The organism is Blautia difficilis, from assembly GCF_014297245.1.
Taxonomy (GTDB): domain Bacteria; phylum Bacillota; class Clostridia; order Lachnospirales; family Lachnospiraceae; genus Blautia_A; species Blautia_A difficilis.
This window is the reverse complement of sequence record NZ_JACOQG010000009.1, coordinates 57,672-115,342: the sequence shown is the minus strand read 5'-3', so window position 1 is coordinate 115,342 and position 57,671 is coordinate 57,672. Positions and strand designations below refer to the sequence as shown.

Annotated in this window: 49 protein-coding genes (2 of these 49 cut by a window edge); 7 read left to right on the top strand and 42 right to left on the bottom strand. The window is 42.6% G+C overall.

Annotated elements, in window-relative coordinates; genetic code table 11:
- The 8 genes from H8Z82_RS07800 to H8Z82_RS07765 form a co-directional block, all read right to left on the bottom strand.
- On the bottom strand, positions 1–1,202 hold the 5' portion of the coding sequence (locus tag H8Z82_RS07800) for an FtsX-like permease family protein (RefSeq protein WP_186994813.1). 2,581 nt of this gene lie to the left of the window's left edge; only the first 1,202 of its 3,783 coding nucleotides appear in the window; the start codon lies at positions 1,200–1,202; the stop codon falls past the left edge of the window.
- Between the two features lie 3 nt (positions 1,203–1,205).
- A complete protein-coding gene (locus tag H8Z82_RS07795; protein ID WP_019162533.1) occupies positions 1,206–1,922 on the bottom strand; it encodes an ABC transporter ATP-binding protein in 717 nt (238 codons plus the stop codon).
- 248 nt (positions 1,923–2,170) lie between these two features.
- The gene (locus H8Z82_RS07790; RefSeq protein WP_186994800.1) at positions 2,171–3,139 is read right to left on the bottom strand and encodes a Gfo/Idh/MocA family protein; all 969 of its coding nucleotides are present in this window, start codon (positions 3,137–3,139) and stop codon (positions 2,171–2,173) included.
- Between the two features lie 110 nt (positions 3,140–3,249).
- Entirely contained in the window at positions 3,250–3,447 is a 198-nt protein-coding gene (locus H8Z82_RS07785) for a small, acid-soluble spore protein, alpha/beta type (protein ID WP_186994798.1), read from the bottom strand.
- A 91-nt stretch (positions 3,448–3,538) separates the two neighbouring features.
- A complete protein-coding gene (locus H8Z82_RS07780) occupies positions 3,539–3,724 on the bottom strand; it encodes a PspC domain-containing protein (protein ID WP_019162538.1) in 186 nt (61 codons plus the stop codon).
- 79 nt (positions 3,725–3,803) lie between these two features.
- Positions 3,804–4,742: a DUF4097 family beta strand repeat-containing protein gene (locus tag H8Z82_RS07775; protein ID WP_186994797.1), complete on the bottom strand. Its 939-nt coding sequence runs from the start codon at positions 4,740–4,742 to the stop codon at positions 3,804–3,806.
- Positions 4,739–5,446, bottom strand: coding sequence for a DUF1700 domain-containing protein (locus H8Z82_RS07770; RefSeq protein WP_186994795.1), 708 nt, complete (start codon positions 5,444–5,446; stop codon positions 4,739–4,741). The genes H8Z82_RS07775 and H8Z82_RS07770 overlap by 4 nt, the downstream gene beginning before the upstream one ends.
- Positions 5,443–5,796: a PadR family transcriptional regulator gene (locus H8Z82_RS07765; protein ID WP_019162541.1), complete on the bottom strand. Its 354-nt coding sequence runs from the start codon at positions 5,794–5,796 to the stop codon at positions 5,443–5,445. Before H8Z82_RS07765 ends, H8Z82_RS07770 begins: the two co-directional genes overlap by 4 nt.
- Positions 5,797–6,328: 532 nt before the next feature.
- On the opposite strand from H8Z82_RS07765, the gene H8Z82_RS07760 reads away from it, so the two are divergent.
- Positions 6,329–7,732, top strand: coding sequence for an RsmF rRNA methyltransferase first C-terminal domain-containing protein (locus H8Z82_RS07760; RefSeq protein ID WP_186994793.1), 1,404 nt, complete (start codon positions 6,329–6,331; stop codon positions 7,730–7,732).
- Between the two features lie 79 nt (positions 7,733–7,811).
- On the opposite strand, the gene addA is transcribed toward H8Z82_RS07760, so the two are convergent.
- Positions 7,812–11,519 (bottom strand): helicase-exonuclease AddAB subunit AddA, encoded by a 3,708-nt coding sequence (gene addA, locus H8Z82_RS07755; RefSeq protein ID WP_186994791.1) that lies wholly within the window; start codon positions 11,517–11,519, stop codon positions 7,812–7,814.
- Positions 11,519–14,866, bottom strand: a complete 3,348-nt coding sequence (gene addB / locus H8Z82_RS07750; protein WP_186994790.1) for a helicase-exonuclease AddAB subunit AddB — start codon at positions 14,864–14,866, stop codon at positions 11,519–11,521. The genes addA and addB overlap by 1 nt, the downstream gene beginning before the upstream one ends.
- 104 nt (positions 14,867–14,970) lie before the next feature.
- Between addB and H8Z82_RS07745 the strand changes: the two genes are divergently transcribed.
- Positions 14,971–15,408 (top strand): FMN-binding protein, encoded by a 438-nt coding sequence (locus H8Z82_RS07745; RefSeq protein ID WP_186994788.1) that lies wholly within the window; start codon positions 14,971–14,973, stop codon positions 15,406–15,408.
- 37 nt (positions 15,409–15,445) lie between these two features.
- On the opposite strand, the gene H8Z82_RS07740 is transcribed toward H8Z82_RS07745, so the two are convergent.
- The 9 genes from H8Z82_RS07740 to H8Z82_RS07700 form a co-directional block, all read right to left on the bottom strand.
- Positions 15,446–17,380: an NAD(+) synthase gene (locus H8Z82_RS07740; RefSeq protein ID WP_186994786.1), complete on the bottom strand. Its 1,935-nt coding sequence runs from the start codon at positions 17,378–17,380 to the stop codon at positions 15,446–15,448.
- Between the two features lie 56 nt (positions 17,381–17,436).
- Complete coding sequence (gene hslO, locus H8Z82_RS07735; RefSeq protein WP_019162547.1) at positions 17,437–18,315, bottom strand: Hsp33 family molecular chaperone HslO; 879 nt, start codon at positions 18,313–18,315, stop codon at positions 17,437–17,439.
- A 68-nt stretch (positions 18,316–18,383) separates the two neighbouring features.
- The gene (locus H8Z82_RS07730; RefSeq protein WP_186994784.1) at positions 18,384–19,193 is read right to left on the bottom strand and encodes a class I SAM-dependent DNA methyltransferase; all 810 of its coding nucleotides are present in this window, start codon (positions 19,191–19,193) and stop codon (positions 18,384–18,386) included.
- Between the two features lie 195 nt (positions 19,194–19,388).
- On the bottom strand, positions 19,389–20,480 hold the full coding sequence (locus tag H8Z82_RS07725; RefSeq protein ID WP_186994783.1) for a hypothetical protein: 1,092 nt from the start codon (positions 20,478–20,480) through the stop codon (positions 19,389–19,391).
- A 202-nt stretch (positions 20,481–20,682) separates the two neighbouring features.
- Positions 20,683–22,740, bottom strand: coding sequence for a HelD family protein (locus tag H8Z82_RS07720; RefSeq protein ID WP_186994781.1), 2,058 nt, complete (start codon positions 22,738–22,740; stop codon positions 20,683–20,685).
- A 318-nt stretch (positions 22,741–23,058) separates the two neighbouring features.
- Positions 23,059–24,897: an ABC transporter ATP-binding protein gene (locus tag H8Z82_RS07715; protein WP_186994780.1), complete on the bottom strand. Its 1,839-nt coding sequence runs from the start codon at positions 24,895–24,897 to the stop codon at positions 23,059–23,061.
- Positions 24,894–27,056, bottom strand: coding sequence for an ABC transporter ATP-binding protein (locus tag H8Z82_RS07710; protein ID WP_186994778.1), 2,163 nt, complete (start codon positions 27,054–27,056; stop codon positions 24,894–24,896). The genes H8Z82_RS07715 and H8Z82_RS07710 overlap by 4 nt, the downstream gene beginning before the upstream one ends.
- A 136-nt stretch (positions 27,057–27,192) precedes the next feature.
- Positions 27,193–27,666 (bottom strand): MarR family winged helix-turn-helix transcriptional regulator, encoded by a 474-nt coding sequence (locus H8Z82_RS07705; protein ID WP_119243867.1) that lies wholly within the window; start codon positions 27,664–27,666, stop codon positions 27,193–27,195.
- A 203-nt stretch (positions 27,667–27,869) separates the two neighbouring features.
- On the bottom strand, positions 27,870–28,754 hold the full coding sequence (locus tag H8Z82_RS07700; protein ID WP_186994812.1) for a LysR family transcriptional regulator: 885 nt from the start codon (positions 28,752–28,754) through the stop codon (positions 27,870–27,872).
- A 172-nt stretch (positions 28,755–28,926) separates the two neighbouring features.
- Between H8Z82_RS07700 and H8Z82_RS07695 the strand changes: the two genes are divergently transcribed.
- Positions 28,927–30,261 carry a sodium-dependent transporter gene (locus H8Z82_RS07695; RefSeq protein ID WP_186994776.1) on the top strand — a complete coding sequence of 445 codons (1,335 nt, stop codon included), beginning with the start codon at positions 28,927–28,929 and terminating at the stop codon, positions 30,259–30,261.
- A 75-nt stretch (positions 30,262–30,336) separates the two neighbouring features.
- On the opposite strand, the gene H8Z82_RS07690 is transcribed toward H8Z82_RS07695, so the two are convergent.
- From H8Z82_RS07690 to clpB, 4 genes are all read right to left on the bottom strand, one after another.
- The gene (locus tag H8Z82_RS07690; protein WP_019162556.1) at positions 30,337–31,338 is read right to left on the bottom strand and encodes a cytidylate kinase-like family protein; all 1,002 of its coding nucleotides are present in this window, start codon (positions 31,336–31,338) and stop codon (positions 30,337–30,339) included.
- A gap of 15 nt (positions 31,339–31,353) precedes the next feature.
- Positions 31,354–32,793, bottom strand: coding sequence for a sodium:proton antiporter (locus H8Z82_RS07685; protein ID WP_186994774.1), 1,440 nt, complete (start codon positions 32,791–32,793; stop codon positions 31,354–31,356).
- Between the two features lie 498 nt (positions 32,794–33,291).
- On the bottom strand, positions 33,292–33,465 hold the full coding sequence (locus H8Z82_RS07680; protein WP_008706656.1) for a DUF4250 domain-containing protein: 174 nt from the start codon (positions 33,463–33,465) through the stop codon (positions 33,292–33,294).
- On the bottom strand, positions 33,466–36,057 hold the full coding sequence (gene clpB, locus H8Z82_RS07675; RefSeq protein ID WP_008706657.1) for an ATP-dependent chaperone ClpB: 2,592 nt from the start codon (positions 36,055–36,057) through the stop codon (positions 33,466–33,468). It abuts the gene before it with no gap.
- Positions 36,058–36,256: 199 nt separating this feature from the next.
- Here clpB and H8Z82_RS07670 point away from each other — a divergent pair, with 199 nt between their 5' ends.
- Positions 36,257–36,817, top strand: coding sequence for a helix-turn-helix domain-containing protein (locus tag H8Z82_RS07670; protein WP_186994772.1), 561 nt, complete (start codon positions 36,257–36,259; stop codon positions 36,815–36,817).
- Between the two features lie 157 nt (positions 36,818–36,974).
- On the opposite strand, the gene H8Z82_RS07665 is transcribed toward H8Z82_RS07670, so the two are convergent.
- The 15 genes from H8Z82_RS07665 to H8Z82_RS07595 all read right to left on the bottom strand — a co-directional run bounded on the left by H8Z82_RS07665 (position 36,975) and on the right by H8Z82_RS07595 (position 53,290).
- Positions 36,975–37,826 (bottom strand): SIR2 family NAD-dependent protein deacylase, encoded by an 852-nt coding sequence (locus H8Z82_RS07665; protein ID WP_186994770.1) that lies wholly within the window; start codon positions 37,824–37,826, stop codon positions 36,975–36,977.
- Between the two features lie 4 nt (positions 37,827–37,830).
- Complete coding sequence (locus tag H8Z82_RS07660) at positions 37,831–38,040, bottom strand: hypothetical protein (RefSeq protein ID WP_243176421.1); 210 nt, start codon at positions 38,038–38,040, stop codon at positions 37,831–37,833.
- A gap of 105 nt (positions 38,041–38,145) precedes the next feature.
- Complete coding sequence (locus H8Z82_RS07655) at positions 38,146–39,045, bottom strand: SIR2 family NAD-dependent protein deacylase (protein WP_243176420.1); 900 nt, start codon at positions 39,043–39,045, stop codon at positions 38,146–38,148.
- 171 nt (positions 39,046–39,216) lie between these two features.
- Complete coding sequence (locus tag H8Z82_RS07650) at positions 39,217–40,128, bottom strand: radical SAM mobile pair protein B (RefSeq protein WP_019162581.1); 912 nt, start codon at positions 40,126–40,128, stop codon at positions 39,217–39,219.
- Positions 40,116–40,271: a hypothetical protein gene (locus tag H8Z82_RS07645; RefSeq protein ID WP_243166609.1), complete on the bottom strand. Its 156-nt coding sequence runs from the start codon at positions 40,269–40,271 to the stop codon at positions 40,116–40,118. Before H8Z82_RS07645 ends, H8Z82_RS07650 begins: the two co-directional genes overlap by 13 nt.
- 87 nt (positions 40,272–40,358) lie before the next feature.
- Complete coding sequence (locus tag H8Z82_RS07640; RefSeq protein ID WP_118408337.1) at positions 40,359–40,949, bottom strand: hypothetical protein; 591 nt, start codon at positions 40,947–40,949, stop codon at positions 40,359–40,361.
- Positions 40,946–43,384: a glycoside hydrolase family 3 C-terminal domain-containing protein gene (locus tag H8Z82_RS07635; protein ID WP_186994769.1), complete on the bottom strand. Its 2,439-nt coding sequence runs from the start codon at positions 43,382–43,384 to the stop codon at positions 40,946–40,948. Before H8Z82_RS07635 ends, H8Z82_RS07640 begins: the two co-directional genes overlap by 4 nt.
- Positions 43,385–43,410: 26 nt before the next feature.
- Positions 43,411–46,272, bottom strand: a complete 2,862-nt coding sequence (locus tag H8Z82_RS07630; protein WP_186994767.1) for a glycoside hydrolase family 3 C-terminal domain-containing protein — start codon at positions 46,270–46,272, stop codon at positions 43,411–43,413.
- 183 nt (positions 46,273–46,455) lie between these two features.
- A complete protein-coding gene (locus H8Z82_RS07625) occupies positions 46,456–47,673 on the bottom strand; it encodes an ATP-binding protein (RefSeq protein WP_243176419.1) in 1,218 nt (405 codons plus the stop codon).
- A gap of 113 nt (positions 47,674–47,786) precedes the next feature.
- Entirely contained in the window at positions 47,787–48,491 is a 705-nt protein-coding gene (locus tag H8Z82_RS07620) for a LytR/AlgR family response regulator transcription factor (RefSeq protein WP_019162588.1), read from the bottom strand.
- Between the two features lie 203 nt (positions 48,492–48,694).
- A complete protein-coding gene (locus H8Z82_RS07615) occupies positions 48,695–49,444 on the bottom strand; it encodes an ATP-binding protein (protein WP_019162589.1) in 750 nt (249 codons plus the stop codon).
- Positions 49,445–49,466: 22 nt separating this feature from the next.
- Positions 49,467–49,661 (bottom strand): hypothetical protein, encoded by a 195-nt coding sequence (locus H8Z82_RS07610; protein WP_118247149.1) that lies wholly within the window; start codon positions 49,659–49,661, stop codon positions 49,467–49,469.
- Positions 49,662–49,677: 16 nt separating this feature from the next.
- Complete coding sequence (locus tag H8Z82_RS07605; protein ID WP_186994763.1) at positions 49,678–51,495, bottom strand: cobaltochelatase CobT-related protein; 1,818 nt, start codon at positions 51,493–51,495, stop codon at positions 49,678–49,680.
- Positions 51,496–51,501: 6 nt separating this feature from the next.
- Positions 51,502–52,434, bottom strand: a complete 933-nt coding sequence (locus H8Z82_RS07600; protein WP_019162591.1) for an AAA family ATPase — start codon at positions 52,432–52,434, stop codon at positions 51,502–51,504.
- A gap of 85 nt (positions 52,435–52,519) precedes the next feature.
- Entirely contained in the window at positions 52,520–53,290 is a 771-nt protein-coding gene (locus H8Z82_RS07595; protein ID WP_019162592.1) for an ATP-binding protein, read from the bottom strand.
- A 168-nt stretch (positions 53,291–53,458) separates the two neighbouring features.
- On the opposite strand from H8Z82_RS07595, the gene H8Z82_RS07590 reads away from it, so the two are divergent.
- Positions 53,459–54,106: a TetR/AcrR family transcriptional regulator gene (locus H8Z82_RS07590; RefSeq protein WP_117593155.1), complete on the top strand. Its 648-nt coding sequence runs from the start codon at positions 53,459–53,461 to the stop codon at positions 54,104–54,106.
- Here H8Z82_RS07590 and H8Z82_RS07585 read toward each other — a convergent pair.
- Both H8Z82_RS07585 and H8Z82_RS07580 read right to left on the bottom strand, forming a co-directional pair.
- Entirely contained in the window at positions 54,028–54,654 is a 627-nt protein-coding gene (locus tag H8Z82_RS07585; protein WP_186994762.1) for a DUF3786 domain-containing protein, read from the bottom strand. The two genes, H8Z82_RS07590 and H8Z82_RS07585, sit on opposite strands and share 79 nt — an antisense overlap.
- Positions 54,655–54,694: 40 nt before the next feature.
- Complete coding sequence (locus tag H8Z82_RS07580; RefSeq protein WP_330607878.1) at positions 54,695–55,018, bottom strand: hypothetical protein; 324 nt, start codon at positions 55,016–55,018, stop codon at positions 54,695–54,697.
- A 237-nt stretch (positions 55,019–55,255) separates the two neighbouring features.
- Here H8Z82_RS07580 and H8Z82_RS07575 point away from each other — a divergent pair, with 237 nt between their 5' ends.
- Positions 55,256–55,705, top strand: coding sequence for an Rrf2 family transcriptional regulator (locus H8Z82_RS07575; protein WP_186994810.1), 450 nt, complete (start codon positions 55,256–55,258; stop codon positions 55,703–55,705).
- A 15-nt stretch (positions 55,706–55,720) separates the two neighbouring features.
- Positions 55,721–55,849, top strand: a complete 129-nt coding sequence (locus H8Z82_RS17550; protein ID WP_279289717.1) for a hypothetical protein — start codon at positions 55,721–55,723, stop codon at positions 55,847–55,849.
- A 347-nt stretch (positions 55,850–56,196) separates the two neighbouring features.
- Here the strand turns inward: H8Z82_RS17550 and H8Z82_RS07570 are convergent, their stop codons facing one another.
- The gene (locus tag H8Z82_RS07570) at positions 56,197–57,282 is read right to left on the bottom strand and encodes a hypothetical protein (RefSeq protein ID WP_186994760.1); all 1,086 of its coding nucleotides are present in this window, start codon (positions 57,280–57,282) and stop codon (positions 56,197–56,199) included.
- Positions 57,279–57,671, bottom strand: the 3' portion of a protein-coding gene (locus H8Z82_RS07565; protein WP_186994758.1) for an HlyD family efflux transporter periplasmic adaptor subunit. 1,131 nt of this gene lie beyond the right edge of the window; only the last 393 of its 1,524 coding nucleotides appear in the window; its start codon lies beyond the right edge, outside the window; it ends in the stop codon at positions 57,279–57,281. Before H8Z82_RS07565 ends, H8Z82_RS07570 begins: the two co-directional genes overlap by 4 nt.

Genomic DNA, 57,671 nt, shown 5'->3' with positions numbered 1-57,671 from the left:
CTCCGGGTAAGCTGCTCCTTTGCATCCGCAATCTGCTTCTCACCGGCGCTTAACTGATTCTTGCCATCCTGTAGCTGTGCTTTTCCATCATCAAGCTTTGCCTGGTTCTCTGAAACCTCCGCCCATCCTGCATTCAGCTGTTCCTTTGCAGATGCGATCTGTGCTCTGCCACTGGCAATCTGCTCTTTCCCACTGGCAATCTGGGATCTGCCATCCTCTAACTCCTTCTTTGCATCTGCAAGCCGGGCTTTTCCGTCCTCCAGCTCCTTTTTTGCATCTGCAAGCTTTTTCTTGCCATCCTTATATTCCTTCTTGCCATCTTTTAACTTCTTTTCGCCGTCCTCCAGTTCTTGTCTGGCATCTGCAAGCTTCTCATCAGCCTCCTTCTTGCCGTCTTCAAGTTCCTGTCTGGCATCTGCAAGCTTCTCATTGGCTTCCTCTACGATCTCATCATATCTGATCTGACACCGTTCTGCCTCAATCCCCTCCACTTGCTCCTGCACTCTCTCTATCAGGGAATCATAAGCATCTGTATAGCTGATCAGATCCTGCGTTCCATGAGCCTGCACATAAATCTGCGTATACACTTCCTGGTCAAAATCCTCAGGGAGCACATAGGCAAATCCATTAACCTCACCGGAACCCAGAGTGGAGTTTCCCCTGTTATAGGATATGTAAAGCGGACTCTCGCCTAAACCTACAACTGTGTAATCCGTCTTTTTCAGCAGTTCGCTGTCTCCGCCCTCTTTCAGGGTAATCTGATCCCCCACCTTATATCCATTGCTCTCGGCAAAAATACAGTCAAGGAAAATCTCCCCGCTTTTTTCCGGAGCTTTTCCCTCTGTCACAGAGATCCGGTTCATAGTTTGATTCACAGCTTCCACATGGAGTACCTTCTGCTTCTCGCCTTCTCCACACATTACATCTGTACCATAGGCGCCCTCTGCATTCTCTACTCCGTCCACCTGCTTAATGGCGGCTACATCATCCTCCGTCAGTCCCAGAGTTCCCACTATTTTGATATCCATAAGATTGGTTTCATCATAATAGGCATCACCTGAGAAACGCATATCCGGTGACGAGGCCTGTATCCCGGAGAAAAATGCAACTCCCAGAGCAACGATCATAAATATGGAAATAAATCTGGCTTTGCTTTTGCGTATCTCCATCCAGAAATCTTTATGCATTGCTTTCATACTCATCACCTACCATTCTATCTCCTCTATGGGTGTAGGATGGTCATTCATTGTCATCCTGGAAACCTTTCCGTTCTTGATCTTGATCACCCGGTCTGCCATAGGTGTCAGCGCCGAGTTATGGGTAATGACGATCACTGTCATTCCACGCTCCCTGCACATATCCTGTAAAAGCTTCAGGATTGCCTTACCAGTCTGGTAGTCCAGTGCACCTGTAGGCTCATCACACAACAACAGCTTGGGGTTCTTTGCCAGTGCCCTGGCAATGGAAACTCTCTGCTGCTCACCACCGGAAAGCTGTGCCGGGAAATTGGTCAGTCTGTCCTTCAGTCCCACTTCCTCCAGAACCTCCCTGGCATCCAGCGGATTCTTACATATCTGCAGTGCCAGTTCTACATTCTCCAGTGCTGTAAGGTTGGGCACCAGATTATAGAACTGGAATACAAATCCAATATCATTTCTCCGATAGCCGGTAAGCTGCCTGCTGTTATATCTGGCAATATTCCTGCCATCCACCAGAACCTCTCCACTGGTAGCCTTATCCATACCCCCAAGAATGTTCAGCACTGTCGTCTTGCCCGCACCGCTGGGACCAACGATCACCACGAACTCTCCCTTGGCGATCTCAAAGCTGATCTCATCCACTGCAACGATCTTTACTTCTTTGGTTCCATATATCTTGGAAACCTTATCCAGTTTTACATATGCATCTGTCATCTCACTCATCCGCATTTCCCCTGTAATTTTATTTTTACTACATCAGTAATTTTATTACAATTATTAACGCTTCTTTTGCCCCCGATTTATTTCCGTATTTATTTACAGGCAGGTCAAATTCTGACCTGCCCGGTAGTCTTAATGGTTATATTCATTGTAACACATTATATTTATAATTCAAAATAAAATATTCATAAACAAATGCAATAAACAAATGCAAAATCGTTACCGTCCGCTCCGTTCACGGTAACACAAAATCACTCAATCCACGGAATCTCATAATTCCAGGATTTACGGATATCGTCCATGATTTTCATAATCCTTATTGTCTCTGCATGAGGCATTTCCGGACACTCCAGTTTGCCCTCTTGGATTGCTTTCATGCAGGATTCTACCTCATATTCATATCCTGAGATCTGTTTCGGTACAACATAAGAAGCCACTTCTTTATGGTCGGTATCAAACACTGTAATCTTTTCCGGATTATTGATATTCTGCACCTGCATATATCCTCTGGTTCCAAAAATACTTCCCATTCTGTCTGAGATTTCTCTTGCTCCACACTGAAGGGTTGCCATGCGGTCTCCCTCAAACACCATGGCAATACTGTCCAGAATATCCACTCCATTCTGAAAGATTGCAGTAGCCTTTACATCCTTTACCTTATCGCCAAGCACCATGGAGGCAAAATTGATTGGATATACGCCTACATCCAGAAGAGCACCTCCTGCCAGCTCCGGTTTACGGATACGTTCTACATGACTTATTGTATAACTGAGATTCGCCGTAACTGCGGTAACTTCGCCGATCACACCACTTTCAATAATATCGTTGATCATCTTTCTGGACGGCATATATCTTGTCCAGATTGCTTCTGTGATCAGAAGCTTTTTCTCTTTTGCAAGGTCAAATAATTTCTGTGCCTGCTCTGCATTTACAGTAAATGCCTTTTCGCAAAGTACATGCTTTCCCGCTTCCAGACACATCTTTGCATGCAGATAATGGTGTGAATGAGGAGTGGCGATATAAACAAGTTCAACCTCATCATCTGCCAGCATTTCCTCATAGGATCCATATGCTTTTTTTACTTCATATTTCTGCGCAAATACCTGGGCACGTTCCAGATCACGGGCAGCAACCGCATACGCCTCCACATCTTCCATTCCTGCCACTGTTTTTGCCATAGTAGAAGCAATGCCTCCGGCCCCCAAAATACCTAACTTCATCTTATTGTCCTCCCATATTTATAGCAATCCTCGTAAATAATGCATTTAAGACAGTTCACTATTTGCTCTAATTTTACAGCATCATTGCCCGGAGAACAAGTTTATATCACTTATTTTTCCAATTTCTCTTTTTTTCGTTTTGTCATCAATCCTCCGATCCGTCCGGTCTCTTTTGCAGACAGACTTTTCCATCCATCACTCAATACTCTGTCCAGCAGTCCCATTTCCTCTGCAATTTCATATTTCATCCTGGTGTCCGGTAACAATTCTCCATCAAGATAAGCTTTTATTTCCTTCTCTTTATTCAAAACAGCCCACACTCCTTTTCTTTGGAGTATGGGCTGTTTTCTTAATTTTTATACTGTCTTTTCTTATTACAGATTGGATTTTGAAATTCTGTTATCTTTTGGGAATAATAATAGCTGCAATGATATATGCCCAGATTCCCGCACCGCCAAAGCAGGTCAGTATCACCCATGCCAGACGCACCAACGTAGGGTCAATATCAAAATATTCTGCGATTCCTCCACATACGCCGCAAAGCATACTGTTTTCTGATGATTTGTATAAACGTTTGTCACTCATGCTTCATTTCCTCCTTAAACCCAGATTATTAAATACTACTTTTATTTTTACCCGTCAGAGTGTATCCTCCTCAGAATATCTACAAATCCCTGTGCTCTTTCCCAGAGAAATCTACTGATACATTTCCCATACCGCACTCCAGATTCAGTTTCCTGTCTGCACCTGTATTGGAAATGCTTTTCTCCCGTCCAAGTCCACTGTAAGAATCAGAACCTACATCCAGATTTCCCACGCCGCATTCCAGATCATAATTATAATCCTCCTGAGTACCGGTCATTGTAAGATCCAGTTCCCCAAGGCCGCATTCTCCAGATATTTTCTTTGCACTCAGATCTGCAAATGTCATACTTCCGGTTCCGATTTCCAGATCTGCTTCTTCTGCAGTTACCGGATTCTTGCTGTCAAATTCCCCGGCTCCCATTTCCACACTCAGCTTCTCTGTCTCAATATCTCGGTTCAGATAAACAGTACCTGCACCCATTTCAATCTCCAACTCCTGAAGCTTAACTTCTTTCGGATAGGAGATACACACCTTTCTGGTTTTAGACAACTTTTTCGAGCTTCTGACCTTAAGAGTATCTGAACTTTCTTTTACTGTCACATTCTTTCCATTATCATCATAAACTCTGACACAGAAACTGTCACCCTCTTCCAGAATCAGCTCATCGTACTTCAGCTCTATATCCAGCTTTGTGGGCGGATACTTCAACTGATATACAGTGCCATCTGTCGAGCTTTCATTTCCCACTACTGCAGGCGCCATGTCCTTCTGCCCCATTTCCGTACTATATTCCATCCCATCATGTTCAACATGATCCTCATAATCATCATCGATATCATCATGGTCATCATCATAGTCATCATCCCACTCTGTCATCCTGAGAATCCGCTTCAGACTGTTCACCCCTGTCAGTTCCGACATACTGGCTCCCATAACACCACCGGCAGCTGTCAGTCCGATTCCTGCTGCAGCGAAAATTCCTGCTGCGATCAACATTCCTTTTGTAAACTTCTTCATTTAACCGCCTCCTTTCTCTTTCTGTAAAGCAACCTGTTAAAAAAGTCAGTAATCTTCCGAAACCATTTCGGCACAATGCATACTGCGATGCTGATCAGTCCCAAAACCATAAGGATTGCCAACGCGATCATCAGACAGCCAATTCCTATGGTCATGACTCCGGTTCCGGTCATCACCACGCAAAGCCCTATTCCTACCACAATAGCAGCAAATCCACCGATCAATAAAGCAACCGCACCTATGCCCAGTCCAACGATCAGCCAGAAGGGAAGTAACAAAATACCAACTGTCAAAGACAGGATTCCGCCAACAGCTCCCTTAACAAAAGGAGAAATAAAAACCAGCAGGATCACTGCCAAAATCAGCGCTGCCTGGTTTCCCTTCCTGAAAAAGCGCTTCTCTTTCCCGGATCCTTCCCCATATTTTTCAGGCATCTGCTCCGTTTCTTTTGCCCGTGCATCCTCATAACCATGCTCTGTATATTCTCCATACTCATAACCCTTTTCAGGATCCTTCAGATCTGCCTTAATGATTGCCGCAACCTTCTCAGGACTTCCAAGGTCCCTGATCACCGAAGCCTCATTCTCAATTCCCGCATCATCAAAATAATTATTATAAAACTCAAGGGCATCCTGCCTCTCTGTCTCAGAAATATCCGCAAGCAGCTCCTCCAGCTCCCGCATAAACTGCGCCCTGTCCATCATCCAATTCCTCCCTCGTCAACACCGTCTGCCCTCACATTCTGTCCATCAAGAACGCCTGTGATCTTCGACGAATAAATTTCCCATTCAGCCCTGTACAGGCTCAACTGAGCAGCCCCCTTCTCCGTCAGCTTATAATATCTCCGGTTTCTCCCGGCAAAGGCCATATCATAAACCTCCAGACAATCATCCTTCTGCAATCGCCTCAGTACCGGATACAAGGTAGATTCTGAAATTTCCAGAACTCCCCGTACATCCTGAGTAATCTTATAACCATAGGTCCCTTCCTTTTCCTTGGAAACCACAGCCAGAACAATCGCATCCAGAAGCGCCGCACCCGTATTAAAAACCATATGCACACTCCCTTGTCTCATTAACACCCTGCACATACATCTGCCACATTGAAGTCCAGTTATTCCGTTCTTAGTAACGAAATCTATCCAGTCCAGTACATATTATACAGCAGTGCAATATTGTTTTGTTGCTGATATTATATGTCGTATAATATAATTTTGTCAATACTATTTAGCAAAAATATCTTTTCTATTATAATAAACAAGACCAATCACAATATACCCAGCACCATCGGATGTTTTTGTATCGGCAGGATTCACAGCCGTGGGAAAGATATCTATGCTGGTTCCTCTGTGCAGGGGTCTTAGCAATTCTTAGTCTGCAAAAATCTGCGTTATGAGAAAAAAAGCCGCACTGTCTGAGCGAAGCGAGTTTGCGCTTTTATTCTCATGCCTTTAGCAGATTTTTGCAAACTTAGAATTACTTAGGCCCCGGAACCGAACCAGCATAGATATCTTTCCCACGGCGTCCCCCTTCCCATCATATTCATCCCCACTATAAATATTTTTTTCAGAAAGGGCTTCACACATTATGACAATAACAACTCCCCTCCATCCCGCCTTCCTGGCACGCATGCAGGAAATGCTTTCTGCTCAGGAATACACCGCCTTTTTAGAGAGCTTTAACGCCCCCCGCACCTATGGCCTGCGGGTAAACACCTCAAAAATCTCCTGTGAAGAATTCCAAAAACTCTGCCCGTTTCCAGTAAAACCAATCCCCTGGATCCCCAACGGATATTTCTATGATGAGGATACCCGCCCTTCCAGATGCGCATATTACCAGGCCGGTCTCTATTACCTCCAGGAGCCAAGTGCCATGACCCCAGCCTCCCGTATTCCCATCGAACCTGGTGACAAAGTCCTGGATCTCTGCGCGGCCCCTGGCGGAAAGGCAACTGCAGCAGGAGCTGCCCTTCAGGGACAGGGACTTCTGGTAGCCAACGATATCAGCACCTCCCGTGCCAGAGCACTTCTGCGTAATCTGGAACTTTTCGGAATCCCCAATATTTTCGTGGCAAACGAGACACCGGCAAAGCTAACCAAGACATTCCCGGAATTTTTTGACAAGATCATCCTAGATGCCCCATGCTCCGGCGAAGGAATGTTCCGCAAGGAGGAAGCCCTTGCAAAGGACTGGACTCCTGAAAAATCCCGGGAGCTTTCTGAAATCCAGAAAGAGCTTGTGCTTCAGGCGGCAGATATGCTTCGCCCAGGTGGACTCTTACTTTATTCCACCTGTACCTTCGCCCCTGTGGAAGACGAACAGACCGTGGCTTATCTTCTGGAAAACCGCCCGGATATGGAACTGGCAGAAATGGAAAACTATGAGGGATTTTCCCAGGGTGTGCCGGAATGGGGAAATGGCAATCCGGAGCTGACAAAGTGCATCCGCATTTTCCCCCATAAAATGAATGGGGAAGGCCACTTCCTGGCTCTCTTCCGTAAAAAAGGACAATCCATACAGGAAAGCAGCCGTCCACACACAAAGCCTGATAAAAATGCATTCCCGTTAATCGAAGAATTCCTGAATGAAATTGGTCTGAAAACTCTGGGCGGCCAGCCCTTTGACTGGGAGCGGGTAGAAGTTCGCAAGGACAAAGTCTATTATCTGCCACCTGTACTTTCCGATTTCCGCGGAATCACCTTCCTCCGAAACGGATTATATCTGGGTGACCTTAAGAAAAATCGTTTTGAACCCTCTCAGCCTCTGGCACTGGCCATCCGCAAAGGGGAGGCGGAAGCTGTGATTTCTCTTCCTGTCTCTGACGAAAGACTCACCCGCTATCTGAAGGGTGAGACCTTAAACATTGAGCCTGAAGAAGCAACCCACAAAAAAGGTTGGCATCTTCTCTGTGCAGATGGATATCCGGTAGGCTTCGGAAAGCTGGTCAACCAGATCCTAAAAAATAAATATCCGGCAGGATGGCGCGTATAATACGCGCTACTCCCTGCCGGATATCTTTTTATACAAACACCTTCTGCAATCCAAAAGCAGATATTTTTATAAATTTTTATTATCCCTGCAATACAATCTCTTTCTGCAGGGTAAAGGAATAAATAATCTTTTCTTTTACTTTTTTCCCGGTCATCCTCTCCAGCGCCTGGGCATAATCCTCCAGCTGCACATGATACAGATCGATCAGCTTCTGTTCCTGCCCCCTTCTTACTCTGTCTGTTTTGTAATCTACCAGAACAATCTCACCGTCCTCTACGAAATATGCATCCATAATTCCCTGCACCAGTACTGTTTCCTCCTGCCACAAATCATCCAGCATAGCTGCGCTTCTCTGAATCACAAAGGGCTGCTCTCTGTAAAGTCTCTTCTGCACAGCAGCATTTTTCATCCTCTGTCCCAGTCCGGAATCTACAAATCTCCGAATATCTAAAATACGGATACAATCTCTTTCCTGCTCTGACAGTTTCTGGCTTTCCACCAGTCTCTCCAGCTGTTTCTTCAGCTGTCCGTCTGTTTCTACCTGCAAATAGTCCAGACACTCCATTACCCGATGATAAGCAGTACCCCGGGCAGCTCCCCTGTATTCTTCACCGGAAGCTTTCATAAATCCGGGCACAGGCATCTCGGCCTCTGTTTCTGTATCCTCCGGCACCATCTGCAGAACCTCCTTGTCCTGCCAGCTTCTCTTCTTTAACTCGGATACACTGACCTTCACAGGAATTTCTTCCAAGTATCGGAAGGGATATACATAGGAAAAACGTTCTTCGATCTCCTCTCTCACCTTTGCATCATAAATCTGTTCCGGATCCCAGTTTTTTAGTACTTCTTCCTGCATCTGGTTTCCTGTCTGAAGAAGGATCTCCTCCTCTGTCATCTGGTGCAGGGTGATCTTTCTTATGTTAAAGTCCGCAGGGTCATCATAAAAACCTTCTACCCTGTGCATGGGCACACCGTATTCTCCAAACAGCTCTGTCATGGACCTGTGTCTGGCCAGAGCCGGCAGTACAAAATCCCAGTAATTTCTGGCCTTTAACCGTACTCCCAGCGGAAGCACCTGCCCCTCTTCCTCCAGAAATCCGGCCAGGGACGGAATACGTTTATCCAGTTTTCCCACAGCTCCTGTAAGGATCAGTTTCTCTTTTGCCCTGGTCATAGCCACATACAGTACTCTCAGCTCCTCTCCCAGACTTTCCTTGAGAAGCTCTCTTCGTACCATCTGTTTATTCAGGGAGGACGCAATGATTCTTTTTTCCGGAAGTATTGCATCTGTCCCCAGTCCCAGCTCCGGATGGATCAGCAATCTGGCATTCAGATCCTGGAAATTAAACTGTTTTCCCATTCCTGCCGCAAACACCACAGGAAATTCCAATCCTTTGCTTTTATGAATAGTCATAATTTCTACCGCTGTACTTCCTGCACCTACCAGATTGACTTCTCCGTAATCCACTTCATAAGCCTGAAGCTGTTCAATATAGCGAACAAAATTAAATAACCCTCTGTAGCTAGTCTTTTCATAGGCCATAGCTTTTTCCACCAACATGGAGAGATTTGCATATCTCTGCTCTCCTCCCGGAAGTGCCCTGGCATACTTTCCATAACCGGTTTCTTTCAATATGAAAAGGATCAGCTGGTGCACCGGAGTATAGGTTGCCATATTTCTCACCTTCTCCAGCAGTTCCAGAAATCTCTGCAGCTTTTCCATCAAAGGCTTCTCTGCAGCATCGTATCCTTCTTCCCTGCTTTTCACATATTGTTCTACACTGTCCCACAAAAGTCCCTGTGGATACAGAACCCTGATCTGAGCCAGTTCCTGGGAAGTGCATCCCACCATAGGTGACCGGAGCACTCCGGTAAGTGGGATATCCTGAAGGGGATTGTCACACACCTTCAGATAATTCAGCACAGTAATGATTTCCAGAGCAGAGAAATATCCGGTTCTGGAAGTGCAGTACACAGGAATCCCCTGGGAAGCCAGTACCTCTCTAAAGGTTTCCGACCATCCATATGCACTTCTCAGCAGAATTACAATATCCCCATATTCCACCGGCCTGTATTTCCCGGTTTTTTTGTCCACAATTTCTTCTCTGCCAACCATTCCCTGAATCCTCTGGGCAATAGCCAGAGCCTCCAGCTCCTGTGCATTCTGGTCTCCCGCCTCTTCCTCCAGCTCTGCCCCGTCCTTCTCCACCAGAAGTACCTCGGTTTTTGCAAATTCCCGGGATCCCCCTGCCGGAAAATCAGCTCCCGGATAGAGAGCTGCGTCCTCGTCATAGGAGATTCCTCCCAGATTCTCTCCCATGATCTGCCGGAAAATAAAATTTACACTCTCCAACACCTGCGCCCTGCTTCGAAAGTTTTTGTGAAGATCAATCCTCTGCTCCTCTCCGTCCTCTACAGAATAGCTTTTATATTTCTCCATAAACAGCTCCGGTCTGGCCAGACGGAATCTGTAAATACTCTGTTTCACATCTCCTACCATAAAGATGTTTTTCCTCTGATTTACCCATCCGGATACTGCTGTAGTCAGAAGCTCCTGAACCAGATTACTGTCCTGATATTCGTCCACCAACACTTCCTCATATTTCTCCGAAAGCTCTATGGCAGCCTGGGACAGCTGTATCTGTCCGTCCTCCTTTTTCATCAGGATCTTCAGTGCAAAATGCTCCATATCTGTGAAATCCAGAATATTTTTTTCACGTTTAGCTTTACTGAACCGCTCTGCAAACTGCCTTGTAAGTTCCACCAACATCTCCAGAGGCTCTCTGCTGCATTTGAGCATATCCAGGATTTCTTCCTCTGTCCCCTGGAAATATTTCTGTCCCAGCTCCCTGAGGATTTCCTTTTCCTCCTCACGCAGCTCCTTTATCCTTTGTTTCTTCTGCTCATCTGCCTCCGGCATCTTCTTTCCGCTTAATCTGGCAAAAGAAGGTTTCTCCAGGAGCTGTGCCAGAACATTATAATCTCTTTCTTCTGCAGTCTTCTTCAGCTTACGGATAAAAAGGAGATCACTGTCCAGAGCTTCCCCGTACAGATTGGGACCGTCAGGAGCATCACAAAGCTTCCTTGCCTCTCTGGCCAGGTGCTCTGCAGTTTCCAGCTCATCAAATGCAGCCTTCCACAAAAGCTTTATACATTTTGTTTCTCTCAGCTCTTCTGTAGTTTCGATTTTATAATCATCCAGACATGCATCCAGCCACTCTTCCGGGAAAGGATTACTCATAGCCATCTCATACAGCTTCTGGATCATCCCTCCCAAAGCTTCATCATCCTTACCGGAAGCAAAACATTCTACAAATTTCTCATACTTCTCCTGCTTTTCGCTGTAATAATCCTCCAGAAGCTTCCCTGTCACATCTTCACGCAAAAGCTTCAGTTCCCCCTCATCTGCAGTCCGATAACCGGGATCCAGCCCTATGAGGTGAAAATAATTACGGATAATATATGCACAGAATCCGTCAATAGTTGTAATCTGAGCAGTATGAAGCAGGGTGGACTGTCTCTGTAAATGCTCATTGTCCGGATCCTCATAAAGGGCTAACTCAATAGCACTTGAAATTCTTTCCTTCATCTCACCTGCCGCTGCTCTGGTAAAGGTCATGATCAGAAGACGGTCAATATCCACCGGCTCCTCAGGATCTGTGATCTTGCTGAGAATCCTTTCCACCAGTACTGCAGTTTTACCGGAACCTGCCGCTGCGCTGACCAGAATATTTCTGTCCCTGAGGGAAATTACTTTCTGCTGTTCTTCGGTCCATTTTACTCCCATCAGTTCTCTCCCTCCTCTTCTGCAAATATCTGCCAGAGTTCATCATCTGTAAAATTCTTCAGTCTCCTGAATTCATATCCGGCGATCTTACGGTCAAACCCACATACGGAAATATAAGGACAGTAAGTACATGCATTTCTGTTTCCCAGCTCATAAGGAGAGATCTGGGCATCTCCTCTTAGAATATCCGTCCTGATTTCATGAATTTTCTTTTTCACATAGTTTCCCAGCATCTGAAACTGCTTTCTGTCTGCCACAGAAGAATTACTGTAGAAGCCTCCGTCCTTTTTAAATGCTACAGGAATGGAAGACAGAGTCTGATCCATTTTCCGGATCATTTCCGGGTCCTTCTGTACCAGACCGTTCATTTTTAATTCCTTCATAATTCCCTGGCTGACTTTCTCCACATCAGCATCTATTTTCTCCTTGATCATGGGATCCTTAATATTATAGTAAAATACACCTGCCGGGAGGATTTCCCTGTCCGGAAATTTCTTCTGTTCCACCTGCAGAGCTCCATCCAGGTAGATCATCAGCTGCAGCTGCAGACCATGATACAGACACACCAGGTCAAAGGATGTATTCCCTGTCTTGTAATCAATGACCTTCACATATACCTTATCCTGATCCTCCATAATATCTACACGGTCAATCCTGCCGCCTCCAAAGATTACCTCAAAGCCTTCCGGCTGAAAATCCCCGTTCTGGAGCTGCTTCTGCAGAGCCCATACAGTTCTCTGCAGGATTCGTCTGGTACGTTCTATCATATATTCATTTCTGGCATTACTTTTCAACACTGTATTTCCATAATCTGCTACGATCTCATTCAGACACTGATCTGCAATCTGCTCACGCTGTTCATCTGTAAGCTCCGCCCAGTTTAGTCCCATTTTGTGTACACACACTGCAAAATTTTCCAGTGCCTGATGCATCACATTTCCCATATCCATTGCCCTGAATTCATATTCTGTTCTCTCCGCCAGCCTTAGGCCATACTGGAGAAAATGAGCAAATGCACAGGCCGAAAACCGTTCCAGCCTGGTGGCACTATAAGGAGAAATTTCTCCATAAAGAGCTTTGGCCACACTCTGGCTGATCCTGTCCACAGGCTTTCGCATAAAAGCAGCCTGTACCAGATTCTGTACTATATCTTTGTATTCCGGTTGACGAAGATACCAGCTGTAAAGTTCCTGGAATATGCGGTCATCACTGCATCCTGTTTCCTGCATTTTAGCTGTTTCCTGTACCAGCTTATCCAGGAAAAGCTCCAGTCCTGCCTCCGGAATCTCCGGAATCCAGGCTTCCCGTGTATCCTGGATTCTCTCTGTCTCCAAATCCGGAAAAAGTCCCCGGATGCTTCCAATAAGATAAGCCGGGCTGATACCCTCTCCCGCTCCATTGGTCTCACTGTAGGAAAGCACCAGCTGCCTGGAGGGCTTGGTCAGATTCAGATACAGATAGAATCTCTGCATATTCATCAGCTCCTTTGGTCCGGGTGCCAGCTCCATCCCCTGTTCTCCCAGGAAATCCCGGTCCATCTCTGACAGGATTCCTCCCGACTGTGTATTCTTGGGAATATTCCCCTCATTCATTCCAACAAAAAACAGTACTTTAATATCCTTCAGTCTGGATCTCTCCATATCTCCTACCATTACCTGATCCATACTTGGCGGGATCAGGCCTACCTCGGCCTGGGTAAGCCCTGTCTCCAGAAGCTGTCTGAACTCCTGTCTGCTCACCGTCTCTTCTCCCAGTATTTCCACCATTTTATCCAGCAGGTCTATCACAATACCATAAATCTGGCTGTATTCTTTTTCCAGAGCCTTCTCCCCCAGCTTTTTAAACTGCTCTTCCTGGAGCTTCAGCTTCTGCCATACCTGGCTTTTCACAATAAAAGCATAGAGGATCCTACAATATTCCTCCACCCTCTTTTTTCCCGGACCAAAGCCCTCTGCCAGCTCTCCGATCTCTTCCAGAAAGATTTCCCTGATTTCATTCATCTGCAGGATCTGTCCGGGATCCATTCCTCTGTATACCCGGGTCCATTTATGGGACCATTTTTCATATCCTCGGATTCCTAAAGCCAGCACATAATTTTCCAGCTGATCTGTCTGCTCTCTGGTAACTGCTGACATACCACAGCGCAGATAGCGGAACACACTTTCATAGGGAAAGCCCTGGACCACCATTTCCATGGCAGCCCGAAGGTATTCCACAAAAGGATTCATCAGTACAGAATGCTTCTCATCAATAAAAAAGGGAATTTCTCCAGCCTCAAAGGCCTGTGAAGCCACTCTTCCATACTCTTCCAGATTCCCTGTGATCACAGCCATTTCCCCATATCTGATTCCTTTTGTCCTCACCAGATATGCCATTCTTCTGGCAACCTCATTCATCTCTGCCAACGGCGATGGTGCAGAGAACAGCTGCAGTTCCTTCTGTTCTCCCTTCCAGACCTTCTTATGATACCGGAAAATATGGTTTTCCAGAAAACGAAGGGCTCCGGCTCCGGCAAATCTGGATTTCTCAGAGGGCTTCAGATATATAGGATCTTCCAGGTCCTTTGTAAGCCCGGCCAGAGTATGGATCATCTTTTTACTCATATAGAAAAGCTGATAGGGCTTCCCCACAGAATAAATATCCTCTTTCTCATCCATTGTCACTGTTACGGAAACTTTTCTGGTCAGCAGAAGCAGCTCCCGTATTACATTGATCTGGATCGGAGTAAAGCCGGTAAATCCGTCAAAAAGAATTTCCGCGCCCTTTATTTTCTCCGAAAACGGAAGTACTTTTAAAAGGACATCCATAACCTCTTCCCCTGTCATATAATGTCCCTTCAGAAATTCAGAAAATGCCCGATACAGCACCGTTACATCCTGAAGCTTCATGGAAAGCAATGTCTGAGCTCCCGCTTTCTCCTTCATTTCCTCCAGATTCTCTTCCTTGATATCATACTGCATAAATTCTGACAGGAGAGATTTCATTTCGTCCAGATATCCCGGCTTGTTCATCTGGCTTCCCAGATAGACAAGCTCTCTCCTGTGCTGCTGGACCATTTTCTGCAGAACCATGCTCTTGCCTGTATCTTCCAGGATTTTTTTATTATCGCCCCCCGTCTCTTCAAAAATCCGATAGGCAAGACGCTGGAAACTGAGAATATCAATATTCAGGATTCCCTTTCCCGGGTGCATCTCCACCAATGTTTTCTGGGTCTGCATGGTGAACTGCTCCGGGACAATAATATAGTAATTTCTCTCCGGATGTTCCATGGACTCCCGGATCACTCTCTCATATGCAAAATAAGACTTTCCGGCACCGGAACTGCCGATAATAAACTGTAATGACATTCTTCTCTCCTTACTGTCAGTTGCTCAACATTCATGATCCCAGTATATCATAATTTAAGCACTTCTGTAATAGAATATACAAAACCATCCAGGAGGCGTGTACCATGAGTGCAAAAACCAAAATCATAGTCCTACATATGAAGGAAGTTATATATACCGGCATTTTTCTCCTTCTTGCAGTCATACTGGGAATTGTACTTTTCTTTATGTTCGGTCCTGTACAGAGGCAGCACTCTGCCGGTACTTCTCTCGACCGGTATAAACCGGGAATTTATACTTCCTCCATTGAATTAAACAGCAACACCTTTGACTTGGAAGTATCCGTAGATGCAAAAAAAATCCGCAATATCCGTCTGGTAAACCTAAGTGAAAGCACTTCCGCCATGTTTCCTCTCATGGAGCCGGCTCTGGAATCTCTTTCCAGTCAGATTTATTCCTCACAATCACTGGAAAACCTGAAGTACCCCCAGGATCAGAAATATACCTCCCTGGTACTTCTGAATGCCATTGAAGATGCTTTAAAAAAAGCGGAGAACAACTGACCTGTTCTCCGCTTTTGCTCTTCTCATTCCTATCGAATTAAACCTCAATCTTGAATTCTTCTTTCATCCTGTCAAGCTGCTCCATCCACATGGCTGCGCTGGAATCACTGGACATTCTCAGATCTCCTCTTGGAGAAACCGCTACACTTCCCACTTTTGGGCCATCCGGCAGACAGGAACGCTTAAACTGCTGGGCAAAGAAACGCCAGCAGAAGGTGCGAAGCCATTTATAAATGGTCTCTTTGCTGTAAACACCCTCAAAGGTCCTGCAGGCCAGTCTGTATATTTTCTCCGGTTCAAATCCGGCACGCAGCATATAATATAGATAAAAATCATGAAGCTCATAAGGACCTACCAGATCCTCTGTCTTCTGGGCAATTTCTCCATCCTTTGGAGGCAGAAGTTCCGGACTTACAGGAGTATCCAGAATATCCATCAGAACCTCTGTCAGCTTCTGATCTCCACAGGTATCTGCATAATAATGCACCAGATGGCGTACCAAGGTCTTTGGCACAGAAGCATTCACTCCATACATGGACATATGATCCCCATTGTAGGTAGCCCATCCCAGAGCCAGCTCTGACAGATCGCCGGTTCCTACCAGAAGTGAGCCATCCTGATTGGCGCTGTCCATAAGAATCTGTGTACGTTCCCTGGCCTGACTGTTTTCATAAGTAACATCATGGACAGAGGGATCATGAGAAATATCTCTGAAATGTACATTTACAGCCTCTTTAATATTGATCTCACTTAAGGTTGCACCAAGGCATTCACTTAATTTGCAGGCATTTTGATAAGTTCTGTCAGTTGTACCAAAACATGGCATGGTAATACAATGGATATCTTTTCTGTCTGCGCCTGACAGATCAAAGGCTCTGGCAATTACCAGAAGGGCCAGTGTGGAATCCAGACCTCCGGAAAGTCCCACGGTTGCTTTATGGCAATGAATATGATCCAGGCGTTTCTTCAATCCCATAGCCTGAATATTCAGGATTTCATCACATCGCAGATCCCTCTCTGACTTTTGGGAAGGCACAAAAGGATATCTAGAATACTGTCTGGTAAGCTTTGTCTCCTCCATCTTGAGATGAAAAGGAATTCTCAGATGATCACTGTCCTCGCAGGACTGCCAGGTGGTCAGTCTTTTTCTCTCATCATTCAGTCTCTGAACATCAATCTCACTGTATACAATTCCGTTTTTAAACCGCTCTCCCTCTGCCAGGATCGAGCCATTCTCTGCGATCATATTCTGGCCGCCGAATACCAGATCCTGAGTGGATTCCCCTTCACCGGCATTGGCATATACATAGCCGCACACCAGTCTAGCTGACTGTCCTGACACCAGGCTCCTGCGATAGCTGTCCTTGCCAACCATCTCATTACTTGCAGATAAATTCACGATCAGATTTGCGCCGGCCTGGGCATGGATCACGCTTGGCGGCATATTAACCCAGAGATCTTCACAGATTTCTGCTGCCACAATAAGCTCCTGCAATTCTTCACACACAAACAGAAGATTTGTTCCAAATGGAATTTTTTTTCCGTTAATACTCATAAACTCCAGGCATCCCAGTCCTGATACGAAATGTCTCTGCTCATAAAACTCTCCATAATTCGGCAGATATGACTTGGGTACCAATCCCAGAATTTCCCCTCTGTTAAGCACAGCTGCTGCATTATAAAGCTTTCCTTTATTTCTCACCGGCACTCCCAGAAAGATCAGTGCATCCACATCTGCAGTCGCAGCTGCAATTCTCATCAAAGTTTCCCATGCACTGTCCAGAAGGCGTCGCTGCAAAAACAGATCCTGGCAGGTATACCCTGTGATGCAAAGCTCCGGGAAGACCATAACCTTCGTATGCTCCTTTTCCATTTCACGGATCAGACGGATAATTTCCTCTCCGTTTGCCCTGCAGTCTGCCACTGTGATATACGGTGTTGCTGCTGCTGTTTTAATATAACCGTGTCTCATTTTCTACCTCTTTTCTGACTCTTTCCCTTCCGGTATCTCTTATTTCTGTAAAACAATTATTTACATTTACGCAGGATTTCCTTCAGCTCTTCCACTGAAAATTCATAGTTTTTATTACAGAAATGACAGTTCATTTCAATGGGCTTTCCTTCCTGTATCATCTCATTTAACTCCTTACGGCCAATACTGATCAGTGCCCTCTCTACTCTCTCCCTGCTGCAGTTACAGTAAAACTCTGTGGGAATCTTATCATTGATCTCCATATCAAAACCATCCAGAACCTTTTCCAGCAGACTTTCCGGAGTATGTCCCTCTTCCAGCAGATCTGTAACAGAATTAATTTTCTTTATATTCTCTTCCAGCCTGGAGATTGTGCTTTCCTCTGCAAAAGGCATCAGCTGAACGATAAATCCACCTGCCTGGCGAACTGTATTATCCTTATTCATCAGCACACCCAGACCTACTGCTGACGGAACCTGCTCACTTGTTGCAAAATAATAGGTCAGGTCCTCCGCAATCTCACTGGTCTGAAGTACAACCTGTCCCACATATGGTTCCTTCAGTCCCATATCCTTGATAACATTCATAAATCCAACGCCTACAGCTCCTGCCACATCCAATTTTCCCTTACTGTTTGCCGGAATACATACATCCGGATTTCCTACATATCCCTTCACTCTTCCGCGAGAATCTGCAGTTACTGTAATTCCCTCCAACGGTCCGCCGGCTTTGATCTGGAGAGTCAGGATATCCTTATCCCCTTTCATCATCACTCCCATCATAGCTCCCGCTGTAAGCAGACGTCCCAGTGCTGCTGTAGCAACCGGACTTGTATTGTGATCCTGTCTTGCTGTCTCCACTGTTTCTGTAGTTACTGCTGCAAATGCACGGATCTGATCATTTGCTGCAATTGCTCTTATAATATAATCATTCATTTATCTGTTGCTCCCATTCCATTACTATATTTTATGTTTGTTACTTTCTATTTTATTTCCTGCAGAATTTATTCTTCTATATGACGGGCACGTTCCGGAATATTTCCATGATAGTCATTCTCTGCACTCTTTCCATGTTCTTTGGCAATAAAAGTCAGACGCTCACAATTCTCATCACCTGGAGTATGGGTATATGCATCATAAACTGCCACAAGCTCCATCCCTGCTTTCGTGATCATGGCTTTTACCGCTTCTATGGAATATGCTTTCTGCACATGCTCCTCTTCGCACTTCTCATACAATCCATCTTCCCGCGGAAGGAAAAGTGCCAACTCATACACATTCAAGGCATTCTCACTGTCATAGCTGTTCTCCCAGATAAAGCTTCCATCTTCTCTGTCCTCTGCAATGGTCCTGTCCCCAATCACATCACGATATTTATGGATCGTATTCATATCAAAAATAAAAAGTCCGCCCGGATCCAGATAATTATTCACCAGTGCAAATACATACTCCAGATCCTCTGGCTCTGTGACATAGTTCATACTGTCACACACACTGACCACAGCCCGGACTGTACCGTACAATTCGAAATCCTGCATATCCTGAAGTAAATACAAAATATCATGTCCTGACTCTGCCCGCTTTTCCATTGCTTCTGCAAGCATCTCCTCAGAATTATCAATTCCGATCATGTCATAGCCGGCATCTGCAAGCATCTCCGTCACAGTACCGGTTCCACATCCCAGTTCCAGCACCAGGCCATCCTTTATTCCGTCCTGAACCAGTGCTTCTATAATATAGTCCGTCCATTCACCATAATTTACATTGTCCATGAAAATGTCGTAAACACCGGCAAATCTTCCATATGCTTCCATTTATTATCCCTCATAATCCCCGGTGTACTAGCAGGCAGATTTAACCATCCACTTATGGGCACACCAGCTTCCAATTTCTCTGCTATTGTAACATAATATCTGTCAGTATGTAAATAAGAGGTTCCTTTTAACATTAACGCAACAGGACGACTGCCTTTTACAGCAGCCGCCCTGTTTTTCCTGTCATTCTGTCACTTAATTCTTTGGCATGTATCTTACATATGCCGGCTCTCCGCCATAATAGTAATCTCCGCCATTCTCATCATATACATCCTCATCTGTGCTGAATGTATAAGTATTGCCGTCATCATCACACCAGCTGCCATCACCATTGGGATAAATAACCAGTGGATAACCGTCAGAATTTCTGTAAATAGTTCTGGTCTGATTGGTATCATAATCCGGATCATCTGTTCCTACCGGAGTACCATCTGCATAATATCCGTTTGAAGATCCGTCATCACCATAGCTGCTATCATAGGAGCTTCCGTCATAGGAACTTCCGTCAGAAGAAGATGCATCTGAGGTAGTTCCATCTGTAGATGTTCCCTCTGCTGTTGTTCCATCTGATGTTGTACCGCCAGCTGCTGTTCCTGTGCTCTCTGTACCTGCAGCACTGCTTCCGGTCTCAGGTGTTGCTGCTTTCAATCCTGATTCTCCGGCAATCTTAAAGGAATCTACAGAAGCCTTGATCTTTGCCAGGGAATCCTCTTTCTTGACAGATCCTGCTACACTGTAAAACTCTGTAGTATTATCTGTAAAATATTTATTTACCACATATGCATACTCGCTCTTGTCATTCAGATAATGAACGGTATAGCTGTATACATTTACTCCGCTTACTTCCTCTGACTTGTAATCCTGGATCTCAAAGTCTGTACCCTCAACCAGATTGTCAGCCTTTACCAGGGCAGATGCAGTATCCTGAGAACTTGGAATGATGGCTACAGACATAGCCTCATCTCCGGAACCATGCAGAACCAGAAGCTTACCCTGATCAGGTGATTCAAAGCTTACCATATCATCAGAATCTGATTTATTTGCCCAGGTAGCATCCGGAAGCTTAATGGATACAGCCTTGTTCTTGGATGTATAAGTCGTATCCTGCTTGTCAGCCGGTACCGGTGTAGCAGTCGCTTTTGGTGCCTTGGTCGGTTCCGGTGTAGGAGTTACCTGTACTACGCTGGTATCCTCGTCATTATCCCCGCCGCCAAAACTGCAGGCTGTCAAAGAGCCGGATAATACAACTGTTATCGCTAAAAGCATCAGTACTTTTTTATTTCTCATAATATCCTCCTTGGAATAGATTCATCATTCTTTTCTGCTGTTATATTGTATAGTTTACAATTTCATTACATCAATGTCAATGTTATTTCCCTGTCAAATTGCCTGCGGCAATGGAATTTTGAGAAACTTACAATTATTCTTAATATATCAGTTACAGAAAGCCCCTCTGTAAAATCCGGATTCCCGGCAGACACTGATCTGCTCAGTCTCCAAGCTCATACACATGAAGCTCATGAAGTGCCCTGGTTGCGGCAATATACCTTGCCTGCTGTACCAATGGCGTCTGATCCCTCTGTGGAAAAACAGAAAATACCTGATCAAATTCCAGGCCTTTGGCCAGATAGAAGGTGGTAACCGTCAGACCTTTGCGGAAGGTACTGCTATTTCTGTCCAGATAAGACAGCTTATTTTCCACATCAAAATCCTTTCCTGCCAGAACCTCCTTTAAGATCATCCACATTTGCTCTGCTTCTTTCTCTGTCCGGAGGATAACAACTGCTGTTTCATATTGGTCTTCCCCGATTTTCAACATAGCTGCTATATATTCTGCTGTCTTTTCCACATTTAAAAATGTTTTTTCCTCAACAGGCATTCCATGTCTCTGAAAAAGCTCCATATCTGTAATTCCTGCCATGCTGTTGGCATAGGAGGCAATCTCCACAGTATTCCGATAGCTTTTATTCATTACAATCCTGCGGATATCCCTTCCAAATATCTTGGGAAGAAAGCTCAGTACATCCTGCTGTTTATCGTCCATAGTCTGTGCCCTGTCCCCCAGGATGGTCATGCGGCAGGAAAAAATCCTCTGAAGGATCTCATACTGAAGTCTGGAATAATCCTGCATCTCATCTACCACCAGATGCTTGATATTGCTTCTTCCCTGCTGGCTGAACAAACGATATTTCAGATACAGCACAGGATAAACATCCTCGTATTTCAGTTTTCTTTTCTCATAGGAAGCTTTTGGAAGCCCTTTATATCCATTCTCCTTCAGGAACTGGCTGTAGATCACATAGAGATCCCTGGTGGCATATAATTTCATGAATTTCTCACGGACCAGCTCTCTCTCATCATCTGCCAGATCACGGTCTCGCAGGGTCTCCACTTCATCGATAAAGTAATCTGCTACTGCTTCCATTCTGGAAAGCAGCGGAAAATCCTGGAATTTAAAATAAAACAGTTCAATGATCTCTGACTCTGTCTTTACAAATCCATTGTATTCCACATCCCTGAAATTCATCAGCCGGTCTTCCAGTTCCACCAGATAACGTTCCAGAAGATTAATAAATTCCATGGACTGCTTTTCCTCTGCCAAAGAAGCCTTCTGCGGAAAACGGATTCTGCGTTCAATTTCATCATAGCGGTCTTCGCAGTCAGAAACTGTATCCCTAAGCTGCTTATAGGCAAAAAGATCAAAACTCATTTCCTTAATATTCTCTTCTCCAAGCTCAGGAAGGATATGGGATATATAATCGGAAAACACTCCATTTGGCGACAGGATCAGAATATTGGAAGACTTCAGATTCTGTCTGTCATGATAGAGAAGATAGGCAATCCTGTGAAGTGCAACAGAAGTTTTCCCGCTTCCTGCCGCACCCTGGATTACCATGATCCTGTCTTTGGTATTTCGAATGATGGCATTCTGCTCTTTCTGAATGGTACGGATGATGTTCTTAAGCTGTACTTCTCCATTACTTCCCAGTTCTGCTTTCAGGATCTCATCATCAATTTTTACATCACTTTCAAATTCATAGATCATTTTTCCGTTGCGGATCTTGTACTGCCATTTGGAAGCAACCTCACCGTGGATTTCACCCATGGGAGCCTCATAGGAAGCTGGCCCTTTATCATAATCATAGAAAAGGCCGCTCACCGGAGCGCGCCAGTCGTATACAAGAGGAATATGGCCTGCTCTCTCCGAAAAGTTTCCAATTCCAATATAAAAAATCTCCGGTTCCTCTTCTCCCTCATATATAAAATCCACTCTTCCAAAGAATGGAGAATCTGCCATTCTGCGAAATCTCTGCTTCAGGATCAGCTGCTCTTCATTTGCGGAAATCTGGCGGAACAATGCCTGCTGATTATCATAATTCTCATAACCATACTGGTCCATCTCTGTATAATTTTCCCAGTAATACTCATGCATTCCCTCAATCTCTTTCTGGCCTTCCACCAGAGAAAGGCTGATCTCTGTGATACGTTCTTTTAATTTTTCCAGCACATAGCCCAGATATTCTCTGCCGTTTTTCTTATCTGTCATATTGTTGATATCCTCTGATATTTGCAACTGTTCAGTAACTTTACAGTTACAATACTCCTTATTATTGTTATCATTTTCTCTTGTTATTATGATAATAAAAAATACCAATTTTCGTAGATTGGTTTTTAATTATAACATATTACCAGCTAACAGAAAAGGCAAAAATCCGGCAAATTTACAGGTGAAGTTACAGACAAAAATCCCTCAGCCGGTATCTGTGTGATCCTATATCTTTCTGGCGAAGGAAATATCTACATTAACCTGGAGCCGAATATATTCTCTTTCACAAATACCCCTGAGGGATTGTAACTTTATATTTCAGGCAGTTGCCTTATTCTCAAACTGGCTGTTATACAGGTCTGCATAGAAGCCTTTCTTAGCCAGAAGTTCTTCATGATTTCCCTGCTCGATAATGTCACCGTCTTTCATAACCAGGATCAGGTCTGCATCCTTGATGGTAGAAAGTCTGTGCGCAATCACAAAGCTTGTTCTGCCCTTCATCAGATTGTCCATGGCTTTCTGGATACGCACTTCGGTTCTGGTATCTACAGAAGAGGTTGCCTCATCCAGAATCAGAATCTTATTATTTGCAAGGATTGCCCTGGCAATAGTGAGAAGCTGTTTCTGTCCCTGGGAAATATTGCTGGTTTCTTCATCCAGAACCATATCATAGCCGCCCGGCTGCTGCATAATAAAGTTGTGCACATGGGCTGCCTTTGCTGCTGCGATCACCTCTTCATCTGTAGCATCCAGACGTCCGTAACGGATATTTTCCATAATGGTTCCCGAGAACAGCCAGGTATCCTGAAGCACCATTCCAAACATCTCTCTCAGACTGCTTCTGTTAAAGTCTTTGATGTCATGACCGTCTACCTTAATACTTCCGCCATTGAGATCATAGAATCTCATAAGCAATTTCACCATCGTTGTCTTTCCTGCACCTGTGGGACCTACAATGGCAATCTTCTGACCATCCTTCACATCTGCAGAGAAGTCATTGATAATGATCTTATCCGGATTGTAGCCGAATTTTACATGTTCAAACTGAACATCTCCTGTAAGTGTATCAATATCTACAGGGTTCTTCTCATTCTGGCTCTCTTCCGGCTCCTCCAGGAATTCAAATACGCGCTCGGAAGCTGCAGCAGAGGACTGTAACAGGTTAGTGACCTGTGCAATCTGCTGGATTGGCTGTGTAAAGTTACGGATGTACTGGAAGAAGGACTGGATATCACCGACCTCAATACTTTTTTTGATTACAAACACACCGCCCAGAAGAGCTACCATTACGTATCCAAGGTTACCTACAAACTGCATGATCGGCATCATCATTCCTGAGAAGAACTGAGATTTCCATGCAGATTCATAAAGCTTCTGATTGTCTTTTTCAAATTCCTCTACTACATCATTCTCTTTGTTGAAAACTCTGACCACATTATGACCACCGAAGTTTTCTTCGATCTGACCGTTTACTTTACCCAGATAGCTCTGCTGATCCTGGAAGTATTTCTGGGAATGCTTCATGACAGTCTGGATGATGAACATGGAAACCGGCAGGATCAGAAGTGCTGCCAGAGTCATCCACACATTAATGGAAAGCATCATAATAAATACACCGATCAGGGTTGTCACTGATGTGATCAGCTGTGTCAGACTCTGGTTCAGACTCATCTGCAAAGTGTCCACATCATTGGTGATACGGGAGAGGATCTCACCGTTTGTTCTGCTCTCATAATAATTCAGAGGCAGTCTGTTGATTTTCTTTGAAATATCTTTTCTCAGATTATAGGTGACATCATTGGAGATTCCTGACATTACAAATCCCTGTACAAAGGAAAAGCATGCACTTAACACATACAATCCAAGTGTCCATAACAGGATCATCCCGATCTTTCCAAAGTCGATTTCACCGGTTCCGTTTACCTTGGCAACCAGGCCGTTAAACAGCTCTGTTGTCGCCTTACCTAAAATCTTAGGCCCTACAATACTAAACACAGTTCCCGCTACTGCAAAGATAAACATCAGTATAAAGCGGAATTTATATCGTCCCATATAACGGAAAAGCTTAGCCATGGAGCCCTTGAAGTCTTTCGCCTTTTCGCCGGACATCATACGTCCATGTCCTCCCATAGGACCTCTTCTTCTCTGTTCGCTCATGCCAGTTCCTCCTCTGATAACTGAGATCTTGCAATCTGCTGATATACCTCACAATTTGCCATCAGTTCCTTATGAGTTCCAATGCCTGCCATATGTCCGTCGTCCAGTACAATGATCTGGTCTGCACCAAGGATGGTACTGATCCTCTGGGCAACGATCACAGTAGTTGCATCTTTGGTATATTCCTTCAATGCCTTTCTTAACTGACTGTCAGTCTTAAAGTCAAGGGCAGAGAAGCTGTCATCAAAGATAAAGATCTCCGGATCCTTTGCAATGGCTCTGGCAATGGACAGACGCTGTTTCTGTCCGCCTGAAACATTGGTACCTCCCTGTGATACAGGGGATTTATATTTCTCCGGTTTGGTATCAATAAATTCTGTAGCCTGTGCAACCTCTGCTGCTTCCTTTACCTGTGCATCAGTAATTTCCGGCTTACCATAGCGGATGTTTGAATCAATGGTACCTGAGAAAAGTACACCCTTCTGCGGCACATATCCCAGCTTATCACGAAGCTCTTTCTGAGTCATGTCGCGGACATCCACACCATCCACTTTAACAGAACCCTTTGTCACATCATAGTATCTGGGAATCAGATTGATCAGGGTACTCTTACCACTTCCAGTACTTCCGATCACTGCGATTGTCTGACCTTTCTTTGCCTTAAAGGAAATGTCTGTCAGTACATTCTCACCTGCTTCCGGGTAAGCAAAGGATACATGGTCAAATTCAATCTCACCCTTTACCTCTTCTGACGAATGTACCGGAGTTTCCGGATCCTGAATGGAAACCTCTGTTTTCAGAACCTCATCAATACGAAGCGCTGCCACATTTGCCCTTGGAAGCATAATGGACATTGCAGTGATCATAAGGAATGACATAATAATCTGCATTGCATACTGGATGAATGCCATAACATTACCAACCTGCATGGTTCCGTTGTCTACGGCATGGGCACCACTGTAAATAATGAGTACAGATACTCCGTTCATGATCAGCATCATAAGGGGCATCATAAAAGTCATACATCTGTTGACAAACAGGTTTGTTTTTGTCAGATCCAGGTTTGCCTTCTCGAAGCGCTCTTCCTCATGTTTCTCACGGCTGAATGCACGGATAACAGGAATACCTGTAAGGATCTCACGGGATACCAGATTCAGTCTGTCGATCAGGGTCTGCAGGATAGTGAATTTGGGCATTGCCACCTGGAACAGCACAAAGATCACAACCAGGATCAGTGCAACTGCCACCCCAAGGATCCATGTCATAGAAGAATCTGTATTCAATACCTTGATCACGCCACCAATACCAAGGATTGGTGCGTACAGAACAATACGGAACATCATTGCCATAACCTGCTGTACCTGCTGCACATCATTGGTGCTTCGGGTGATCAGGGATGCTGTGGAGAATTTGTGATATTCTCTGCTGGAGAAACTCATAACCTTGCGGTAAATGCTGTTTCTCAGGTCATGACCAAGTCTGCCTGCCACTCTGGCCGAAATAAATGTGACGCTGACGGCTGCCAGCATGATCACCAGAGCCATGGCAAGCATTCTGATACCTGACATCAGGATGTAATGCATCTGAATGGCATCCACATCTTTTCCCAGTGCTTCATATTCTGAAGTAACAAAGGAAACACCAGCCTGTGTCACAATAGACTCCGGCATATCTTTCAGCTTCTCATCCATCTGACTCATGATCTGCTGTACTGCTTCTTCCGGCATCTGCGCCAGTGCTGTCAGTGGATCTGTTCCTTCTGGAAGACCCATCTGTGCAACCATTGCCTGCCCCTGCTCACTGTCTTCGGAAAAGGCAGATACCATCATCATTGCCTTGGAGAAATCCTCATTTAAATTCTCTCTGGTTTCTTTGGAAATATCATCATTTAATACCCAGGTATCCTCTTTCTGTGTATAATTCTGTGAAACTTCCTTTTTCTGATCCTCATCCATAAAAATCTGAAGATTCTGCAAGGTTGAATCCCGAAGCTTATCCGGCACACTGTCTTCAATACCTTTCTGCTGGATACCTACATTAATGATCTTGGAGGTATAATCCGGCAGGGAAAGATCACAGTACGCCTGCAGAAACAGAAGTGCTATGATCAGGACAATGTATCCCACTGATTTCTTCAGATATTTCATCAGTTTAATCATTGCTTGATTCCCTCTTTTCCTATTTTTAATGTATGTCTGTGTCAAAGTCATAGGTCATTTCTTTCACAGACAATATTTTTATCTGAACATGCTGATACAGTTTTTTCAATCTGCTCCATCATGTATTTTTCAGCTTCTACCTGTTGACAGGTATCTCCGAAATATTATCCAGAATCTGCCCAAAAAACCTTCGTAAAAGACATAGCTCCGCTTCGCTGAAATTGTTGAACATCACTTTCTCCACAGCTTTACTTTCCTGTTGGAGCTCCTCCACGATTTTTCTCCCGTTTTCTGTCAGATACACACGCATGATGCGTTGGTCTTTATCATCACGTCTCCTGCAGACAATGTCTGCTTTCTCCAGACGCTGGATACTTACATTTACAGTGGGCGGCGTTACACCCATACATTCTGCGATTTTCTTCTGGCTGCAGCCGTTATTTCTGTATACGATCATAATGATCGGCATCTGTCCCTGCTGGATACCTATTTCCCGTATACGCTGCATACATCTCATACCATATTGGCGGTTGATCTCCATAAAAAGCGCAGGCATGCTTTTCTCTTCTCGTTTCTCTTTCTCATTCTTCTCCTCTTCCGGGCACCACATAACTTCACTCCCTTCCGGCCTCTGTCCTCTTTCAGGTCTGACATTGTTCTTTGATTAGCCTGACTAATCATATATAATATACTTTTAGACAAAAAATGCAAGTGTTTTTTGTGCAGTTTATAATTATTTTAGATTTAACTTTGATATTTTCAATTTGGAAATATTCAATTTTATTTTGCCCGGCTAATATTTTATATTTCTTTCTATCTCTGCATGACTTCTTTATAAAATTCTATAAACACATTAATTGCCGGAGACCGCCATTTATTTTTATGGAGCAGCAGCTGTGTCCATACAGTTACCGGGCAGCCGGCAACATCCAGTCTTTTAATCTGTCCGTCTTTCACATATTTCTCCGAAATGAAATCTGGAAGGAAGGAAAGCAGGCTGCTGTTTTTTACCAGTTCACATATCTGGAGCGGATTTCCGATTTCAAGAACCGGACGGATTTCCAGTGATTGGGATGCAAGGGTTTCATTCAGTATTTTTCTGTAACTCATGGCTTGTTCTGTTAACACAAACTCATTCTGAGAGATTTCACTTAATTTCCATGAGCAGTCTGTAACAGAATTGTCAGCCGCTGCAATAAAATGAACCTGTTCTTCCTGTTCCGCGCAAATAATAAAATCCGAATCATAAATATGCCTGTCCAGAGTAAAAACCAGATCTGTTTCGTTCTTCCGCAATTTATCAAACATCTGCTCTGTACCGTTTTCTGTTATCTCCACTTTTATTTCCGGATACTGATGATGAAAACGCAGAAAATCATTTTTAAAATATCTGCTGCAGACAGAACTGGACATAGACAACCGGATCTCGCCTTCAATGCTTTCAGCCGAATTCAGCGAATCAAGCATTTTCGCCTGTGCCTTCAGAATGTTTCGAGCCTGCTGCAAAACTAAAACTCCCTTTTCCGTAAGATTGATTTTATGATAATAACGGTCAAACAGCCTGACATCAAGTTCCTTTTCCAGTTGTTTAATCTGTGAAGAAACTGTAGACTGCGTATATCCCAGTTCTTTTGCAGCAGCCGAAAATCCGGAATATTCACATACTGCAATAAAAGTTTTTAACACATTTGTATCCATTTCTCGTTCCTTTCCCATATTTTTTTCAATGTTTCCCATCGAAGCGCAGAAGCGTTATTTTTCTTATATAAACGATATTTTCAATAATATACAACAAAACAATCAATTTTACAAATATTGTTTTTTATCTTATAATATCTCTTATATGAACTTCTGAAGGGAGCGTTATCTTATGAAACGTGAACAGCTTGGAAGCCGGCTTGGCTTCATTATGCTTTCCGCCGGCTGTGCCATTGGCTGCGGAAATGTGTGGAAATTCCCGTGGATGTGCGGGCAAAATGGCGGCGGCAGCTTTATGCTGATCTATCTTCTGTGTCTGGTCATCCTGGGAATCCCAGCTCTTGTGTTGGAATTTTCCATCGGAAGAGCGGCTCAGACAAGTCCCCTTTTCATGTACCGTAAGCTGGAAAAACCAGGACAGAAATGGGGAATATTCGGTTGGTTCTGTCTGATCGGAAATATTGCCCTGATGGCATTTTACACCGTTGTATGCGGATGGATCATTTATTATTTTGTCCAGTTTCTCAGAGGCCGGAATTCTTCACTGGGATTTTCAGCCATGATATCATCCCCTTCTGTGAATGTATTCTTCTTACTGGTCACTGTAGTCATTGCATTTTTCATCCTTTCCTTCAATCTTCAGGGAGGACTGGAGCGTGTCACAAAATATATGATGCTTGCACTGCTGGTACTGATGCTTTCCCTTGCTGTACATAGTCTTTTCCTCAATGGAGCAGGAGAGGGAATGACATTCTACCTCAAACCGGACTTCTCAAAGATCAACGGTTCCGTGGTTGTAGGTGCCATGAACCAGGCATTCTTCACCTTGTCTACCGGTATGGGCGGTATGGCCATCTTTGGCAGCTACATTGGCAAAGAGCGTTCCTTAATGGGAGAAGCTGTTCATGTGATCACTCTGGACACACTGGTTGCTTTTCTTGCAGGCGTTATTATTTTCCCTGCATGCTTCACCTTTGATCTGGAAGTAAACGCAGGACCAAGTCTTCTGTTTGATACAATGGCAGCAGTTTTTAACAATATGTCTGGAGGACGTATCTGGGGATCCTTATTCTTCCTGTTCATGGTATTTGCAGCTATGTCAACCGTCCTGGGTGTGTGCGAGAATATCCTGGCAATGATCCGTGAACTTACCGGCTGGTCACGTCCAAAGGGCAGCCTGATCTGTGGTACAGGAGTCTTCCTTCTGGCACTTACCACTGCTCTTGGTTTCAGCGTATTCCACTTTCAGCCATTTGCTGAAGGAACTACCTGGCTTGATTTCTGGGATTTTATTGTTTCCAACAATATTTTACCCCTTGGTTCTCTCGTCCTTGCACTTTTCTGCTGCAATAAATTCGGATGGGGCTGGGATAACTTTATCAAAGAAGCCAATACAGGTAAGGGCTTAAAGGTACAGAGCTGGATGAAACCGCTCTTCCGGTTTGTGCTTCCAATTATGATTGCCTTTATCTATATTTATGGAATGTTCACATTCAACTGGAAATAAAAAAGAAAAATAAGCTCCGTGGATCAAAACTTCTATCCACAGAGCTTATTTTTTATCCAACCATCATTTTTAATTTTAGTGAACCTTCTGATCCAGCATTCTTTGGATCAGCTCAATGGTATCCTTCAGTCCATAGTTGGCACTGTTGATACACAAATCATAGTTCTCCGGTTTTCCCCATTTCTCACCGGTATAAAATTCATAATATTTCTTATGCTGCTTATCCATCTGTTTCAGGAAACGTACTGCCTGCTTCAGATTCATATTACGGATATCCATAACGTGCTGCACACGAACCTGGAAGGGAGCACTGATAAACAGACTGATATGAGGAATATGATTATTCTTAAGAATCGCATCTGCGCAACGTCCCATAATCACACAGTCTTCACTCTTTGCCAGTTCACAGATCAGATCACTCATATTGAAAAATACTGCATCCTGCTTCGGAAGTCCATGATAACGATTGAATTCCCTGAACCAGGTTTTCAGATCTGTGTGTTTTTTCTTTCTGTATTTATCAAATCTTTCAAAATTACCAGTATCACTGACTGCATTTTTGTCTGCCTGCAGACGCTTCATAACCTGATCAAAAATTTCTGCATCATAATAGTTGATCTGAAGCTGATCCGCCAGTTCAAATCCGATATCATTACCGCCACTTCCCTGTGTACGACTGATACAGATGATCAGATGGTCATTCTCTGAAATCTCGTTCTGGCGTCTTGCGATCAGATTATTCAGACTGATACGCGCTTTGTCTACAATATCTGTCTTCCCAAATGTATCAGGAAGACTTTCGATCTCTTTCAGAATACTGTCATACTCTATCATAAGGCGTCTTCTCTCGCTCTTATCCCTGATAGTACGGGCCATGTTACTGATCAGCGCCAGCTCACTTCTGAGCAGATGTCCGTCCGGCTTGGTATACATCAGTGCTGCCAGATGACGGATAGTTGTTTCTTTCTGTCCTGTAAATGTACGTCCCAGAGAGGAACCCACACATTTATAAACTTCTTCATCCAGGTTATAAATGCGTATTGCAAGTTCTTTACATTTTTCCTGATTATCCTGCATAATGATCCTCCCTCCTTATAAAAAGAATACAAACATATCGATAATAAACACCGGAACCAGAAATACAACAGACCACAGCATATATCCGAAGAATGACGGCATCTTCACACCATTCTCATCAGAGATTGCCTTTACCATAAAGTTCGGGGCATTTCCGATATAAGTGTTGGCACCCATGAATACTGCACCACAGGAAATGGCAGACAGAATCTTGGTAGGTACAGTTCCCAGTGTGGTTGTGATTCCATTTGTAAATGCCAGCGTTCCTGCTGTTGTAAGGAATACCAGATAAGTAGGTGTGTTATCCAGGAAACTGGAAAGCGCACCGGTTGCCCAGAACATCTCTGCCGGTTCAGTAACTCCCAGATTTGGTCCTACAGCTTTCAGAAGCATCAATGCGGGCTGCATAGTGATAAAAATACCGATGAATAAAACCGCAACCTCCTGGATCGCACCCCAAGTAAAATGGTTTCTGATACGAATCTGCTTATCTGTTGTCTTAAAGGAAAGAAAAGCAGCAAGCAATATGATTACAATTTCAATCAGTGCCGGGAATGTCAGGGTTACTTCTCCAAAAAGATGAATGCCTCTTACATTGCCTGCAGCATCCTGAAATGCGGACATTCCCGGAAGTACACCGCTTAAGATTACCGCGCCAACGATCATCACAAGGAAGATAATATTGTGCAGTCCATCCAGACGGAACTGAGTACCCGGTTTACGGATATCCGGTTTACGTCCATTTGCAATATCCTTTCTGTAGGAACGTTTATCAATCTGATAAAATACAAACAGCAAAATGACCATATTAAAGATCAACACAGGGAACAGATGCAGACTCCAGAAGAATGGAACGCCTCGCATAAATCCCATTAACAGCGGCGGATCTCCGATCGGGGTAAGACATCCACCCATATTGGAAACCATGAAGATAAAAAAGATCATAATATGTCCTTTTCTCTTTCTCCATGAATTCATTTTAATTACCGGACGTACCATCAGCATACTGGCACCCGTAGTGCCGATACAGCTTGCCAGAAGGGTTCCCAGTGCAAGCAGACCTACATTAACACGGGGGGAACCTGCGAAATCACCCTCCATGGTAATATTACCTGATACGCAGAACAGGCCGAATAACAGAATGATGAATGTAAGATAATCATTCACAATACAGTCCAGAACTGTCTCTGCAGTCTTTCCGGCTCCATAAACGAAAGCAAATGGAATGACCATCAGAATGATCCATAAGGCAACAACCAGTGGCTGATGAGACTCCCACCACTCCGCTTTTACCAGAGGCATCACTGCAATACATAACAAAAGCCCTGCAAAGGGAATGCAAAGCCATACAGGTACTGTAGATGGTGCTTTACTGCCCTCTGCCGCAAATACACTCAACGGACAAGCCAGAAGAACTGCAAAAAAAGCACCCAGTACGGTCACCAACTTTTTCAAAACTGCCACCTCCATATTTTATTTTTTCGCTCAATGCAGATATAGCAGTCAGAAAAATGGTTCGACTTGAAACAGGTGTTTCTTCCTATTATAAATGCATTCGATTTTTTACAGATGCAATTATATCATACAGCATGCAAAAATCAATTGTAGGGATATTGAATATTTATACTTTATTTCCTATTTTTTTATGCATTTTTAACATATTATCTGATAAATTTCGTTTATTTTTTAACAAGATAATCTGTTTTTCAGCTATTTTCCACTCCGTCTTATATATTTTTTTAAATTGTACTGATTTTGAAACACATAACCCAATAACAGCTCCACAGTTTATTACTTTTTCGCAATTAGCACAGTAAACTTTCTTATATAAGAAAGTTTACTGCTTGCAGGATTCTCCGCCTGCGACGGGTCGCTTCAGCGACATATTTCCTATAACACGAAAAATGCTCCCCGACAGCAATTCCCGCTGTCAGAGAGCATTTCGCATATTTCTTATATGAACTGATTGGTTGCCTCATCATACTCATAGTCGATGGAATGCATCTTCGCCACCAGTTCGTCTTTCTTCAATCCTCTGCATGTGCAGAGTGCTTCCAGGGAATCATAGTAATCCCTGAGCTGAGTATTCACATAGCTCAGCAGAATCATTGGATCTTTGGGTATCATTTAGTTTCCGTCCTTTACCGTAACAATGAATTCCCCATTCTGAACATCCAGCACCAGAGTATCACCTGCGTGAACATCTCCGGACAAAATCTTTCGTGCCGCAAGAGTCTCCACATATTTCTGCAGATAACGTTTCAGCGGACGTGCACCATATACCGGGTCATAGCCATTCTCGATAACCTGATCCTTGGCTGCATCTGTCAGTTCCAGGGAAAGCTCCTGGTCTGCAAGACGTTTGTCAAGCTCGCCGACCATCAAATCTACTATCTTACCAATATTAGATTTTGTCAAGGGCTTAAACATAATTATTTCATCCAGACGGTTCAGAAATTCCGGACGGAAATGACCTCTCAGGTCATCCATAACCTGACTCTGAGCCTCAGGTTTAATCTCTCCATTCTCATCAATCCCATCCAGCAGATACGGAGAACCGATGTTGGAAGTCATGATAAGAATTGTATTCTTAAAGTCAACAGTACGTCCCTGAGAATCTGTGATACGGCCATCATCCAGTACCTGCAACAGTACGTTAAACACATCCGGATGTGCTTTCTCAATCTCATCGAAAAGTACAACACTGTATGGTTTACGGCGAACAGCCTCAGTAAGCTGGCCGCCCTCCTCATATCCTACATATCCGGGAGGCGCTCCGATCAGTCTGGATACAGAATACTTCTCCATGTATTCACTCATATCGATTCTGACCATATTCTGTTCATCATCAAACAGATTCTCTGCTAAAGTCTTGGCAAGCTCTGTCTTACCTACACCTGTAGGACCAAGGAACAGGAAAGAACCGATTGGTTTGGTCGGATCCTTGATGCCGGCTTTAGAACGAAGGATTGCATCTGTAACCCTCTTCACACCTTCATCCTGGCCTACAACTCTCTTATGAAGCTGATCTTCCAGAGTAAGGAGTTTCGCTCTCTCGCCTTCTGTCAGTCTTGTTACAGGAATACCAGTCCATCTGGAAATGATCCTTGCGATCTCATCATCAGTAACTGCCTCATGTACCAGACTTCTGTCACTTTCTTTGACACTCTTTTCTTCGATTTCCAACTGCTGCTGTAATTTCGGAAGTTCACCGTACTGTAACTGTGCAGCCTTCTCCAGATCATAATTCTGTTTTGCTTTCTGGATCTGCTTATTCACATCCTCAATCTGCTCACGAAGCTTCTGTAATTTCTCTACAGAATGCTTCTCATTATCCCACTGTGCTTTCTGGGTATTAAAGGTATCACGAAGCTCTGCCAGCTCCTTCTGAAGTGTTTCCAGACGTTCCTTACTCAGGTTATCTGTCTCTTTCTTCAGTGCAGATTCCTCGATCTCCAGCTGCATGATCTTACGGCGCTGTTCATCCAGCTCTGAAGGCATGGAGTCCAGCTCTGTCTTGATCAGGGCACAGGCCTCATCCACCAGGTCAATAGCCTTATCAGGAAGAAAACGGTCTGTGATATATCTATGTGAAAGTGTAGCTGCTGCAACCAGCGCACTGTCTGTGATCTTAACACCATGGAAGACCTCATATCTCTCCTTCAGACCACGAAGGATGGAAATGGTATCCTCCACTGTAGGTTCATCTACCATAACAGGCTGGAAACGACGTTCCAGAGCGGCATCTTTCTCAATATACTGACGGTACTCATCCAGAGTTGTGGCACCGATACAGTGAAGCTCACCTCTGGCAAGCATAGGCTTCAGCATATTGCTTGCATCCATGGCTCCGTCAGTCTTACCTGCACCGACGATCAGATGTAACTCATCAATGAAAAGAATGATGTTTCCTTCACTCTTCTTTACTTCTTCAAGGACTGCTTTCAGACGTTCCTCAAACTCACCTCTGTATTTGGCACCTGCTACCAGAGCACCCATGTCCAGGGCAAAAATCTTCTTATCCTTCAGACCTTCCGGCACATCCTCTGCCACGATTCGCTGTGCAAGGCCCTCGATTGCTGCAGTCTTACCTACACCAGGCTCACCGATAAGTACAGGATTGTTCTTGGTCTTACGGGAAAGGATTCTGATGATATTACGGATTTCCTCATCACGTCCGATCACAGGATCCAGCTTCTGGTTACGTGCCTTTTCAACTAAATCCTCACCATATTTATTCAAAGTATCATAAGTAGCTTCCGGATTGTCACTGACTACACGCTGATTGCCTCGTACTGTAGAAAGTGCCTGCAGGAAACGTTCCTTAGTAATACCAAATTCCTGAAACAGCTTCTTCATGCTTGGACTTGGATATCTTAATAAAGCAAGGAAGAGATGCTCTACAGAGACATATTCATCTCCCATTGCCTTGGCTTCATCCTCTGCACTGACCAGAGCCTTGTTCAGATACTGTCCGAAACGAAGCTCACCGCCGGATACCTTAACCTTAGCATCCAGTGCCTGATTCAGAGAATTTCTGAAATAATCTTTATCTATCTCCATCTTCTCGATCAGTTTAAGAATCAGGCTGTCTTCCTGTTCCAACAGAGCATATAAAAGATGCTCCTCTTCAATCTCCTGGTTGCCAAACTGATAAGCAACCTTCTCCAGATCCTGGACAGCCTGTACGGATTTCTGTGTGAATTTACTGATATTCATAGGCTAACCCTCCTCTTATATGAGAAATATCTCTCCCGAAGGAGAAATATGTTGTTTTCTTTGTTCTGCATGTAATATAACATATGTTATTAGCACTGTCAAGAGGTGAGTGCTAATTCTTTTGTGAAGAATTTGTTAACGCTACGAACCATCGCTGATAGTACAATAGAATTATCAAATAGAAAGCAGGAAATCTGATATGACGATTGGTGATAAAATAAAAAAAATCCGGACATTCCGGAATATGACACAGGCAGAACTCGGTGCAGCTCTCGGTTGGGGCGACAAAGGTGCAAACCGTCTTGCTCAATACGAAACCAACTACCGGGTTCCCCGTAAAGATCTGGTTACAGAAATGGCTAAGATTCTGGATGTGAATCCACTGACACTGCATGAACCAACTACAATGAATGCTTCTGAACTGATGGAAATTTTGTTCTGGATTGATGAATTTAATCCCGGCATGATCAATCTTTTTCAACTAGAAACTTATCCAGGCGAAAAATCAAATTCCAATGACGATACCTCTAGACTCTACCACAATTCCGATAGTTGGCCTGCTCATCCACCTGTTGGCATGTGGTTTAATTATGGGATTCTTCATGATTTTTTGAAAGAATGGACAATTAGAAAAGAAGAACTGAAATCCGGCGAGATTACCCAAGATGAATATTTTAAATGGAAAATCAACTGGCCACAGACCTGTGATGATTATAGAAAACGAAAACCGTCAAAGCAGTGGCGATGCTCAAACGAATAGAATTTAGCGAAACTTAGCAAAACTTAAATTTATTATATTTTTCTCTTTAACTAATGGAAAAGGCACTGAAAAGCCAATATTTCTACGGTTTTCAGTGCCTTTTTTGCATTGTCCATTCAGAAAAATTAATTGCCCAAATAGAAATATATAAACAACCCTATAGGTTCTCTCTTGCCAGACATATTTCTTTCAGCGCTTCCCCAATATCTCCATCTACCCCGATTGACTTTCCGGCAATTGCTGAAGGAATATAGACTTCTCCTTTATTGAAGGTGATATAAACTGCTTCAGGTTCAGAAGCAGCAAGGCTCATGAAAGGCTCTTTGATCATACGGTTTCGCCATCCCACGCCCAATTCCAGGATCGCTAGTCTTTTACCATGATATTTCTTAATAAAGTTCTGATAGTCTTGCATTTTCTTTTGGAACTGTTCGGTCTGAAAGAATGCATTGCTGTTTGCCATATTGACCGTAACTGGCCCTCCACAGCAGAAACAGCAGGGGACCAGTTCTGAGGGGATCTGTCCGTTTTTTTCAGCTTTCGCCATTTTGAGAATTTCATTCTGGTTTTCGTAAGGATCTGTTCCGCATCCATTCTGGCACCGGGACTGGGTGAGACGGCCTTCCATCTCAAAGACTTTATCCCTGTCAAATCCTGCAGGCACGAAATGGTCCTCGCCATTGGAGGTCACAATAAAATAATCTTTGGAACCAACCAGACGATACAGATCCTCCATTACAGGACCGGGCTGTTCCAGATAACATTTCCGGCTGATCAGTCTGCTGAAAAATGCCCATTTAGATTCTTCTGTAGGATACTGAAAGAATAATCCCTGCAGTATGTTTCTGATCCCGTATCTGCTGCGGAAATCTCCGAAATCTTTCTGAAAGCAGTGATCATCTGCAAAAATATTGTATCCTTCTGAAATAGATAATCCGTTACTGGCGCCGATGAGAAGAGCGTCTGCTTCCTGGATAGCTTTATAAATATTTCTGAAGTTTTCTTCCATAATGTTATTTCTCCTTTTCCAACTGTATCCGAAGTTCCTTTAATATATCTGCCAGATCGCCTTGCAGGTAAAGACTTCTCCCTTTTAAATGTTCCGGAGTAGAAGAGGCTTCCTGGTTCAGACAGACGTAAAACACCTGGCTGTTACGGGCCGTCATGTCCCAGAAAGGCAGTCTGATCACCCCCGGTGTCATCTCTCTAATCTTTTCCGGCAAGTACAGCCTTAAGAGCCAGATATAGCTGACCTGTAGGCAGATGCCACATACTGTAAATATATTTTGTATAGTAGGCCCATTGCTGTTCCAGGGATGTCTTTGTGACTATGCTTCTCCATGCTCCTTGTTTTCCTCTTTCTTTACCCTCACTGCCTCCTGCAGCACCAGGGCAATGTCTTCTTTGATAGCCAGCCCCTTCTGTTCTATTTCTCTAGGAAGAATGGCGTCCTTTGGATTAATGGTAATGTAAAACGCCTTAGGCAGGGAGTATGTGAGATTCCAGAAAGGTTCCTGGATAAACATAGGGGTCATTCGTCCTACGCCCAACTCCAGAAAAAGAATCTTCTTCTCTTTATTCTTTTCCAGAAATTCGTTGATTTTCCGGTATTCGTCTTTATACTTGGCACCTTCCAGAAATGTATATCCCCGTACCCAGGGCTCCATCTGGGCTCCGCATTTGGGACAGCGGGGGATCATTTTGGCGGGGATACACAGATTCTCGTCAATAGCTGCATTCATGGCATAGACCATATCCTTGTTGTAATAAATCTGGTCATGACATCGGCGGCTGCACTGATAATAGCGGGAATCACCCTGGATGGCGCTTAATTTTTCTTCGGACACCACACGGGTAAACTGGAAGTCCTGATTGGTGGTCATAATATGATAGTTTTTACCCTCAAGGAGTTCCATGAGATCGTAGTAAGGCTGTCCTGTAGGACACTCATATTCCATATAGCCCATACGTACAAGAAATGCCCAGTGAGCTTCCGGGGAAGGATAATGATAGTAAAATCCGTTAAAGGCTCCGGTAAATCCATATTTTTTATGGAAATCCCCCAGATATTTCTGAAATATCGCATCATTCTGATAGAAAAAATTATAGCCACAGGAAGCGGACATGCCGGCTGCTGCTCCTACCAGAATGGCTTCAGCAGAATTAAGTTTATCTAATAAGGTCCGGGCATTTTTTTGATATGCATTTTCAAAAACAATATTTTTCATTGGCTGCATGGTTGACTTTCCTTTCTTGTATTGTTATTATTAAAATTACATCAAAATTGTACCATGTTAAAATATAAATTACAAGAAGAAAAAGAGCATCTGACCAGTGCCCAGATTGCAAAAGTTGTTTCAGTCTCTTGAGGCACCTCTTTTACATCTCAACTTATTCAATCATTTTTTGCGCCGCCCTGTATTTTCCGATCCCCGTACTTCTTCATGATAGAAATAGTCCACGATTACAGGATGGCCTGGCTCTGCGCGGCCATAAGGCAGTTCGTTGTCTACAAAAGGACAGTCGTATTTTTGGGACATCTGTGCTGCCTGGTTTTCCAATGCCCGAAAATAGCTTCGATCTCCCTTGCGATAGATTTCATCATACAGGGTAACAAGGTGGGGATAACATTTCTGAATATAATCCAGGATCTCCTGTTTGAAACCACCGCGGAGATTTAGATTTTCTAACCATACCAGGTCACACTGATCTTTCACACGTTCAAAAATCTTTTCAAAATCTGTGATGCCCGGAAATACTGGGGAAATGAAACAAACCGTGCGTATTCCGGCTTCGTATACCTGCTTCATTGCCTCAAGTCTGCGGCTGATGCTGACAGCTTGATCCATGTCTGCCTGAAATTTTTCATCTAATGTGTTGATCGACCATGAGACAGTGACTTTTCCCATTTCTTTTAGCAAGTCAATATCCCGGAGTACAAGATCCGATTTCGTACAGATAAGGATTTCTGCACCGCTATTTTTTAACTGTTCTAAAATCCTGCGGGTATTTCTTATCTCCTTTTCCTGGGGCAGATACCCATCTGTCACGGAACCAATCACTACCCGTTGGCCTTTATATTTTCTCGGGTTTTTAATTGCCGGCCAGTGTTTTATATCCAGAAATGTTCCCCACGATTCGGTATGCCCGGTGAACCGTTTCATAAAAGAGGCATAGCAGTATTTGCAGCCGTGGGTACATCCTACATAAGGATTGACAGAATATCCCCCTACCGGAAGACTGGATTTAGTCATGATATTTTTTGTTTCTATATCCCGGATCAGAATATTCTTTTCCATTATTTTTTCCATGCGTTCTGTTCCTCCAAAACCTGGATAAATGCCGAGGGCAGATCCTGGATCATTTGATTATCTCCCATAACGGGAAGTAGATCCTCTTTCATAAACACCGGTTTTGAATCATCTACAATCAGAATTTTTTGTCTTTTATTCATATTTTTTTACCTTTATCCTTGTTGATTTTATGATGTTCCAAATCATATCCGATTGACTACCAGTTTCTAACATCTTGCTATTTTCTTCTATTCAGCCTTCCCCTCTGGGAAAATAATTTTAAACACAAAGAAAAAAATCACCATGGAAACTCCACCTGTAATAATTGTCACAAGCATGTTATAGACTGCCGGTGCCACATATGCAGATGCAACTGGCATCCACAGATTATTAAATCCATTACAGATCAGTGAAATTACCACCCATGCAACAAAATACCAGATTGCCTGATATACAGGATTTCCATGGCTTTTAAAAGTAATATTTCTCTGAAGTGGAAAATTGATACACTGTGCAAGAAATGACCCCAATTCATAACTGATAAAATAGCCAAGTCCACCACCGATCAGTATATTCCCCGTTGCATCACGCAATACATTATACCCCAGCAAACTCCATGTAAATTTTACTCCAAACAGATTCATGGAAACCTTTGGCCACATAAATTCTGTACCAGCCAGACCAATTCCCAAAATCCCTGGTAAAAATGTAAATACCAGATACTGGAATACGGTCACGCCCATACTGAATATAACAAAATAGAATATCTGATAAAGCCATTTTGCAAAAGTAGCATGTTTCTCTTCAAAACATTTCCATATATTTTTTATATGATTCATCTGCACTTCCCTCCGGCTCCTTTTAATAATTTTTCATATTTCTTATTATTTCTTCTGTTTCTGAAATATCCGCCAACTACTTTTTTTACTCCAAGCATAAAGTGGCCATTCACAGCATCGACAATTCCATATACCATTTCCATACTGACTGCCCCGCCGGTCATCTTGGCAATCCCCCGAAACGGCATATTGTAAATAAAAAGAATATTCAGATCTGGCTTTCCCTGTGCCTCACTCTTCTTTTTCATTTTTGTGAGACATCTATATATCAGCCTTGCAAATCGGCTTTTTGCATAATACATCTGACAGATTGCATCATTGATTTCCAGATTTCCACTCCATCTTCTGTTCGGTATCTCATGGCCAAGAAGTTCACGAAATTCCTCATCTGATATTTTCTGCACGATTCCTGTATAATAGTAAGGCATTTTTGCCGGATTATACGGATACCCTTTACTATTTCCAGTTCTCTCAGTCATACCTGTTAAACGAATATCTGCAACACTGGCTCCTACCATAATCTGATAAGTTCCTGTTTCTATTTCCCACTGTCCCGTTTTTATATTCCAATAACGGAATGTCTTATCATCAAAGGGAATCCTGAGCTGTCTGCTTTCTCCTGCCTTTAGATAAACTTTTGCAAAACCTTTCAGTTCTTTTTCCGGTCGGAACACGATTGCATTAGGAAGTCCTACATACATCTGAACAACCTCAGCTCCATCTCTGTCACCTGTATTGGTAACCGAAACTTTGATTCCATCCTCTTCTATGATAAGATCAGAATATGTAAATTCCGTATAGGAAAGTCCAAAACCAAATGGAAACTGCACCCGTACTTTTGAAGTATCATAATAGCGATATCCTACATAAACACTCTCGCGGTATTCCGATGTTTTCTCATTACTTGGATAATATCGGAATGCCGGTGTCTGTTCATAAGATATGGGATAAGTTTCTGCCAGTCTTCCTGATGGGTTCACCTTTCCGGTCAGAATATCCAGTGTTGCAGAAGCGCCTGCCTGTCCATTCAGATAGCCATGCAAAATCGCTTTGCAGCAGGTGTGCCATGGCATTTCTATCGCAGATCCTGCACTCAGTATTCCAATAATATTTTCATTCACTTTACTGATATCCTGCAGAAGATCGATCTGATTCTGTGGAATACGCATATGTGTTCTGTCCAGTCCTTCTGATTCGCTAATCTCATCAAGACCAAAGCAGAAAATTACAATATCTGCGTTCATTGCCAAATTTAATGCAAACTTTCTATCATTCTCATCTACATCTCCATTTCTCTGATAGCCTCTTGTCATCCCTAGAATATTCAGATCATATTGTTGTAAAATCGATGACACATCTTCTACTTTTGTTGGATTGACCATAGAAGATCCTGCCCCCTGATATCTGGGTGAAAAAGCAAAATCTCCAATAACAGCGATGGATTTTTTGGTATCCAGCGGAAGAATCTGTTTTTCATTTTTCAGAAGAATCATGCTTTCTGCTGCTGCTTTCCTTGCCAGTTGATGATGTGCGTTTCTGTCAAAGTTTTTATCTGAAAGCTTCTTCCCTGATGTCAGTTCCATCACTGCATCCACCAGTTCTCCAACTCTTTCATCCAAATCCGCTTCCTTCAGCTTTCCATTTCGGACAGCAGCAATCACTTCTCTTGCAGAATCGTACCCACAGGACGGCATCTCCAGATTTGAACCGGCAGCAACACCTTTCACATGGTCATTGCTTCCGCCCCAGTCTGTTACTACAATTCCATCAAATCCCCAGTCTTTGCGCAGGATGTCTGTCAAAAGATGTTTGTCCTCATTAGCATAAATCCCATTAATCTGGTTATAACTGCTCATGATTGCTTTTGCCTGTCCTTCTTTAACAGCTATCTCAAAACCGGTCAGATAAATTTCTCTTAATGTCCGTTCATCAACAACTGCGTCCATTGCCATTCTCCGAAGTTCCTGACTGTTAACCGCCAGATGCTTCGGGCAGGCATAAACGCCTTTACTCTGTATTCCACGAATATATGACGCCGCCATCTTCCCTGAAAGATATGGATCTTCTGAAAAATATTCAAAATTTCTTCCACATAATGGGCTTCTTTTAATATTTAATCCCGGACCAAGCAGGATATTTACATCCATACTTGCTGCTTCCTCTCCAAGAGCCTGTCCAATCTCTTCCCCCAGATCCTGATTCCAGCTGTTTGCTATCGTCGCTGCTGTGGGGAAACAAGTTGCTTTCAAGGATGCATTCAGTCCCAGATGGTCTCCTGCCCCTGCCTGCTTTCTGATCCCATGCGGTCCATCTGAAAGAAAGATGGACGGGATGGAAAGCCTGTCAATTTCTCTGGTCTGCCAGACAGTTTTTCCACTGAGTATTGCTGCCTTTTCTTCTATTGTCATCTTTTCAACCAATTTTTGCTGTTTCATAACTGTTTTCCATCCCACTTTCATCCTTATTCAGCATTCTTTCTTTTCTTATATCCTCTGATTACCAGTACTTCCATTCCTGCCATGAAAAGTACTATTACAATATCGATACCAATTCCTGCTTTTTTCCAGTTTTCCATACCTGTTTCTTCGTGTTCTCCATCATAAGCCCAGCTGCTTACAACTGTATACATGACATTTTTGCAGGCATTTCTCATCTGAAGTACAGATGTCGGATGCTCCGGATTGGCTACATTGTTCTCTTCTCCGTTGAATGTGGACAACATTACATCTACTCCATTTGCCAAAGCTGCATCTGCATTCATAAATCCATGACCATTGTTTCGGAAGAAGTCTGTAAGCGCCATTCCCCTGAATCCCCATTCCTCTCTGAGGACTGTATTCATAAGGTTACTGCATTCTCCAGTCCATTTATCTCCAAGGAAGCTCCAGGAAACCATAACTGCATTTGCGCCACCCTGTTTTACAGAAATTTCAAATGGTTTCAGATAGATTTCCCGTATTGCCTGCTCATTCGACCAGGCACTTACCATTTTGGCATTTCCTTCATACAGAGCAAAATGTTTAATATAAGAATAAACTCCATATTTTCTTGCTCCTTCTACTGCTTTTGCTCCCATATTTCCTGCAAGAACTCCATCTTCTGAAAAGTATTCATAGTTTCTTGCTCCAAATGCGGTTCTATGAGTATTCATACCTGGTGCATACCAGCCCTCTGCGCCCATTTCCTGACTGATCTTGCCCATGCATTCACCCCAGGCCTGTGCAAGTTCCTTATTCCATGTGGAAGCAACCACAACTTCAATTGGAAATCCAATAGAACCAACTCCTGTAAAGTTGTTATTAATTGCTGCTGGTCCATCGAAATCAAGTGTAGCCACTTTTCCCACAGAATCCATGGCTGCTGTCTGATAACCAGCCATTGCAATCATATTTGCCATTTCACCAACAGTAAGCTGATCCAGAAGTTCTTCCCAACGAGGATCGTCATAATCTGCATCACGCATATCAGCTAATGTAAGTCCGTTATCTGCTCCCGTTGTCGGCATTACATCCTCATCATTAAGATATGTAGTCTTATCAAAATTACTGTTCAGATGATATTCAGAAGCATATGGCTCGCCCAGTTCTGCAGATGCCGGTGCTGCTGTAGCCTCTTCATAATTTGCAAAATGATCAGCACGTGACAGATATGTCACATCGCCTTTTGCATCTTCAAATACATTTGTTGCTGCAATATCATCTGATGCTCTTTTATTTTCTCCCTCATATACTACATCAGCATCTGCAGTATAAGTTTTCTGATCAAGCACAGTGTGTGAATCACTGTTAATAGAGATCACGTAATCGCCTTTTTCAAGAACATACGCTTTTGCATTATTCTCATCATAAGAGGCCATATCTTCTATACTGAATGTAACTGTAACGGTCTGAGATTCTCCCGGCTGAAGCAGATCTGTTTTTGCAAACTCGATCAGATTTGCAGAAGCTTTCTCAATTCCGCCATTTGTATATGGTGGGTTATAATACACTTCTACTACATCTTTTCCGGCAACATCTCCTGTGTTGGTTACTTCTACATCTACAGAAATCTGTCCGTCTTTTTCCTCCAGTTCACCCATTTTCTGTTCAAATTCCGTATAACTCAGGCCATATCCAAATGGATACTGTACAGTCTTATCGTAATCAATCGCACCTTCCTGTGCAGCTGTTTCATAGTACTTGTATCCTACATAAATACCTTCCACATAATTGGTAAATGCCGGAGCATACACCTGCGCAGTTCCTGCGTTCATTCCTTCAACTGCCATATCTGCCAGATTTGTATACTCCGTTTTTTCTGCATTATTCCACCACGGAGCAGTCGTCATATCATAAATAAATGTATCCGGTGTTTTTCCGGAAGGATTGACTTCACCTGAAAATACTTTACCAAGTGCATTAAATCCCACATTTCCCGTTCCGGGGCACCATACAACAGATTTAATCTGAGGATATTCATCTGCGAAACCAAGTTCAAACTGATTTGCTCCATTATAAACCACAATCACATTATCAAAGTTTGAGCAAACCATATCCACCATATCTCTCTCAGTTTGTGAAAGCTGTAAATAATGCTCTCCCTCAGGAAAATCATCATATTCATCTGAATTATTATCATATGCTGCTTTTCTTACATCCATAGGAATATCATTATGACCTTCACCTGCTTTTCTGGAAAGAACCACAACTGCCACATCAGAATACTCTTTCGCACTTTTAATAAGCTCATCACTGTAAGTATCTACAGGTGGCTCCGGTAATGTCCAGCTCTGTTTCTGGATAGACATTTCTGGATTATCTGCACCATAATTGTTATAAAAATCAACCAGTTCCTGGTTAATAGAAAATCCGGCATTTTCAAGTCCCTGATTCAGACTGACAATATCATACAGATCATTAATTCCACCGGAACCAGCTCCTCCGTAAGCCGGATTAATAGATTCCCAGCCAAAAATATTCAGTTTTTTTGTTTCATTTAAAGGAAGTAGGCTTTCATTTTTCAGAAGAACAATTCCGTCTTCCATAATTTCTTCTGCTACTTCCGCAGCTTCTTCATTTGTTTCATCGCTTAAAGTTCCATTTCCCGTTGCCAGTCCAATCAACGTAGACATTGGTCCAAAACAGATCATATTCACGCAGACAACAACTGCAAGAACCATTGCGATCGCAGCTTCTCCTCTTATCAGAAATCTTTTGCCCCTGGACATCCTGCGGCATGCGATCATAATTACGATTCCAATTACAAGTGCAGCAATAATACCGATAATATACGGTTTGCATAATTGTAATACCGCCAGAACATCTTCCATTTCAACACTGATCATTCTCTTTTTTCCTCCTTTGACTCTCTTGTCTTTTTCAGGTATCATTTCCTGTTGACATTACTATAACATGGTTATTATTTCGTGCCGTTTTTGGCACAAGATGCAGCAAATATGGCACAAAATACTAAAAAAGGTCCACCGGACCTTTTTGTCGTATGCTTGGCAACAAAAATACCCAGAGCATTACAATACTCTGGGTAAAAGAATCTTTAATTCAAACCAGTTCTGCTGTACTCCAAATACTACAGAACCATCATATTTTTCTACAGCTTTACGAATACTCTTCAATCCAAAACCATGGTTTTTACTATCCTTTTTTGTTGTTGTAATCAGATCCTCTTCATTTTTGGAAATTTCTGCTTCACAATAATTCTCTATCTTGATGAACACAAATCCTTTTTGAGCGGATACTGTCAGATGGATCAGTCTTTTTTCCGGATCTGGAATCAAAATTACATGTTCAATCGCATTATCCAAAGCATTTCCAAATATAGAACATATATCTGTTACATGCATATGATCCAATAATTTTCCATCTGCCACACAGGTAATCTGTATATGATTTTTTCGACAATGGAAAATCTTAGCTGCCAAAATCGTATCAAGTACCTGATTCCCCGTTCTGCTTATATTTTCAAAAGCAGCGATTTCCTTTTCCATGGAATCAATCCATTTTTTTCGTTTCTCTTCATCTGATTCCGCACGAAGTCCCGTTATCTGGTGTTTCAGATCATGGTATTTCATTTGTATGAGATCCAGGCTGTCCTGATAATTTCGGTATTGATCATACTGGCTTTTCAGCATCACGTTCATTACTGAAAGTTCTTTCTCGGCAACATACTCACTGATCCTGCTCTGATAAGCATGCAGGATTGCAATTCCTCCAAAATCGATCAGTGTTCTGATAGAAAAAATATCTGCACGTTCTCTGCTAGCAAATGGTGCATTTTCATTTAAAAAGCTCAGATTACTAAAAGCAAAGATTGCAACAGCCATGATTGCCGCCGCTGCTACTTCCTTTACTGTCATCTGTTCAAGATAATTCTGCTTCAGGAGATCTTTTTCTAAATAAATATTAATAGTAAAGCAGCCTCCAAAAATAACCATCGTGATCAGAATTTCAACCCAGATGCTTTGATTCCCCCATGCCTGTACAATAGATACAATCTGCCACTGCAGCGAAGCTACAAACTCAGCAAGAACAAATGCACGGGCACAGCAATAAGCCGCTCCCAGAGGCTTCATATTTCCTCCGACCATAAGAAATCCATACATCATACCTGCAGCGATCATCATACAGGGAACCCACAAAATTTCAGTTACGCTGCCTGTCAAAGTCAGAAAGATACTCTGCATTGCCAACATGAAAAGACTGCCTATAAGAAAATGTACAGATTTCATGTTTTCTTTTTTTAGGATATAAAGATAAACCAAACATGATCCCCACTCTGCTATTGCCGTATAAATTCTTGGAATATCCTGATATAACATAGTATTCTCCATTTCGCATGAAATCATTCCATATTGAGGTTTTGCAGAAGCAGATTCATGAATTCTTTTTTTCTGGTTCTGCTGACAGGTATATGTACATTATGGATCACACAATCAGAACCAACAAATCCCTCTACATGATTCATATTTACCAGATATCCCTTTGCACATCGAAAAAAATTATGTACCGCAAGTTTTTCTTCGAGTTCTTTCATCGTAATTCTTGAACAGTAATCTCCTCTCGAAGTATGATAAATTACATTATGTCTCTGCCCCTCAATAAAATAGATATCTGCTATATCTATCTTTACAACTCCTTCCCCAATCGGAATCGTAAGAAATTCTTTAACCTCAGAACGCATACGACCAACTGCTTTATCCAGTTTCTGCGAAAAAGAAAAATACTCAACTGGTTTTACTACATAATCCATTGCATCAACTTCGTATCCACGTACTGCATATTGAATCATATTTGTAATAAACATAATAATTACTTTCTGATCCATCTGACGGATTTTTTCTGCTGCTGTCATACCGTCCATGAACCGCATCTGAATATCCATCAGAATAATGTCAAAACCGCCACTGTAATTCTCAGTGATATCTTCTCCATCACCAAATACCGTAACCTTTATTGATCTTCCCCTTTCCGTTTGATATTTCCGGATATACTCTGTTAATTGTTTTACGTAAATTTCTTCATCTTCCACAATTGCAATCTGTATCATCCCATACCCTCCACAAGAATTGCATTTTTTGTAACTGGATCAATCACACAATATAGTCCCAGGTTTTATTGTTATTTTATAAATAACTTTTGTTCCAGTATATCACTGCATCTCCCTTGCGTCAAGTGGATGTAATATTACAAATTATATCTGTATAATCTGGTTTTCTTTTATCATATATCCACAGTAAATCTCCTCATTCTTTAAATAGAAAGTAGAAATTCTGTTAAGTTTTCAATAGCATCTGGTTTTTCTGATAGTTCTTTCCCCATCAGTCCCTCTCTCATAATACTAGTATCCGCACTAAGAGATACAGCGACTCGACTTGAATTCCATACAGCTTCATACATCATTTCCTGATTCTCTTTTGTTGCTTTATTGAGAACGTAATAAAATGGTTTTCTAATACTTTCCGATAATTCCCCGATTTTTTTGGAAAGCTGTAGGGATTCATAGGATGGATCTATAATTATCAATATCAAATCTACACCGTTATCAATTCCACGTCCAAAGTGTTCAATACCAGCCTCCATATCCATTAGCGCAAATTGGTCTTCTGTAAGCCTGAGATTTTGGATAAATTGAGTCATAACAGTTCCCATAGCACAAGAACACCCTTCATTTGCTTGATGAATTTTTCCACTGCTCATCAGTTTTACACCATCCTTCAGACTATAATAATCTTCCGGTATATCATCTATTGTCCAGGTTTCCTCAAAAAACTGATGAGTAAATTTTGATAACATCATATCATTTAAAACATTTTGCTTACCACCGAAATAGTCTGTAAAATCTCTGGGAAGCTTCATACCTAGCTGTCGGTGTAGACCATAATTAGATTCATCGGAATCAATTACCAAAATTTCTTTTCCTCGTCTGGCTAAAGCCTTAGCCAAAAGGCTGGTTACTGTACTTTTTCCACATCCACCTTTTCCACAAACTGCTATTTTCATCTCTTATCTCCTTAAATACTTCTTACTCCACTTCCTCCAGTTCTGTTCCTTCTGGAAGAATATATCCGCAGTTATCACATACTCCGTCCTCTGCGAGTATCCCGTCTTTCACAAAGGCTTCAATGCCTCCCGGTTCATGACAGTGTGGACAATCTAATTCCTGTATCTTTTTCTGATTTCTTACATCCTGGCAATTGGCAAATTCAATTTTTCCCATAGTGATTTCTCCATTTTCATTCCATATCAATTTGTCTTCGCAAAAAAGTTCCTACCATACGGGAAAAATCGCTGATATTACGAATATAGGCAAAGTCTTTTCCATAGATTCTCTTTTCCACGGAGAGCTCTTCTTCATTCCCTACAAAAATACCAATTACGAAAATTCCCTGATTTCTGGCCCGACGCACCTCATATGCAGTATCTTTCACAGCTCCTTCTCCGTCATAGATCTTGGGCTGGCGGGTTCCTGGTCGTTGTATGCTCATATCACAGGGTTTTCCATCACTTAATACGATTAAAATCTTATTTTTTTCCGGTCGCTCCATGAGAGAGGAACAGACTGTTTTCAGTGCAAGCCCATCTCTGTTATTGGCATACGCCCGAAATTGAAAGATTCTTTCATTTGTTTCCCTTGGATCTTCATAATCCCGAAATCTCTGAAGTACTGTATATCCCCAGAAAGCACAGTATCCTGTCACCCGATGAGGAATTCCTGCCTGGCTTAATGCTTCACTGATAATATATCCCTGCGCCGCTACCTGAGCCTGTCTGCCAGCTTGGGAACCACTGGAATCAATCAGGACGTCTATTACAAACTCAGAATCTTCTGCTCTCTTTTTTCTATTAAATAACTTGTCATCGTCTGTTCTTCCAATTTTCCATAACCTTTCAGGAACAAGCTGCCCTGCATCAGATCTGCTGACAGAATCATCCTTTCGGATTATAAATGCCCGTTTCAGTGACTCTGCCAACACAGAAATATTTCTTTTGATGATCCAGTGATTATTTCCATAATAGGCTTTATTTTTTTCAAACTGCAGCTGAGAAAAACGGTATTGATTATTTTTTATGACAGGGTTCTGTAAAATTCCATCTGTAAGATACAGGATACAGTTTTTGTGGATTCCTGTACAAAATTTCCGGCTAATTCTGGCCTGCTCCGATTCACTCAGATACGATTTCCCGTAATTCAGTTCCACATATTCCCGTATCCGTCGCACTGCCTGTGGATTTATATTCTCCGAGCTTTCCGGAACTTCTTCATTTTCCGGAGAGAAATAAAATCTTTTTTTCTTTTTGTTTCTGATATCCAGACTCATCATCTTTTTTTTGAGATTAGAAAGATATTTTTGAATGATGTCTTCCATCTGTTCATCCGTCATGCATTCCTGCCACGCGTCATTGGCTAATGCCATATCCGGTAAATTCAGAATCTTCTCCAGATTTCCATTCCTTTTTTCAAAAGAGGGATCCAGAACATGATTATAAATCTCATCTATCACGTTTATGACATCTTCCGTATTTTCCGCATCCTTCAGAGAAAGAATCTTGTACAATGCAATCTCTGCCTGTGGATCCATTCCCTCATCGTCTGTGTTCTCCAGAACATGCCTTATATACAGAAGCCTAATCCTGTGAATCAGGTCTGTTCCAGCTTTGTCTGATACCTGCTCTTTCTCGGCCTTTTCCAATTCTCTGAACGCCTGTTCTCTGATTTCCTTTGTTCCCAAACGTTCTCGAATGATAAAACGCTCCACAGCAGCATCCATGCATAATCCAGCAAGAGGCAAAAGTATATCTTCTCCAGCAGAAAAATGTAATTTTTTCATCAAATACATGCCAAGTTTCTTCTGATCAAAATATCGTGCAAAGGCACCCTGCTTCACTGCCTCATATAGAACCGTTTGTTTTGAATAAACATATTTTTCTGTGTCCGGTTCAAATTCCATATCATAATCACCACTGACTGTCCAAAAAAGATTTCTGATACGATTGCTGATCTCCAGACGATGTTCTTCCAGTTGTTTCGCCGGCCATCTGACATCCTCCATACAAGTTTACCCCCATATGTCTTTTCCGGTCCAGGAAGATGGGATTCTGGTAGAAACCACATCTTCTATGATCTCTTTTTCAAATACATCAAAACTTTTATTTATGATCCCCATCTGGATTGCATCAATTGGAGAAAGTCCGCTTTTTGTTGCTTTTACAGCAGAAACCAGTCCTCTCAGGTCAAGAGATTTTGTTGAGATTTCTCCATGATAAGCTTTGATCTGCAAATCCAGAAACAGTCCTGCAAAAGCTTTCAGTGCACTTTTTTCCCCATCTGGAAAATGTTGTCTTAATACAAAAAGGACACTATCCTCATCCATTTCAGGCATATCAATTACCATAAACCTTGAAACCAATGCTTCATTTAGCTCTCTGGTACCTGCGTAGCCATAATTCATCGTGCCGATAAATCGTGTTGCCGGATGAAGTAAAATCCTGTTATATCCTGGAATATCGATTCTGCGCCGATGATCCAGTGTGGCATGCAGTACAGAAACCGCATCATTTTTTGCCATATTGATTTCGTCCAGGATTCCAAACCCTCCAAATTCCGCGCATTGGTAGATGGGGCCTTTCCGAAGGCGAACCTCATTATTTATAAAGGTATCCGTTCCAATCAGATCGGCACTGTCTGTATTTACATGAAAAGAAATGTCGTATTCCGGTCTTCCGAATATCCATGCCAGTGTCTCACATAGTACATTTTTCCCTGTAGCTTTCGCACCGGAAAGTAACAGGTTATCTCCCTGAAGAAGCGCTGCTATTGACATTTCCAGAATCTTTTTCCCATAAAACAGGATATCCGGTTTTTCTACCCGTTCCTTTACCTGATCCTCTACCTCATAACGCATGTGAAAATCTCTCAGTTCTCCAATTAGTTCCTGCGCTATCTTCTGGTCTTCTAAATATTTTTCTATTTCTGCCCAATGATTTCTCATGAAGATTTTCCTTTCTTTACAATTAGTTATGCCAAATCAGATAATATTTCTGTTTACTCAATCTTCAAACTTTCAATCCTCCAACTCACAATCCCAACTTCTTTACAATTTCTCCCAGTGCACTTCTTACAGGAGAATCTTTCGGAAGCTGTATGATCGGCTTTCCATCACAGTCATACTGATATACCTGGTCATCATGTGGCACAACCCCTAACAATTCCAGTCCCTGATTTCGAATTTCTTCCAGAGTTCCGGCATCCAGTTTTCCATCCGGAACACGATTCACGATTAATCCAGTTTTCTGTGGTTTAAAGTTTAACTCCTTCATCAGCTTTGCAATACGTCCGGCTGCCTGAACACCTCTTCTGGAACAGTCACTTACAAGAATCGCAACTTCCATCATTGGCAGGATTCCTCTGCTGATATGTTCCATACCTGCTTCGTTATCAACCACAATATATGGATAATGGCTTTGCAGTTTCTGAACCTGGGTCTGTACAAGACCATTTACAAAGCAATAGCAGCCCTGTCCCTGGGTTCGCCCCATTACCATCAGATCATAATCATCTTCTTCCGCAATCGCATCAGAAAGACGCATTTCCAGATATGCCTGTTTCGTCATACCAGATGGAATCTGATATCGTGGATCTACACCTGCCCGCTCAATTTCCTCTCTCAGCTCCCCAAGTGTGACCTCCGGCTCAACACCGAGCACTTCGTTCAAATTTGCATTTGCATCTGCATCCACCGCCAGGACCGGACGTTTTCCGCTTTCACATAAATACTGGATCAACAATCCACAAAGAGTTGTTTTCCCTACGCCACCTTTTCCTGATACTGCAATTACATGTCCCATGTTTTTCCTCCTAAAATTCTGAACAATCTGTTGACTTTTTCTTTAAACCTCATTATAGTTGTTACTATATAAATTACAATAATCAATCTGTGAGATTTGTATGGTTACTCAACACATCAGAAAAATTGTTGAGAAATTATATGATACTAACTAATACAGGAGTATATAATGTCAGAAAAAACGAGAAAACAAGATCGCCGTACCCGCTATACCAGGCAAACCATAAAAGATACGTTCTTAGAATTGTTAAAGCAGAAAAGTTTTACGAAAATTACAGTTACAGAGATCTGCAAAAATGCTGAAATCAACCGTGGCACTTTTTATCTTCATTACTACGATATCCATGATGTATTATCAGATATTTTTAATGATATGACTCAGGATATGTTAACAACTGTAGATCATTTATTCTGTCTAAATCAAAAAAGCTGTTCCTATCCGTTCTGTCAGAAAATACAGATGGAATCACAATACAGGGCACTGTTTCTGGATGATGCAATTGCCCCTATTCTTCTGGAAAAAATAGCAGAAAATACAAAAGAAGGCTATGTGACCTGGCTTATGTCACACAGCCTCCTGACCTTTGAACAGGCAGAATCGGTTTTTTATTTTCAAATGAATGGCTGCCTTTCCATCAACAGACTGATGCTCCGCAATCACTGTAATGACTGGAAACAGATTCAGACAGTAATCGACAAATTTATCAAAGCCGGACTGGAAAGTTTTCTGATTCATGATCAGAGAGAAGAAAATGCTTCCGATAATTTTTGCAGTAAAATTTCTCCAACTGTTACTGCATCTTCTACACTCAGATAATGATCGGCATGATCTTGAAGAAATAGTTTTCCCGATGCAGGAAATTCTTCATCCGCAAACCATATCTTTAAAGTTACCGGATATCTTGGCAGAACTGGAAAAACAGCACACAGATCCGCCTTTGTCTCTGTGAATTCTGCACCCAGACTTGTACATGCTTTCTGAATTTTCTCAGGCTCTTTGTCCTGCAAAAGTTTTTCCAGTTTCTGCTCTGCAGTCCGGTCAAACTTGGTTCCTCGAATCAATCCATCTTTCAGGTTACCAAAAGTAACGAGCTTCTGTGAGCCTTCTGTTCCATCGGCCATGTCCAGATAATGCAGCAATGTCAGATAATGCCATTCGTCCATGTTTGAGTTAATACGAAACTCAGGGAGTTGAATTTCAATCGTTTCATAAAAACTCAGTACTTCAAGCACATTTCGGCTGCTATGAAAAACAGCCCCACTTTTTGCAGCAATCTCCTCTCCAGAACGATTTTGTAACCGTTTTACTGCTGCCAGCAGCATTTCCTGAAATGCACGATTTTCTGTTTGATTTTTGTATTCCATAACTTCTCCTTTGCAAACATTTTATCGCATCATATAATAATCAATGTTTATGCAAGAATTTGGGTGGTTTCATAAATCTGGCTTTGTCCGGATTCTCTTTCATCCATTCCCGGGTAAAATCCATTACCTCAGTCATAGTTTCATAATCTTTTCCACAAAAACAGCAACTTGGGCATGTTGGACATGGCCATCCCTTATTTTTGAATCTGCATGCGTCTAAATGTCGGTATGCTCTTAATAAATTTGCTTCATATTCTTCTTTAGACTGTGAAGCTTCCCTGTTTTCACGATAATAAAGGTGATACATTTTTTTAGTCATATGTTTTTTGATTCTGGTATATAAATTTCCTTTTAATTTGTCCACAATCAGCATATTATACAATCCTCCGTAAGTTTTATTACTATGTTGACTTTTCCTTTAAATTTCATTATAGTTGTAATTATATTATTTACAATCATCAAAATAAAAAATATGTACAGTTTCTCAACACATTAAAAAGAGCTGTTGAGAACTTGGGATGTTTTTGACAAACCAGAAATATTTTCGCCTCAAAAACGTGAAACCAAAATCATTATATCATACTACAAGGAGTTTCTTATCATGAAATACTCAACGAAATTAAGCGATACTGTTCATGTGATGGTTCTGATTGCCATCAACAAGGAAAAATCTCTCTCCAGTGCCTCAATTGCAGAAAGTGTCCATACAAATCCCGGATTTGTACGCCAGCTTATGTTAAAACTAAAAAAAGCCGGACTTATGACCAGTGTAGCCGGACATGCCCGTCCTTCTCTTTCAAAACCAGCAGATCAGATTACATTGCTGGATATTTATAAAGCAGTTGAAGGTGATAAACCATTGCTTCATTTAGATACTCATACCAATCCAGAATGTGGCATTGGCATTAACATTCAGTTATCTTTGCAGGGATTTTATAATGAAATTCAAAAGACTGCCGAAGAAAAAATGAATACGATTACTTTACAGGATATCATAGATATCTACTATCAGCGGATATCTATAGAAAACAACTTACAAAATATCATTTAACAGGAGAACATTTTCATGTACCTTCAGCAAATACGAAATGCCACTATTTTTTTATATTATGGTGGAAAAACATTTTTAATTGATCCTATATTAGCTCCAAAAGGAAGCTGGCCTCCACGAACCATCAAAGCAATGACAGATTGAAAATATTTCAAATTAACCTTTCAAAGCCGATATTTTATTCCAGTTTTACTGAAATAAAATATCGGCTTCTATTATTTCAACCTGCTATCCAAATGGATGAATTCTATGAGACATTTTCAAATATCGGTAAGCTGAATGTACAGTTGGAATAGCAACTATTAACGAACCTTGACAGCCTAATAACTGCTTAGAACATTGCCAGAGGGATTTTATACCCTTTTGACAGGTTAATTGAGTGATGTTATAGCTGCATGGATCAATTTTTAGATTCATGGTACAGTTATCAGTTCAGATACTGTTCCGTGAATAATTCAGGTTTAAGTTCTTTTTTTGACATTTTCACGGATTTAATTCTGCTCCACTGGAAAATCCTTCCCTCGCCTTCCTCTGTCAGAGATTCTGTCATATCCCTTTTCATATACTTTCCGCAACAAATACAGAAAACAGGAACCCCCTCCTGCACAAACCGTTTTCCCGCCAAGAATCATACCTTCCGTCTGGGATACCGTCTTCGGAAGCATCAGATACAGCTTAAATTCTGCCACAGCCTGATTCACCTTTTCTTTCCAGAACCCAAAGTCAGACCACCTTGACGGAATCCATCCCTCCGGCCAGGTCAGATGTGTAAAAAGAAGCCAGACCACCGTCCCTGCCATTACACTGTACAGCAGGTTGCAGAACCAGTACTCTGTATCTTTCACTGTATAGTTCTTTTTTTCTCTGCTTATTTCCGTCCACAGACTGCCAGAAAGAACCGCCGGAAGCAGCAGTAATGCCGCCAGTCCTGCATTTTTCGGTAAAGTCGAGGATACCACAGTTCCCTGAAGTCCGTATTTCATCAGAAATCCGTTCACTGTACTTTCTTCGGTTTCTCCATTTCTCCTTCTGATAAACAAACGATTATAAAAAAGTTCCGTCTCGGTATCATCCGCAGAAGCCGCCCCGAAAACCAAAATTTTCTGTCCCCAGTCCGCAACTTTCCTGACAGTATAAGTACGTCCCTGAAACAGAATCTGACCACCCGGAACCTTATTGCCAAAGAGCTCCCAGGCAGTTGTACCATCAATCACGCAGCCATCCGGATCACCTTCTGTCAGAGCTGCTGCCTGCCAGTCATACCCTGCGGGATTTCCCTTAAGATACACAGTCATCGCCTGTGCCTGCCGGTTTCCTTCTTTCGCAGAAATCTCCCTCAACCCTGCATCTGCATAAAAACATACATCATAAGGCTTCTCACTTTTTCTTTCCTGCTTCAGGATATTTTCTGCTCCTTTCCTGTCAGGATAAGCTGCGGACAGAAACACCGATACTGCTGTATCATTTCTGATCTGCACATAATTATAGACTCCCAGAAAATAAATACAGAAAATAATCAGCCACACAGTCAGAGTACCGGCTTTCCTTAAAAAGGCACTCTGACTTCTGACACTCATTCCTCCAGCAGCCTGATCCGGCTGCCGCTGCCGATCTCTCTGTCACTGGAAGTCACGATTTTCTGGTCACTTGATAAATCCCCGTTCTCCAGCGCAGCAGTGGAAGAATTTTTATCTTTCACATTCACATACGTTTTTCGCGCTACCAGTACCTCACCCAGGACGGTGTTCTGTGTATCTGTCACATAAACATAGTATCTGCCATTTTCCTCATACAATGCGCTCAGCGGAACACAGACATTAAAAGGACCTGCATCCTGAGAAATTGTAAATTCCGCAGTATCTCCTATGGAAAGAGTTCCCTCCGGTACCTGTACAGAAAGAATGTACTGATTTTCATTACTGCTGTCCTCTTTCACAGACTCTACTTTCGCTCCTGTAATCTCTTT

Bases quoted from the DNA above. Each gene is read 5' to 3' on its own strand.
- H8Z82_RS07795 (WP_019162533.1), bottom strand. From the start codon at position 1,922: ATGAGTGAGATGACAGATGCATATGTAAAACTGGATAAGGTTTCCAAG.
- H8Z82_RS07790 (WP_186994800.1), bottom strand. From the start codon at position 3,139: ATGAAGTTAGGTATTTTGGGGGCCGGAGGCATTGCTTCTACTATGGCA.
- H8Z82_RS07780 (WP_019162538.1), bottom strand. From the start codon at position 3,724: ATGAGTGACAAACGTTTATACAAATCATCAGAAAACAGTATGCTTTGC.
- H8Z82_RS07775 (WP_186994797.1), bottom strand. From the start codon at position 4,742: ATGAAGAAGTTTACAAAAGGAATGTTGATCGCAGCAGGAATTTTCGCT.
- H8Z82_RS07770 (WP_186994795.1), bottom strand. From the start codon at position 5,446: ATGATGGACAGGGCGCAGTTTATGCGGGAGCTGGAGGAGCTGCTTGCG.
- H8Z82_RS07765 (WP_019162541.1), bottom strand. From the start codon at position 5,796: ATGGTTTTTAATACGGGTGCGGCGCTTCTGGATGCGATTGTTCTGGCT.
- H8Z82_RS07760 (WP_186994793.1), top strand. From the start codon at position 6,329: ATGACAATAACAACTCCCCTCCATCCCGCCTTCCTGGCACGCATGCAG.
- addA (WP_186994791.1), bottom strand. From the start codon at position 11,519: ATGGGAGTAAAATGGACCGAAGAACAGCAGAAAGTAATTTCCCTCAGG.
- addB (WP_186994790.1), bottom strand. From the start codon at position 14,866: ATGTCATTACAGTTTATTATCGGCAGTTCCGGTGCCGGAAAGTCTTAT.
- H8Z82_RS07745 (WP_186994788.1), top strand. From the start codon at position 14,971: ATGAGTGCAAAAACCAAAATCATAGTCCTACATATGAAGGAAGTTATA.
- H8Z82_RS07740 (WP_186994786.1), bottom strand. From the start codon at position 17,380: ATGAGACACGGTTATATTAAAACAGCAGCAGCAACACCGTATATCACA.
- hslO (WP_019162547.1), bottom strand. From the start codon at position 18,315: ATGAATGATTATATTATAAGAGCAATTGCAGCAAATGATCAGATCCGT.
- H8Z82_RS07730 (WP_186994784.1), bottom strand. From the start codon at position 19,193: ATGGAAGCATATGGAAGATTTGCCGGTGTTTACGACATTTTCATGGAC.
- H8Z82_RS07725 (WP_186994783.1), bottom strand. From the start codon at position 20,480: ATGAGAAATAAAAAAGTACTGATGCTTTTAGCGATAACAGTTGTATTA.
- H8Z82_RS07720 (WP_186994781.1), bottom strand. From the start codon at position 22,740: ATGACAGATAAGAAAAACGGCAGAGAATATCTGGGCTATGTGCTGGAA.
- H8Z82_RS07715 (WP_186994780.1), bottom strand. From the start codon at position 24,897: ATGAGCGAACAGAGAAGAAGAGGTCCTATGGGAGGACATGGACGTATG.
- H8Z82_RS07710 (WP_186994778.1), bottom strand. From the start codon at position 27,056: ATGATTAAACTGATGAAATATCTGAAGAAATCAGTGGGATACATTGTC.
- H8Z82_RS07705 (WP_119243867.1), bottom strand. From the start codon at position 27,666: ATGTGGTGCCCGGAAGAGGAGAAGAATGAGAAAGAGAAACGAGAAGAG.
- H8Z82_RS07700 (WP_186994812.1), bottom strand. From the start codon at position 28,754: ATGGATACAAATGTGTTAAAAACTTTTATTGCAGTATGTGAATATTCC.
- H8Z82_RS07695 (WP_186994776.1), top strand. From the start codon at position 28,927: ATGAAACGTGAACAGCTTGGAAGCCGGCTTGGCTTCATTATGCTTTCC.
- H8Z82_RS07690 (WP_019162556.1), bottom strand. From the start codon at position 31,338: ATGCAGGATAATCAGGAAAAATGTAAAGAACTTGCAATACGCATTTAT.
- H8Z82_RS07680 (WP_008706656.1), bottom strand. From the start codon at position 33,465: ATGATACCCAAAGATCCAATGATTCTGCTGAGCTATGTGAATACTCAG.
- clpB (WP_008706657.1), bottom strand. From the start codon at position 36,057: ATGAATATCAGTAAATTCACACAGAAATCCGTACAGGCTGTCCAGGAT.
- H8Z82_RS07670 (WP_186994772.1), top strand. From the start codon at position 36,257: ATGACGATTGGTGATAAAATAAAAAAAATCCGGACATTCCGGAATATG.
- H8Z82_RS07665 (WP_186994770.1), bottom strand. From the start codon at position 37,826: ATGGAAGAAAACTTCAGAAATATTTATAAAGCTATCCAGGAAGCAGAC.
- H8Z82_RS07655 (WP_243176420.1), bottom strand. From the start codon at position 39,045: ATGAAAAATATTGTTTTTGAAAATGCATATCAAAAAAATGCCCGGACC.
- H8Z82_RS07650 (WP_019162581.1), bottom strand. From the start codon at position 40,128: ATGGAAAAAATAATGGAAAAGAATATTCTGATCCGGGATATAGAAACA.
- H8Z82_RS07645 (WP_243166609.1), bottom strand. From the start codon at position 40,271: ATGAATAAAAGACAAAAAATTCTGATTGTAGATGATTCAAAACCGGTG.
- H8Z82_RS07640 (WP_118408337.1), bottom strand. From the start codon at position 40,949: ATGAATCATATAAAAAATATATGGAAATGTTTTGAAGAGAAACATGCT.
- H8Z82_RS07635 (WP_186994769.1), bottom strand. From the start codon at position 43,384: ATGAAACAGCAAAAATTGGTTGAAAAGATGACAATAGAAGAAAAGGCA.
- H8Z82_RS07630 (WP_186994767.1), bottom strand. From the start codon at position 46,272: ATGATCAGTGTTGAAATGGAAGATGTTCTGGCGGTATTACAATTATGC.
- H8Z82_RS07625 (WP_243176419.1), bottom strand. From the start codon at position 47,673: ATGAAATCTGTACATTTTCTTATAGGCAGTCTTTTCATGTTGGCAATG.
- H8Z82_RS07620 (WP_019162588.1), bottom strand. From the start codon at position 48,491: ATGATACAGATTGCAATTGTGGAAGATGAAGAAATTTACGTAAAACAA.
- H8Z82_RS07615 (WP_019162589.1), bottom strand. From the start codon at position 49,444: ATGAAAATAGCAGTTTGTGGAAAAGGTGGATGTGGAAAAAGTACAGTA.
- H8Z82_RS07610 (WP_118247149.1), bottom strand. From the start codon at position 49,661: ATGGGAAAAATTGAATTTGCCAATTGCCAGGATGTAAGAAATCAGAAA.
- H8Z82_RS07605 (WP_186994763.1), bottom strand. From the start codon at position 51,495: ATGGAGGATGTCAGATGGCCGGCGAAACAACTGGAAGAACATCGTCTG.
- H8Z82_RS07600 (WP_019162591.1), bottom strand. From the start codon at position 52,434: ATGAGAAATCATTGGGCAGAAATAGAAAAATATTTAGAAGACCAGAAG.
- H8Z82_RS07595 (WP_019162592.1), bottom strand. From the start codon at position 53,290: ATGGGACATGTAATTGCAGTATCAGGAAAAGGTGGCGTAGGGAAAACA.
- H8Z82_RS07590 (WP_117593155.1), top strand. From the start codon at position 53,459: ATGTCAGAAAAAACGAGAAAACAAGATCGCCGTACCCGCTATACCAGG.
- H8Z82_RS07585 (WP_186994762.1), bottom strand. From the start codon at position 54,654: ATGGAATACAAAAATCAAACAGAAAATCGTGCATTTCAGGAAATGCTG.
- H8Z82_RS07575 (WP_186994810.1), top strand. From the start codon at position 55,256: ATGAAATACTCAACGAAATTAAGCGATACTGTTCATGTGATGGTTCTG.
- H8Z82_RS17550 (WP_279289717.1), top strand. From the start codon at position 55,721: ATGTACCTTCAGCAAATACGAAATGCCACTATTTTTTTATATTATGGT.
- H8Z82_RS07570 (WP_186994760.1), bottom strand. From the start codon at position 57,282: ATGAGTGTCAGAAGTCAGAGTGCCTTTTTAAGGAAAGCCGGTACTCTG.